We start from the raw sequence: 56,307 nt of genomic DNA, 5'->3' as shown, positions 1-56,307 counted from the left end.
ATCACCCAGGAACTTACCGAGATCATCGGCAGCGCCGATGCTCTGAATACAAAGGAAGAGTAGGAACGCACTATGGCTGTAAAGCAGACCACTGCGCCTTCCGAGACCAACGGCGAACCGATCCACGGACGCGTCACCCGAGTCCAGGGTTCGGTTATCGACGTTGAATTCCCGGCGGGCCACATGCCTGACATCTACAACGCCCTGCACGTGACCATCGTCAACACGGGCGTCAAGGAGGAAGGCGAAGCCAAGGCTACCGAGATCACCCTTGAGGTGGAGCAGCACCTCGGCGACTCGACCGTGCGCTGCGTCGCCCTGAAGCCGACCGACGGCCTCGTGCGCGGCGCCGCCGTGTACGACACCGGCGCCTCGATCTCCGTGCCGGTCGGCAACGTGACCTTGGGCCACGTCTTCGACGTCTCCGGCAACATCCTCAACAAGAAGCCGGAAGAGCAGGTCACCGTCACCGAGCGCTGGCCTATCCACCGCAACCCGCCGGCATTCGATCAGCTGGAGTCCAAGACCCAGATGTTCGAGACCGGCATCAAGGTCATCGACCTGCTGACCCCGTACGTGCAGGGCGGCAAGATCGGTCTGTTCGGTGGTGCAGGCGTCGGCAAGACGGTCCTCATCCAGGAGATGATCCAGCGCGTGGCCCAGAACCACGGCGGCGTCTCCGTGTTCGCCGGCGTCGGCGAGCGCACCCGTGAGGGCAACGATCTGATCGGCGAGATGGACGAGGCCGGCGTTCTCGAGAAGACCGCCCTGGTCTTCGGCCAGATGGATGAGCAGCCGGGCACCCGTCTGCGCGTCCCGCTGACCGCTCTGACGATGGCCGAGTACTTCCGCGACGTGCAGAACCAGGACGTGCTGCTGTTCATCGACAACATCTTCCGCTTCACGCAGGCCGGTTCCGAGGTGTCCACGCTGCTGGGCCGTATGCCTTCCGCCGTGGGCTACCAGCCGAACCTGGCCGATGAGATGGGTGCTCTGCAGGAGCGCATCACCTCGACGCGTGGCCACTCCATCACCTCGCTGCAGGCCATCTACGTGCCGGCCGATGATTACACCGACCCGGCCCCGGCCACGACCTTCGCCCACCTCGACGCGACGACCGAGCTTTCCCGTGACATCGCGTCCAAGGGCATCTACCCGGCCGTGGACCCGCTGAGCTCGACCTCGCGAATCCTCGATCCGCGTTACGTCGGCCAGGCCCACTACGAGTGCGCGAACCGCGTCAAGGCGATTCTGCAGCGTAACAAGGAGCTGCAGGACATCATCGCCCTGATCGGTATCGACGAGCTGTCCGAAGAGGACAAGACCACCGTCAACCGCGCTCGCCGCATCGAGCAGTTCCTCGGCCAGAACTTCTACGTTGCCGAGAAGTTCACCGGTCGTCCGGGCTCCTACGTGCCGGCCGACGAGACCATCGAGGCCTTCACCCGCATCTGCGACGGCGTGTACGACGACGTCCCGGAGCAGGCGTTCTCCGGCATCGGCGGTATCGACGACCTCGAGAAGAAGTGGCACGACATGCAGAAGGAACTGGGTGCGTGATGGCTGGATCGGACAAGACCACGATGCAGGTCAACATCGTCGCGGCCGACCACCCCGTGTGGCACGGCGAGGCGAGGAGCGTGACCATCCCGGCCGCCGAGGGCGGCATGGGCATCCTGCCGGATCATGAGCCGGTGCTCACGATCATCAAGCAGGGCACGGTCACCGTGGTTGAACCCGACGAGGATCGCCACATGTTCGAAGTGACCGACGGATTCATCTCCTTCGATTCGAACAAGCTCACCGTGGCCGTCGAGCGCGGCCGCGACGTGCAGTACTCCACTACGGAGGAGCAGTGACCCGGTGGCGATCGGCTGACTGATCGCCTCGCATCGCGAACAACGACAAGCGCCTCGGCGCGTTCCGTCCCGAAAGGAAGAACGCGCCGAGGCGCTTTGTCATACGTCAGAACAGCCGCAGCGACCCGTCCTCGGTGCCCTTCATGTCCTCGTAGTCGAGGATCAGGCAGCGGAAGCCGCGGTCCTCGGCCAGAACGCGCGCCTGCGGGGTGATGGTCTGCGCGGCGAAGATGCCGTGGACCGGGGCGAGCAGCGGGTCGCGGTTGAGCAGCTCGCAGTAGCGGGTGAGCTGCTCAACGCCGTCGATACCGCCGTGGCGTTTGATTTCGATCGCCACGTGCTCGCCGTCCGCGTTGACCGCCATGATGTCGACCGGCCCGATCGCGGTCGGATATTCGCGTCGCACGAGTTTCGCGCCTTCGCCGATGCGTTCGATCTGCGCGGCGAGATACTGCTGGAGATGGTCCTCGACGCCGTCCTTGACGAGACCCGGATCCTGGCCGAGATCGAAGGACTGGTCGGAGTAGACGTGGTACAGCGTCACTTCGAGGATGTCGGAGCTCTTCGCGGCGCTCACGCGCAGGATCTTCTCGATCGGACTGTCGTCCGGAGTCACCTCCGGAGTTCCCTCCGGGGTCTCGTCAGGCTTCTCGTCAGGCTCGATCTCCCTGATCGTGCAGGGGGCGGCCATCCAGTTGAGCGGCTTGTACGAGCCCAGTTCGGAGAAGATGAGCAGGCTGTTGTCCGCCTTGATGAGCAGGACGCGTTTGGCGGGAGGAAGGGAGGCGTTGAGCCGCCCGGAGTAGATCGCGGAGCAATCGGCAACAAGGATTCGCATAAGGCCACACTCTAGCGCATGCGTGACAATCGAACCTTCCGGGCATACGATGGTATCAACCGGGTTTCGGGAGAGAGAAGGTCCCCATGAACTGTCCGAATTGCGGTGCTGCATGTGATGACGGTGATCGATTCTGCAATAAGTGCGGCCATTTGCTGTCCGAACCGGTGCCGACGGTCCCGCAGACGACGAAACCGTCCCGGGTGTTCTGCCTGAGCTGCGGTGCCGTCATCACCCCGGGCAACCGGTTCTGCGAGCAGTGCGGCGCTCCTGTCGAGAACGATACGCATTCCCAGCCGGTCCCCACTTCGGTGACCACTTCAACGCCGGAGACCACGCCGCACGTCACCCCCGTCGCCGCCGATGTGGGGCGGACCGCCGGAAGATCCCTGTCCACGCCCGTGATCGCCGCGATCGTGGCGGCAGTGGTGGTCGTGGTTGCGATAGCCGCGTTCCTCATCATCCGGTTCGTCGGCTCGCGCGATGCGGGCGTGACGGCACCGGGCGCGTCGAACGGCGCGGCCAGCTCGCAGAGCGCCCCGAAGCCGGACGACGCAGGAGACAAGTCCGATGCGGCGAAGACGTGCACGAGCGCGCCCGAGGGCAAGGTGGACTCCATCAAGTCGATCGGTGACGGTGTGATCGCCTCCGTGAGGTTCACGTCGGGATGCGACGCGGGCACGTTCTCGTCCAAGGACGTGCGCGTCACCCTCACCGAGGACGGCGCGACGGTCGCCGACGCGATCTTCGACTTCACGAAGGAACCGATCACGAGCGGCAGGTCGGGCAGGACCATCGAACTGTCCTATCCGTTCGGCAGCTACTGGCGTTCGGCGGATCACCTGACGTCGGCAACGAGCGGCATCGATGTGAAGGTCGCGACCGGCGCGACGCCCGCATCCGACTCCACGTCCGGCGTCGGATCTGCTCTTGCGGCCGCCTCGGTGCCCGACGCCGATGCGAACGGTGCGGCGCAGACGGCGATCCAATGGCAGATCGCCAACGATCGCAACGCGGCGAACGGCTTCATGACGACGATCACCACGCAGCTATCCAGCAAGCGCGACGGCCTCGATGCCGAAGGCAAGACATGGCATTATCAGGACATCTACGAACAATATCTGACCATGAAGGCCAAGTATCCGAACACGCTGCTCGTCGATTCCTCCGACTGGCCCACCTACCGCAACACCGGCACGACCGGATGGTACGTGCTGCTGTCGGGCGAGAGCTTCCCGGACACCGGTTCGGCGAGCTCGTGGTGCGCGGCGCAGGGCATGTCCAAGGACGATTGCATCCCGGTCGATCTGCAATGATCGAAGGAGATGCGACGACGGTGCAGTTGTGGTCGAGCCATAGCAAATCGGTTCACAGAAAGTAAAGGAGTCAAGATGAAATACTGTTCACAGTGTGGAGCGCAGAATCCCCAGACGGCGCGATTCTGCAGACAATGCGGTCATCAGTTCAGCGTGCAGCCCGCCGCGCCGGTTCCGCCTCCGGCCTCGCCCGCGGAGAAGACGACGGTGCTGCCGCATATGCCTGATGCCGGCATCGGCATGATGGCCACGCAGCCGATCGCACGTCCGAATGACCTGTTCGAGCAGCCGTCCTCGGATCTGTCCGAGCTGGCCGCACTGGTCAACCACTCGATGGACGCGGAACCGCCGGCCACGCCTGCCGGACCGGCGAACGACTCGGGAAGCGTGAAGGACGATGCGGCGGGTACCGCGAAGGATGCGGCGGGTACGGATGCCGTCGCGTCGAAGACGAAGGCGTCCACCGAGTCCGAGACGGAGGCCATCGCGTCCGAGCCGGCGGAGTCCGTTGAGCCGGTGGAGCCGGTGGCGTCCGAGGAAACCGGGAGGTTCGACGAGTCCGCAGCATCCGATGCGTCGAAATCCCATGATGAGCCGGTGACTGATGCCGAGGCGAATCCGCCGGTGCGGGAGACGCAGGCCGCGCCGGTTCAGCCGATGGCGGAACAGGCGTATCAGCAGCAGCCCTACGGCCAGCCCGCCCATCCGCAGCAGACCGGATTCCAGCAGCCTGCCTATCAGCAGCTCGCTGGCCAGCAGTACGAGCCGCAGTACGGATCTCAGCCCGGTCCGCAGCCGTTCGTCCAACCGAATGCCCAGCCTCAGCCCGGTCCGCAGTACGCATCGCAGTACGATCCGCAGTCTGGCCCGCAGTCTGGCCCGCAGTCTGGCCCCGATCAGCGGAATCCTTACGGTCAGCCCGGCTACCAGCCTCAGCCCGGCTTCACGCAACCGCAGCCCGGCTATCAGCAGCCGAACTACCAGCAGCAGCCGGCCGGCCCCGCGGCACAGCCCTCGCGATTCGAAGCCGAGGCACGCACCTTTGGCACGTGGCTGAAGACCTTCTTCTCCAAGCCCACCGATGTGGGGAAGGGGCAGCCGTGGTATGCGATCGTCGTGATCCTCGCCGTCGCGCTGATCTCGGCATGGAGCTGCCTGCTGGTTCTGACCCACGGAGGCTCGTCGATACTCAATGCGATCCCGATGTCCTCGATCTCCTCGTCGATCGGAAACGAGGCGCAAAGCGCGGCCCTGCCGGTGTTCATGCTGCTATGGATCGTGTTCGCCCTGTACGACTACGGTTCGATCGCCGTCGCGTGGCTGATGCTGCGCATCGAAGGTGATCCCACGACGTTCGGCTCCTTCCACGACCGTGTGGCGCATGCCCTCGGCCCCTGGGCGGTGCTGAACATCGCCGCGTTCCTGCTCGCGCTCGTGCAGCTTGATCCGCTCGCGATGCTCATCTGGATGCTTGCGACGTCCACGCGCATCGCATGGATGACCTCGCTCGTATGGAACGGCGAGGTGCATCGCGGTCTCGATCCGCACTGGGTCCGATTCCTGTGCGTGCTGCTGCAGGGCGTGCTGATCGGCATCCTGCTGTTCATCCTATTGACGATCACCGGTACGGTTCTCGGATCGATCGTCGCCTCGCATGCCAGCAACTACCTCCAGCAGTTCACCGGCGGCTACTGAGCGGAACACCGCCAGCAGCCGCCGGAGAGCGGTTCGATTCGGCGTTAGGATCAGTACGCGGCGAGGATGTCGATGACGAACACCAGCGTCGAGTTCGCCGGGATCGAACCGCTCGCCTTATCGCCGTAGCCCTTGTCCGGCGGGATGATGAGGAGCACCTGCGAGCCGACCGTCTGGCCCTTGAGACCCTCCTTCCAGCCGGTGATGATCCCGCCGGACTCGGACAGGTCGGCGTCGAACGTCGTGTTCTTGTCCCACGAGGAGTCGAACTGCGTGCCGTTGGTGAGCCAACCGGTGTACTTGACCACCGCGTGGCTTGAATCGGTCAGCTCCTGGCCGTTGCCCTTGATGAGCGTCTGCGTGACCATCTGGCTCACCGAGCCCTGGCCGTTCATGTCGATCGACGGCTTGCCGTCCTTCGCACGCGTCACCTTCGGCAGGTTCGCCGGCACGTCCGCGACCGGCGTGCCCTCGGCCTTCGTCAGGTCCTTCGACTTGGAGATCAGCGTGTAGGCGAGGATGTACGACGTGCCGGAGCTGTTCGAATCGTTGATGCCGAACGCGATCGTCGAATTGAGCTTCAGTCCCACGATCTTCGTGTACGGCGGGATCTGCTCCAGATTGCTGTCGGTCAGGGAGATCGAGCAGTCCGGGGTGTTCTTCTCCCACGAGCTCATCAGCTCGGAGCCGTCCTTCACGTTCATCGCGATGCCCTGGGCGCACACGCGGTCGCCCTTCTCGATCGTCGCGCCGTTGCCCTCCTGCAGCACGGCGTACGTGTTGTTCTGCACGGTCATCGGCGTCTTGAACTTGATCGACGGCTTCTTGCCGGGCTCGCCGGTGGCGGTGATGCCCGCGATCTGGTCCATCTTCGTCGAGGACGACGAAGACGAGTCGGACGAGGACGACTTGGACGAGTCGGAGGACGACTTCTTGGCGGACGAGTCGGACGACGACGAACCTCCGCAGGCCGCCAGCGTCGCGCACATGGCCAGCGAGCACACGGCCAGCACGGAACGAACAGTGGATGAATCATGGCTTTACGCATGGCTATCACCCTAGCCGAAAACCCTGATTTTCCGCCCGTGCGCGCAGCCGGTCCTCTACGCGTCCTGCACGTTGGGCCTCCCCGCGCTCGGCAAAGGATTGTAGAATGGCCCTATTATGAGACTTACCAAACGCAACAGAACACCCGAAAACGCGCAGGAAGAGGCGCTTCGGGCGAAGCGCCACGCCATGATCATGCGCGGCGTCGTCACCCCGATTTTCGGTCTGCTCGCCGTCGCGGCGATCGCGTTGGGACTGCTCAACGCCACCGTCTGGCAGCCCAGCCGTACGATCACCGCCGATGCCAAGGTGACGGGCACGCGATACATCGTCACCGATCCCGACGTGCTTGGACTGGTCGACGACCGTGTGACGATCACGGCCGACGGCGGCGGTTCCGGCACCGTGTGCGTCGCGATCGCCTCGTCCAAGGACGCCACCGGGTGGCTCGCCGGACACCCCTACACCCGACTGACCGGCCTGTCCGACTGGACCACGCTGTCGACCGAACGTGCCTCCGCCGGCAGCGGCCAGTCCGACGCCCAGTCCGATTCGGGCGATGCGGGCGATGCGGACGTCGCCTTCGCCGACTCCGACATGTGGCGGTCCGTGCAGTGCGGCGACGGCTCGACCGAAATCAAGGCGACCTCCTCGGCCGTCACCGACGTGGCGCTCGTCGACCTCGGCGAAGGGGGCGACTCGGCCGACGTCTCGTTCACGTGGACGCGCAAGACCCTGCCCGACTACTCCACGCCGATGTACTTCCTCGGCGGACTGCTGGTCGTGCTCGCGATCCTGACCGCATCGGTCTTCGCGATGCCGCCGCACAAGCGCCGCAAGCGCGTCGTCGAAAGCGACCCCATTCCGGCACGCGAGGAGGAGGTCTCCATCGCCGAGGCGTTCACCGGAAGCCTCAACGCGATCAAGCCGAGCTTCACGCCGAAGAGCAGCGGACGACCGCGCCGTCGCCACGCGGTCGGATCGGACACCTCGTCGTCGATTCCGGTCATCCGGATCGAGGGGGAGAGCGAAACCGGAACGCAGCCGGTGGTCGTCGACCCGTCGTCGCGCAACCTCGTCGCCGACGCCGGTGCGAACGCGACGCCCGCGCCGACGACGTCCGAGCCGCAGCCGGAACCGGTCGACGACAGCGCCACGTCCGTCATCTCGCAGGACGAACTGCAGGCGTACTTCGCCCGACTCGCGCGGGAGGTCGGCGAGGAATCGACCTCCGGCGACGGCGATGGCGGCAATGGCGGCAACGATAACGGCAACGACGACAAGGGAAAGGAGTGAGATCGCCGATGAGGAACACGAGGAACATGATGACACGCTTCGGCCGCACCGCCACGAAGGCGCTTGCGATCGCGCTCTCTGCGGGACTGCTGGTCTCGCTTGCCGCCTGCGAGGGGCAGGTGCCGAAGGTCGCCTCGCCCGACTCGTCCACCCACGCGCCCGACCTGACCGTCAAGCAGGAGGAGCGGATTCGCACCAAGATCCTCGACACGCTCGCCGCCTCCGACAAGGCGGTGAGCGCCGACGGACTGGCCGCACGCGTCACCGGACCGGAGCTGGAGATCCGCACCAGCCAGCTCGCCGTCGCCAAGGCCACCGGATCGCTCGACAAGCTCGCCACCATCCCGCGCGGCATGACGCAGACCGTCATCCCGACCGACGACGGCTGGCCGCGCACCGTGTACACGATCACCACCACCACCGAAGACCAGCAGTCCAAGCGACTGCTCGTCTTCACTCAGGACTCCCCGCGCCAGAACTACAAGCTGTGGGGACTCGCCCGACTCTTCCAGGGCGCCGAACTGCCGAAGTTCGAAGTCCCCAAACTCGGCACCGAAATGGGCACCGCGAACGACGCCAAGCTCGTCGCCACCCCGGCCAAGGCGGTCGAGATGTACGCGGACCTGCTCAACAAGGATGCGCAGAGCGAATACAACGCCAAGTTCAAGGACGACCTGCTGCGCCAGGAGCTGCGCACGCTCGACCAGACCGTCCAGCAGGGTATGGAGGCGAACAAGGGCACGCAGCAGCAGACGTTCACCGTGCCCAAGGACCAGCTCAAGGTCATGCGCTCCACCGACGGCGGCGACCTCGTCGTCGCACGCATCGACTCGGTCTGGACGCGCCAGGCCGGAGAGGGACGCGAATCGCTGCCCGCCAACAACAACGAGAAGGCGCTGTTCGGCAACGGCAAGGCCACCAGCACGATGAAGGTCACCTACGTGAACGTGATCGCGCTGTACATCCCGCCGGCGGGCGGCTCCGGAGACGCGGCCAAGATCACCGCGGTCGGAGCCGAACGCTACGCCGTCAAGGTCGAAGCGCTGTAGCGCGCTTTTCTGCTTTTCGTGGTCGGCCGGAGGGGGCCGTGATCCACGTCGCTGGACACACTCAAGGGTCCGACTTGCGTCGGATTTCGCAGCTGAGCTGCTCACTTCGCCTATGGACAGGCCACTGGACTGTCCATTTCACGGCTCAGCAGCCAAGCCTACGGTCCAGCAACGTGGATCACGGCCCCCTCCTCGTTTGCGTGCAGACGTGCGTTTCGTACGGAACTTGGCGTGGGGTGGAATCCGCGTTGATCGACCGTAGGCTTGGCCGAACGGCCTTGAGTGTGTCGAGCAACGCGGATTCCACCCCACGCCCCACAGGCACATGTCCGCAGACAAGGCAAACGTACGTGCGTTTCGTGGTCGGCGATATTGGTGCGGAAGTTTCGCTGCGTCACTAAGATGAGTGACGGCGTTATTGAGATTTCGTAAGTCACAGTGGAGGCGTGGTATGGCTGATCAGCCGAAGTTCAATCCCGGGGTTTCTCTGGCGGGGGCCGTCGATCTGGAGGCTCTGGCGCATCAGGTGAAGGCGGAGCCCGGTCAGGCCGGCGGTGCGCCCGCGGCCGGCGGCTACGTCATCGACACCACCGAGAACACGTTCCAGGCGATGGTGCAGACCTCCGCCACGTTCCCGATCCTGCTGTTCCTGTGGGTGCCGACCGACGATCGCCTCTTCCCGATGGCCCGCGCGCTCGCCGATGCGGTCAACGCGCTCAAGGGTCAGGTGCAGATGTCTCGTATCGACATCGCCTCCTATCCCTCGATCGCGCAGGCGCTGCAGGTGCAGGGCGCTCCTGCGCTGTTCGCGCTGATCGCCGGCCGTCCGATGCCGCTGCTGCAGGGCGTCGCCACCGATGACGAACTGGCCCAGATCAAGGATCAGGTGCTGCCGAAGATCGTCGCGATGGCGCAGCAGTCCGGCGTGACCGGCACCGCGCCGTATTCGGGCGATCCGTCCGCCGACGGCGCCGATGGGGCGGCTGCGGGCGATGGCTCCGCTGCGGGCGCCGGCTCGAACGTCGTGCCGCCGGAGCATCAGGAGGCGTATCAGCTGGCCCAGGCCGGCGACTACGCGGGTGCCGCCGCGGCCTACGCGCAGGTGCTGGAATCCGATCCGGGCGATGTGGTCGCCGCCCGTGAACGCGCCAAGGCGCTGCTGCTGGCCCGCTCCGCCAACGCGGATGTGCGTGAGGTGCGTGCCGCCGCGGCCGCCTCTCCGGATGATGTCGAGGCGCAGCTCGCCGTGGCCGACGTGGACATGATCGGCGGTCAGATCCAGGACGCCTTCGACCGTCTGCTCGACTTCGTGGCCTCCGGCCACAAGGCCGACATCGAGCCGGTGCGCAAGCGTCTGCTCGAGTACTTCGCGATCCCCGATGCGGCCGATGCGCGTCTTCGCGCCGCCCGCCGCCGCCTCGCCACCCTCATGTACTAGATCTCGTCCCTGATGGCCCCGGGTGGCCCCTCTGACGAGGAGCTGTCGGCGAAGTACTACTCCATCCTTCGGTTCGTCCCGAAATACGGCTGGAAATGCGGTCCGTTGGCGGCGAGCTCCCGTTCGAACTCGTCCCGCCACTGGCTGAACGGCCTTCCGGCCAGTCCGTCGTTGTTGAATCTCGGCTGGTCGGTGATCTCGGTGATGCAGAACCTCGGGATCGTCAGGTTCGTGACCGGGGTGGCGCGTTCCGCCTCGGCCACGACCAGCGGCGCGTTCGTTCCTCCGAACACGTCGACGCTCCAGCCGTCCTCCGCGATCCACACCGAATAGCGGTTCTTGATGATGAGCGCGCCGCCGCGCTGCACCAGTTCCGTGGCGATGCGGGTGTCGATCGCATGCTCCATCTCGTAGCGGGTTCCGCCCACGGAGGGGCCCTTGACCGTCACGTAGGCCGACGAGAAGTGGTCGCGGTAGCGGTCGAGTATCTCTATGGGGTCGAGGTCCGGGGTCATCTCGACGCGAATGTCGTGCGATTTGAGCCTGACGCGCAGCGCGTAGTTGTCGGCGTGCACGTAATAGCTTTGCAGGATCAGCGTGGGGGTGTCGCCGTCGTCATATTCGGCGGGCATCTCGCGGCAGAAGAACCGGCGCTCGTACTCGAAATCGTTCACAGGCTCGGACATACCTCAAGTGTAGCGTCAGACGTCCTGACGGCAGAGACGAACGGGCGGTTCGAGTGGCTTTGTCGAGCTTTTCCACGAGCTTTCTGCGTTGCAAGGGGTACTTTTCGTGGTTTGCGGACATCTATCTCGCTTATGAGGGGCACTTGGTGCAAGTACAAACGCCCCGAAACGGCTTGGTTGCCATGAAGCTCAGCCGTTTTCATGCCCTATTACTTCAGACAGGTACCCCTCGTAAGCGAGATAGATGTCCGCAACGGGCGAAATGTACCCCATGTAACGCAGAAAGGTCCGAAGTGAGGTGCGCCGGGCGCGCAAGTGGTGTACAGTAGGGGAGTTGCGTTGTGCGAGGCGTATGTTTCGTGCGGTGCATGGGTCCGTAGCTCAGTGGATAGAGCGTCTGTCTCCGGAACAGAAGGTTCCGGTAGCACTTCCGCTGGGATGGGAGCTCAGCCCTACTCTCGCTTAGAGAGTGGGATAACTGAAGATTAGGCAAAAATCCCGCCAGACACGATTAGACACGATGGCGGAATTACCTCGGACTCCCGGGGTCGTCTGCCTCTCAACCGTGAGGTTGGTGAAGGTGGAATCTCGGGTGGATGTGGTGGTATAATTTGCGCGCTTGGGTTCGTAGCTCAGCTGGATAGAGCGTTCGCCTCCGGAGCGAAAGGTCGAGAGTTCGAATCTCTTCGAGCCCACAAGTAAGCCCGCTTCCCAATTTGGGAGGCGGGCTCTTTCTTATTTCAATCCATCGGGCTCTTTCTTATTTCAATCCATATTTGGCACGCTGTTTGAGCAGAGGAATGATTGCGCTGAGAGGTATACGTCCATCCTCATTTGGATGAATGTGACCCCGTTGGATCCATGAGCGGATAGTGCTTGCCGGAATCCGTATTCCCGCTCTGGCGCATTCATTACTCAGTTCGGTCGGAGTGCCCTCCATCGTGGAGACGGATAGCTTGGCGAGTAGTCGGTCGGCCACCATACGTCGGTGGACGTGGGCTTCGCATTGCACGCAATCGCCGTAGTCGGCATCAGGCTCGCCCCATACCACGCCGCCGCACTCCGGGCATACGCCGAACGCCACTTGCGGTTCTGGCGGCTCCAGCATGGCGAGCATCCGGTTGTTGACGTCGGAGAATTCAGCGAGCCATGCGCCGGCATCTGCGCTATGGAACAGTCGTTCGATGCGTTCGAGCACTGCATGACACATTGCCGGTACGGTTGTCTTTTCGTCCGAGGCATGTTTCCACCCCACGGCCATGGCCGCTAATCGCATCTGTCGCTCAGCTTCGCAGCACAATTCCCATGCGCCGGTTCTGATCGGCAAAGAGGATTCGGATGCCTGTGCACGGACACCGCCTTCCATGTGAACGGAGGCTTGCTTCGTCGCAACGAGCAACAACGCCGTATACCCGTTGCCAATGTCTCGAACCGTTGTCACCATAAGCTTTTCGCATTCAGCGCAGAGGTGGTGAGCTTCAACGGCACGGTTGCCATCAAGCCGCGAACAGTGTCCTCTCATAACGATCATTCCTTCTCTCGCATGACGTCGTGCGGATCTGAGGCATGCGCTCGCAATCGTTCCACCGAATTGGTCTCGTATCCACACGAACAGTAGTAATGGAAGCCTCGGGCCGAGTATTCGGTGATTGTCAGATGTTCAGCCGATGAAGCGTTCATCGTCGGGCCTTTCATTCATGTAGCGAATATGCTCCTGCATCGCTATCAGCGAGCGGTAGTCACGGCCGCATGAGCAGATCAGGATCTTTCCGTGCTTGGCTGTGGCGGTCAGGCGATGCTTCATTGCGTTGCTCGGATTGGGGCCGTCTAGGAATGACAACACGTCGGACATAAGTCGTTCAACCTCCAGGTGATGGGCGAAGATCTCTTTGTTTCTGGTCTCGTATCCGCATGAGCACACGCGGTAGTAGCCTGCGGCGGTGCCGAAGCCCGCCATATTGCTGGGGTATTGCGTGGCACGTAGCACTGCGGGAACAAGTCGTGCCAGTCTGTGCGTCTTACGCTTCAGCTTTGGCGGTGAGTGCCGTTGCAGTCGGGGCTTGCCCTTGGTCATGCCCATGATGGATTCCTCCATATCCGCTCAAATTCTTTGGTTTCCTCTTCTGTGAATGCGATGTCGGCGCCCCATGGCCGTTCCCTTGGGCGGCGCGGCAGTCGGAACGGCTTATTGCTCACCGGTGTTGTGTGGCAAACATGTTCTGCGAGATACCATCCGTCGGTTTGGATTCCTCTCGCTCCGCATACGTCCTGAAGGTGAAACAATCCGCTGTTGCCGATCAGGACGATGCGAGTCAGACGTCGTTCGAGCAACAATGCGGTGGTTACGTCCCGCCCGGACATCAGGATGCCCGGATCGTAGACTTCTTCGACGTTGCCTCCCGTGTAGACTGCCGTCCATTCACGGCACCTTCCGCATCTGCGTGGCACCAGATGAGCGGTATTGCATGTGGCAGGGCACAGGATCCTCAGCCATGGTGGTTTCCTTTGACTCATGTCGCACCTCCTGTGGCCCGGATGATTGATTTCCAGATGGTTGACAGCTCTCCATCCGTCAGACCGCTTGCTCGGCCGCGCTCGTACAGGTCATGCTCGATAGCAGTCCTGTTCTCCGGATGATTACTCAGTCGTCCGTAGGCCCAAGCGTGAAGGTCGTTGTTCCGAGACCCCTCCGCAATAGGTGTCATGTCAGGCCGGCCGTTGGCTGGCTTGCCGATCGATATCGGACGTTCCATGACCTCGCTAAGTGACGGGATCCTTTGCGAACGGGCGCTCGCCACCTGTTGTGGCGCAATGCCGGTCGTGTAGTTGTGCGATTCCAGCCAGGAAACCATCCTTGGTGACATGACGGGCGGATTGCCATCCGGTACGTCAAGTAGCAGATAATTGCCATTGCCGATATGGCTTCCTGCGCCGACAACATACCCCTTGCCTTCGCATCGGATGTCAACAGGTACGCCGTCTTCGTGCACGGAGTTCTTCAGCAATCCACGCAGTGAATCGGGAATCAGGTAGTAGGCGTGTGCCGAGGCTATACCATTCGCCCGTCCGGTAGGCGTGCCGACCAGATAGGTCTTCGGGAAATCAGGAGAGCCATATACTCCGATTTCCCGGTTGAACACATCCCACCCGGTCGGCGCATCCTTCAATACCTCACCGGTAAGCGGATCCTTAGCCACGTCCAAGTCGATGATTGCCATGCCTGCAGCCGGAACTACTGCATAAGCCGAAGCGCTGGAAGGAGGACGTCGCCCGACGGGTAAAGTCCTGTTCTTTGCCCAATCAAACGACTTCTTACCTTCGCTGACCGTGCCGAACGTGACGGGGAATCCGTAATCGTCCGGCGTGGGAACCGGGTTATCCTCGCGTGGCGAGGGAAGAGCGGGTACTGGCGTCGATTCGGCTTCTGCGAGCGCATCTTGAATACTTGCGGCGCTTTCCTTGCGGAATGGGGCGAACGTGCGTTCATCCTTGACTACGAGTACGCGAACGACCTTGCCATCGATCTTCTTGCATTTGGACAGCAGCCCTAGCTTTGAGACGGTGTTCATATGGCCTGAACGGGATTCCTTATAAGGGTTGTCCTGACTGACCGCATAGCCGTTGGAGACGATCTGATCGACGATCCACTGCTGTGCATCGTCAAGGCTCTCCGCCGAACCAATGGAAACATCGTTCCAAGGCTTGTCGCCTCTGACTTCCCACAACCTGCATGAGGCCATGAGGAACGGTATCGCGCCATAGCGGTCACGGAACGACAGAAGCTCTTTAAACTCCTTCTCTTTCCGCCCGTCACGCATCCGCACGAACACTCGACGGCGATTCAATGCTTCGGTGGATTGGAGGATTACCGGGTTGTTGGAGGCTATTGCCAGTGTCGCCCGGTTGCGGAAGCTGATACCGTTCTCACGTATACGCCGGCCGACCAGCATGTCGCCCGTGCTGATCTTCTTGAGCAACGTGGTCTGTTCCACGCTGATGGTGTCGGCATCCTCGTCAAATACCCAGAGGCGTCCAATGAGCTTCAGGGTCTCCTGCTCGTTGGAGAACGGGTTGCCCCCGCCTCTGCTCAGTAATGCCGTAGCATTTACCGGGGTGGCCAGACGGGGGAACGACTTGCGCAGAGAGCCGAGCAAAATGCCTTTACCGTTGCCGCCTCCGCCGTAGATCACCCAAAACAGATGAAGATACGGTTGCAACAGTGGAGCCGCGAACAGGCGTCCCAGATTCTCGGCGCTGTGGTCATCCTCCGTCACGAAGCGAAGCAGTCGCCCCGCCTGCGCCACCAGTTCGTCGTCATATGGTGCGTCCAGCGTCACCTCATATGAGTTAGCAAACAGTGGGTCGTCGGATTCGATGCGTCGTACGTGCCCATCCACACGGTAAAAGGCGACGTTCGAGAACTTCACTCCACGCAATATGCGGCGAGGAAGCTTGCGGCACTCGACCTTCATCTGAAGATTCCAGGCCAGATACACGTTCTTCTGACCAGTGATGTGGTATTCCTCTTCGATGTCCGCGATGGAGTGCCATGAGCTGAGTAGCCTGTTCTCGCCGCTTTCATCCACGTCGCGTACGTACAGGGTCTCGTTATCCTCACCGATCAGCATGCTGCCGATGCGGTAGTCCCACAGCGCCTTCGCATAACCGTCGTCGAAGAACTTTGCATTGTTCGTTGTCCTAGGAACGCACACGCTCCTACCCAGACGGTCATAGAACGCATGGCCGTATCCGAATGTGGGATCGGCAAGGCGCATGCCTACAAGCACCTGTTGCACATTGTCCGGTCCGTTGGGCACGACCGAGCACTGGTGGCGGTATGGCACCTCCACCGGATCCGCCATGATCTTGGTCAACTCGTCCATGTCTTCTCATCCTTTGTTGGTTCGCATGCTTCGTGGTGCCCGCCGTCGTCTCGCACAACGGTGCCGGCGTGGATACCGTCCGGGCTATCCGGACTAGAACTCGGGATCGTCGCCGGACTCGACAGGAACGTATTGCTGAAGTACCTGTGCGATCTGAGCGACTGGGATGTTCAGCATGCCGGCGATCTGCTCGGCTGTGTTGCCGGCGGCCGCCAACGCCTGAATTTGCTGTACGTTCAGTTGCGGTTGAATGTTTGGTTGTACGTAACCGTTTTGGGGATAAACTCCCGTCGGGGAGGCCTGCGGCTGCTGGAACGTAGGCTGTTGCACTACCGGTCGTTGCGCCGGATGAGTTGCCGGTGTAGCGGTCTGCTGGGGCGTGGCGTTCATGGCTTGGGCGACCTGTGTCTGGTTGGGTACGATCTCGTAGCTGTAGAGTTTGGGCGGGTTCCAGCCGCGCTTTTTGGCTTCGCCGTTGGCGGTGTAGGTGGCGGTGAACCCGTCGCCGACGTGCGGGAAGTCGCGGCCGACGATGCGTGATGCCTGACGAAGCGTGCCGAGGTTCTTGCCTTTGACGTAGACGGCGCGCACGCCGTCGTCGCCGGGGATGGTGTTGTCGCGCAGGTTGGTGGCGACGTGGATGACGACCTGCATCATGGGCTGGCCGTTGTCGAACCATTTCGGTTCCTGCGTGTCCATGTCCCTTTGCTGTTGCGCCTCGATGCTTTCGACGGTGCCGGTCACGGATGTGCCGATGGGATCCTCACGTTGGAAGAACGACGGGGTGCCGCCGGCCATGACCTGCGCGAGCGTGGGCAGGGTGACTGTCTGCGGGGTGTTGGCGTTGGTCTGGTTGGGTTGTGCGAACATGGTGCTGCTCCTTGGTGTTATTTGGTTGACTGTTGACTGGTGGATTGCTGGTTGGGTTGGTAAGTGGGTTGCAGCAGCGGGATGAGCCGTTGCCATGTGTCGGGCACCTGCACGGTGTCGGGCTTGCGCAGTTCGGGGATCGTACGGTTCTGATCGTCTGGCCATGAGCCGCAGTCGAAGCAGTGCGTGGCCGATGCCGGCAGGAGCCGGATCCATGCGTCGCGCATGTCGGGTCCGTCCGTCTGTTCGATCAAGTCCAGGAACGTGACCAGAAGCTGGGCGCGTGCCAGCGCCCACAGGCCGGGCCGCTCGTCGAAGCGCATCTCCACGGGCAGGGCGTCGTTGAGGCTGATGCCGTTGCGCGGCAGGAAGAAGATGCAGTTGCGTTCCACCTGTTCGCCCGCGTTCCTCAATCCGATGCCGTAGAGGCTGGCCTGCACCATGTAGGTCTGGGAGGGGCCGTGTGCCTTCACGTCCTTGAGGGTGGTCGCGCCCACGATCTTCCAGTCCACCGTGCTGGCCGATCTCCGGTCGTACAGGTCGATGGATCCTTTGACCTCGTAGCCGTCCGTGATGCCGTGGAGCGAGCCGACCGTGACCCGCATCTCCGTCTCGTACGGGCGGTTCCTCACGTTATCGTCGAAGCCCTGCGGGTTCAGGTCGGAGAACATGCGCTCGAAATGCTCGTGCACGCATGTGCCGACGAACGGTAGCCATGCCACGCCCTTGCGTTTCGGCCATCCAACCAGCTTCGCGGCTAGGCAATGCAGACAGTCTGTTCCCAGCTCGCTGGGACCGATGGCCTTCTGCCGTTTGCGTGGCGCGTTCGCGATGCTCGACTCGATGATCTCCCGGATCTGCGGCCACAGTGTCGGTTCCACGCGAAGCTCCTCATACGGCGAGGCCTGCGGTTCAATAGCCGACGTTAGCGGCATCGTTACTGCCGGACTCGTATCGGTGGCGGTGGCGAGCACTGCCATCACGTCGGCGGCGCTCATTTGACCACCACCGAAGCCTTGTCGCGGCGCATCAGGTCGGCGAGCGCGTCTTCGCCCAATGCGCGGCGGGCGGCCGACACGTCCGGCGCGACCTTGTACAGCTTCGGGTTGTTGGCCGCCGGGTAGGTCTGCGCGAACCGTTTCGCGTCCAGCCGCTGGCTTCCGGCCTTGACCTGCACCTTCAGATCGCCAGCCTCGTACGAGCCGACGGGCCAGTTCTCAAGGATCTGCGCCTTGAGCCGGTCGATTTCGTCCTGCGCGCGCTTGATGTCCACCTGAAGGGACGCGATGCGCGCGGCCTGAGCCTGCAACGTCTCCCACTTCGCCTCGCCGTCAGGGTTGCCGGCGGTCGTCGCGTTATCGTTCATGGTCGTTTCCTTTCCTCGACTTTGATGGGAATCACCCCGACCGTGTGGCCGGGCTTGTCCTTGCCGTGCCGGCGTCCCGTCTCATAGGCGGCGTCCGCGCTCGCCGGCTTGGAGAGCACGCCGCATGTGCGGCATCGCGGCAGGTATCTGCGGATCAGCATGTCGCCGCCTCCGCGTCTGGGCCGAGCGGGAGCCCGTCATTAAGCATGAGCGCGAACGATTCCAGGGTCATAAGTACGAGCTGTCTGGCCTGACCGTCTCGGGAGTCGATGCCGATGCCGGGACGCTTCTGGACGACCACGCCGATCAGCGCGTCGTCATTGCCCCGCTCGATCTCCGCTTCCCGCAGGTGTTGGGAGACGTTCATCTGGGCAGTGTTCTTGCATTCCACGACCACCCGGTGGTCAAGGAAGCGTACGCCTGCGATGTCTCCGCGATCCTTGGCCCCGTTAAGATGCCGGCGTTCGATCCGATCGTCATCCAGCGCCCAACGCAGGTAGTCCACCGTCCGCGACTCCATCGCCGCTCCCGCACGCCGAGCCGTCTTCAGACTTCTGGGCATGAGTTGGTCACCTCGCTGGTGGATTGATAGACGTGATCTCGGAAATAGGCGATCAGTGTCTCTCTCGGGTAGAGGACGGTGCGGCCGACCTTGACGAACTTGGGGCCGATACCCGTTGATCGCCAGTAGGCCAATGTGCCTTCAGCTATGCCGATGCCGGCCACATCTTTGGTGGTGTTCATGGGCTTGAGCGTGTCCCTCAATGAGTGGAACAGTTCGGGGTCTTCTGTTTGCGCCTGCATGTTTTCACCTAGAAGCTCACAGGAGTGCTCTTGTCATGCTCCTGCACTGTGTAAGAGCATGCGGACTGGTTGCCGGAGACATTCAGTAGCCTGGCACCGGTGGTCACGAGTACATCGCCGTACAGGCTGAGTGCCATGCCGACGAAGCCGACCTCCAGCTCGTGCGCGCGGATGTTCCCCTTGATGGATCCCATGCCGGGGGCAAGCGTGATCGAGCCGAACGAACGCGGTTTCCCGCCGATACGGCGTGCGGTGACTTCCACCACATACGGTCGGCAGTCGCCCGAAGCGGCATTGAGCAACGGCAGGAACCGGCTGATCGCGGCTCGCTTCCTTTTGATGGTCTCTTCTCCGAGAATCGGATCGTCCTTCATTCCTTCTTCCTTTCCTTGGTGGCTTATTTGCCGGGGTGCTTGGGCAGAAGACGCAGATGCGACTTGGGTGGGACGAATTCCGCCGGGTCGCGTCCGGTGATCAGGCAGATCGCGTAGATCTCGGGGAACGAGAACGGGGATCGCCCGTGCCGCTTCGCGCTGAACGTGCTGTACGGCATGCGCATGCGGCGTGCCATGTCCGAGTACTTGTAGCCGTCTTCCTTCAACAACCGGGACACCGTTGCCCCGATCCATCTGTCCGCCATGGACTGTTTGTTGGTCATGTGGCTAATGCTATTTGCTTTCCAGCGAACCTGCAACCCAAAAATGACTTGATATGACTAATTGCGTTAGCAGAAATACATGCTATAGTGGTGGCATGGCTAATGAAATCGACACTAGAGCGCAACTGTTCGCCAAGTACCTCGGAGCCGAGCTCAAAGGCGCCATCCGCTCCCGCGGCTTCTCGCAGGCGCAGGTCGCCGACCAGCTCGGACATGCCAGGTCGTCCATGGCGAACTGGCTGAACGCCAAACCCTCCATCCCCATGGAGGTCGCCGAGAAGGTCTGTCTGTGCATCGGCGTCGAACTCAGGGTCATCGTGTCCCGCGCGCACGAACGCGTCAACGACGAGATGGGAGTATACGAGACCGAATTCAGAAACAAGCAACGCTCCACGTTGGAGCAACTGACCCGCATCGCCCTGCTTAACCAGCAGCAACAACAGCAGTACGGGTACACCACCGCCGCCTACCGTGACGGCGACAAATACAGAGAGATGGAAACACCGACAGACTGACCAGAAGTGAAGGGTACAGCTTGAAGAACACCTACAGCGATCTGCTACTGGTGGCCCGCAACATGGGCCTGCAAGTGGTGGAGGGAACAATCAACGACGACCACCTAGGGCGCTACGACCACCTGAAGCATCGCATCACCATCGACGGGAGGCTGAACGACAACCAGAAACGAGTCGCACTGCTACACGAGATCATCCACGCGGAGCATTTCAATGCCGGAATGAACCTGTGGATGACCGCCAGGAACGAAGAGAATCTGACCATCAAGGAGACAGCCGAGCGCATCGTGGATCTCCGGGATTACGCACAGGCCGAGCAGGTCTACGGACCCGACCCCTGCATGATCGCCAACGAACTCTGCGTGACAAGAGCCGTCATCGTAGAGGTCCAGCGAATCCTCGAAGCCAATCCATGGAAATGCCGCCTCGTACCCCACTACTGACACCAAATGAAAGGAGATGAGCAACGATGGCACGTGTAATCATCGATGATCGTTGGCTTCGCACTGCCGACGATGACACTGCGCCGAGTAGCGCCGCGAAGCGTTCTCTCGCCAACGCCAAAGATCCTTTTAAAGCTCACGTGCCGGAAAAATGGCGCACCAGTATCTACGGCAAGGGCAAGCGCTGGCGAGTCCGTTGGTATGTTGCCGGCGATGATGGTAAGACCCAGCAGAAGAGCAGGCACTTTGACAAGCTCTCCGATGCGGAGAGTTTCAAGGCCGCAATGGAGGATGACATCCGTGCTGGACGTTATCGGGATCCGAACGCTGGGCACAAGGCATTTCGTGTGGTAGCCGAGGAATGGCTGAAATCCAAACTTGATGTCAAAGAGGCCACTCTCGGACGGTACTCCCGAGATATGCGAGTGTATGTTTACCCGCGGTGGGGCGACGTCCTGCTCTCTGGCATTACGGCCAAGGATGTGCAAAGCTGGGTCAACGACCTTACCACCGGCGATTACAAGGCGGAACTTCCCGTGGACAAGAATGGTGTCATGCGCAAGCCGAAGCCTTTATCGCCTTCCAGCATCAAGAACATCGTTCGTGTGGCTATGTACAGCGTTCTGGATTACGCGGTCAAGCAGGACTATCTCGTCGAAAATGTCATTGACAAGGTAACCACGCCGAAAATCGTCACGCAGGATGACAAAGTGTTTTTGACCATTGCCGAGGTCGAGCAACTCGCTACACAGGCCGGAAGATACGGAAAGCATGCCAAAACTGTCAATGGCGTCTTAACATGGCCCGACGATACGACGAATACGCATGCACTGCTCGTAAGGTTCCTTGCATACACCGGCGTACGTATAGGCGAAGCTTTGGCGTTGACGGTCAGAGATCTCGATTTGGATCGGTGCCGAGCAAGAATCCGCAGAACTTGGACTGATGATAAAAATGGCAATGTCACATTGGGGCCACCTAAGAACGGCACTCCGCGAACCATTGCCATGCCTACATTTCTGTGCCATGCACTGCGGCAATACATATCTGGTCTTTCGGAGAATGATTACGTGTTCCGTGGCAAGCAGGGTGGGCCTCTCTATGTGAGGACATGGCGCACTCGTGTTTTCAACCGTGCCGTGAAGAACGCTGGTATGGAAGGTAACGGTATTACGCCTCATTCGTTGCGTCACACCTATGCATCGATAGCAATCGCGAATGGAGCTGATGTCAAGACGTTGCAAAAGCAACTCGGTCACGCTACTGCCGCAATGACGCTGGACGTTTATGCCGCCCTTTGGCCAGAACGTCTCGGAGATGTCGCGGATGCTGTAGGGGCCGCCCGAGATAGAGCACTTGCTCCAGCAGATGGTTCCAATACGCAGGAGCCGATACCTCTGGAGCAAGCCGCATGATTGATGAAATGGCCCGCCATTGTGCGGGTCATTTTCATTGATTCGGCGACGGTCGTTGATAGGCAGGGGTAACAAAGTAGCAAGAAACGCTGTCCTTTCCGACAACATATAGCCCGCAAATGTACACCGAGACCTGTTATCTCTGTTACCCAGTTACTTGAATCGGAGAAAAGCGCAGGATTACTTATCGTCTAGGATTCTGGGTCCCGATAACACGATCACGCTGAACACAGTTACCGCTGTTATCGTCTAGGCCGTCTCTTGCCGAGTTGCGGGAAAACCGCAACGCGCCGAAAATGGTATTGTTGCCGTTTACTCGATCACATGAGAGGCAACAGAAGACTTGAGGCCACAATGGTCTCCATCCAACCCCCACGGCTTTCCTCCTTTCTCCGTGGGGGTTCATCTTGTACATCACCTCTATCGGGAGACCCTATGGCCAAGCCACGAGGCAACCCACGGTACGCCAACGGCGCTCGCAGACGGGCCGTGCGCAGACGGGTGTTGGCCGCCTACGACACGTGCCATATCTGCGGTAAGCCCGTTGACAAGACATTGCCCGCGCGGGATCCGTGGAGTGCGGAAGTGGACGAGCTGTTGCCGGTGTCGAAGGGCGGAAGTCCGTACGAGTTCGCAAACTGCAAGTTGTCGCATCGCGCGTGCAACGAGCTGAGAAGCAACAAGAGCATCGAATGGGCACGACAAGCCGTCCGAGGAGAAGCCGACGTCAGAGCGACTTCGGTCCCGTTCCGCACCTCGACTTGGTGAGACACTGCTCGGTACTGTGGGGAGGGTATCCTACCGGCCGGCTCCGGGCGCACCCCTGTGTCATAGCGCCGCTCTCTCCCCGATTTTTTCCAAACAGACCTATCGCATATGCTTGAACCGTCTGCTTCTCTACTCGCCCCTATAGGAGCTTGGTGTGAGAAGCAACAGCGGGGACTCCACGTGACCAGCTTTCAAGACTGGAACATAAATCGAGGGGTATCCCCGCTTTTTCTATGCCGTTCGGAGGCCACTCATGGACGAGTACCTGACCCTGTTGCGTCGCACGTTGAAGCGGCTTGAGCAGGCGGTGTTTGATCTGGATACGCCGCCGCGTGATCTGGCGGCGTTGTCGCGCCGGTTGCTTGAGGTGAGTCGGGAGATCGAGCGGTTGGAGGGCAAGGACGGTGCTTCGGGCCCGTCGGTTGCGGTGGAGGTCGAGGATGACGGGTTCGACGAGGAGGCTGTCTGACGTAGCCCGGCACGTGGTGCTGCCGAAGGGCATCGTTTCGACGGGCTGGCCGCGGGTGAAGGCGCAGGCGCGCATGTGTGGCATCGAGTATGACGATTGGCAGGATGGGCTTGGCCGGTGCATGCTGGGCAAGACGGCGGATGGCCTGTATGCGGCGGGCATCGGCGGCGTGGTCATCTCGATCTGTCGTCAGGTGGGTAAGACGTTCACGATCGGCACGATGATCGTGATGCTGTGCATCCTGAGCGAATATCCGCTCAAGGTCCTGTGGACGGCGCATCGCAGCCGCACGTCGGATGAGACGTTCAAGTTCATGTGCTCGCTGGTCAGGAAGCCGGCGATCGCCCGGTACGTGGATGGCGAGCCGAGGCGGGCGAATGGACAGCAGGAGATCGCGTTCACGAACGGCAGTCGCATCCTGTTCGGTGCGCGTGAGAACGGGTTCGGTCGTGGTTTCGACAACGTGGACGTCGAGGTGTTCGACGAGGCGCAGATATTGGGCGAGCGGGCGTTGGACGACATGATCCCCGCCACGAACGCGGCCCGGAACCCCTTGATCATCTACATGGGGACGCCGCCCAAGCCAAGCGACCCCAGTGAGGTCTTCAGCAATCGCCGCCATGATGCGTTGTATGGCGAGAGCGACGACACGTTGTATGTGGAATTCAGCGCCGACCGTGACGCGGATCCCGAGGACCGCTCCCAGTGGCGGAAGGCGAATCCCTCGTATCCGTCGCGTACGTCGGAGTCGGCGATCCTGCGCATGAGGAAGAACCTCGGCGAGGACAGTTTCCGGCGCGAGGGCTTGGGCGTGTGGGACGAGACCAACACGGTGAGCGTCATCGACCCCGAACTGTGGAAGAACGGCGAGGTCACAGAACGTCAAGATGGCGGTGTGGTGTCGTTCGGTTTGGACATGCCGCCCGACCGCAGCGCATTGGCGATCGGCGCGTGCATGAAGTATGCGGACGGTTCGGCCCACGTGGAGTTGGCGGAGTACCGGGACACGCATCGCGATGGCGTGGCGTGGGCGGCGGATTGGATCAAGGCGCGCTGGTCGCGTACGGCGTGTGTGGCGATCGATGCGCAGTCGCCGGCCATGGTGCTGTTGCCGGAGTTGAAGGCGCGGCGTGTGCCGGTGAAGGTCGTGACCGCCAACGAGATGGGTCAGGCGTGCGGGCGCATGCTCGACCTGATCCAGGCCGGCATGCTGCGTCATCTGCCCGACGCGGATCAGCCGCAGTTGGCGAAGGCGGTGGCGAACGTGACCACGCGGCCGATCGGCAGGAGCGGCGCGTTCGGGTGGAACAAGACGGGCAATGACATCGACATCAGTCCCTTGGTGGCCGTGACCGTCGCCGTGCAGGGCGCGTGGACGACGCGACGCCGGCCGGGACGCAGGCAGAAGGTAATGAGATAGCGAGGTGGCTTATGGCGGATGAGGGCATTTTCTCCAGCGCGTTGAAGCGCCCGCTCGACATCACCTCGTTCGGCGCCACCCGCATCGCCGGCGTCGCCGACGACGACATGCCCCTTATCAGGACGTTGATGAAGGTGTGGCGGCAGCGGTATCCGAGGAACCTGATCCGTACGGGCTATTACGGGGCGAAGGAGGGGTTCAAGGACTTCGGCATCAGTATTCCGGATCGTATCAAGGCGAACGTGAGCGCGTGCATCGGCTGGCCCGCCAAGGCGGTCCGCTCGTTGGCCGACCTGACCGTGTTCGACGGATGGACCTACCCCAACGGCGAGGACGTGTACGGGCTTGACGAGCTGACCGACATGAACGCCCTCCAGTTGGCGGTACCGCAGACCGTGGTCAGTGCGTATACGCATGGGTGCGCGTTCCTCACCCTCACCAGTGATCCCGACACGGGCGGTCTGCTGGTGACGCCGCGTTCGGCGGAATGGTCCGCCGCCCTCTGGGACGGTCGTCGCAACCGGCTGGCGGCGGCGTTGACGATCAACGACGCGACATCGAAGGGTCGTGTCACCGCGTTCAACGTGTTCCTTCCCGGCGTGGTCTATCAGGTCACCAGAGACGGTTATGGCGGTTGGACGGCGGAACGGTACGTGACCTTCTGGCCGGAGCCGACGGTGGTGCCGTTGGTCAGCGACCCGCAGTTGTCGAAGCCGTTGGGGGCTTCGCGGATCACGCGGCCGGTGATGGCGTTGACCGATATGGGCTTCCGGACATTGGTGCGTATGGAGGCCAGTGCGGAGTTCTACGCGGTGCCGAAGCTGTGGTTCCTCGGCATGGACGAGGACGCGTTCAGCACGGACACGTGGAGCTCGCTGGTGAGCTCGATCAATGCGATCAGCAAGGACGAGGACGGCGACAGCCCCAATCTGCAGCAGATCAGTCAGGCGTCGATGCAACCCCACTCGGACATGTTGAAGACGATCGCGCTGGTGGTCGCGTCGGACACGGATCTTCCCGTGGACTCGCTCGGCATCACCTTGGACAACCCCAGTTCGGCGGAGGCGATGGCCGCGGCCGAACGCAAGCTCACCCGCCGCGCCGACCGGCAGAACCGCCTCTTCGGCATGCAGCTGACCAGGCTGGCCCGCATGGCCGTATGCCTCAGGGACGGCCTCACGGAACCGCCGGACGAGCTGAAACAGGTGCGGCCCGTGTGGGCGCCGACTAGGGAGATCAGCGACGGGGCGCGGGCGGACGCGTACGTGAAGATCAGCCAGGTCAACCAATCCTACGCGACCAGCGAGGTCGGGCTGCGCCGTCTCGGCTTGGACGGCGACGAGATCCGCTCACTGCGTTCGCAACAGTCGCGCGACCGTGGACGGGACGCGCTGGACATGATCCTAAGGAGCGCCAATGCCGGTGACGACCAAGGATCTGAACCAGCTGAGGACGAGCCAACAGGAGGCGGTCAGGCTCGCGAGGCTTGACCTCGGCGAACTGTGGTGGGACATCGCCGGACTGCCGGCCGCCAAGCAGCGTGACATACTGCTTGACTTGGTGCCGGCGATCATCGGCAAGTACTCGGACATGTCCAGCACCGCCGCGGCCGACTGGTACGAGCACGTGTACGCGAAGCACTTCGACGACGCGTTCACCGCCGAGGTCGAGAACCCGAACAGGGACGAGGCCGTGAAGAAGCTCATCCGGTGGAAGGCCGGCGTCCTGTGGGACGACCCCGGCAAGGGGAAGAAGGCGAATCCGGACGAGCTGCTGCGCTACCTGAACAACCTCATGGACCGGGAGATCCGCAACCCCGGACGGCAGACCATCAGAAGCAACGCTAGACGCGACCCGCACAAGCCCCGATACGCGCGCGTGCCGAACGGCCGGCAGCCGTGCGCATTCTGCATCATGCTCGCGTCACGCGGCTACATCTACGCCAGCGAGGACACGGCCGACTTCGGCACGAGCTTCCACGGCGGCAACTGCCGGTGCGAGATCGTCCCCGAATGGGGCAAAGGCAGCAACCGGATCGAAGGCTACGACCCGAACGAATACCTCAGGATCTACGAGACCGCGCGCCGCGCATTGGAGACGGGCGTCATGCCCGCCGACCTCAAGGCCGGGCTCGCGAACATCACCCCATACCGGGAACCGAAACGCGGGCAAAGCGTGTACGGGCCGTACGACCCGAACAACGTGAACTCGCTCGCGTACCTCATGCGCCACATGCACCCCGACAAAGTGGGCCAAGGCCACAAGCTCCATGACCCCGGCAGGCGCAAGGGCGGGCCGGGCGAGAAGATCAGAGCGTTCAAGACCATGACGCCACGCACGTCCCTTAGGGAGATCGCGCACGACGAGGTGAACCCCCTATGGGACATGTGGGTGAAAAAGAAGCTCGACAACGGGTATCAGCCGAACTTCTCAAAGAACCCATGGGGCATCAACTGCCAGCGCGTCGTCCAAGCCGCCGAACTACGCCTCAGAGGCTACGACGTGCAGGCCGTCGGCAACCACAAGAAATCCTCGGACGGCTACTACTGGAACATCGCCGACATGTGGGTGGACAGGAACGGCAACCACCGCAAATTCACCCAGAAGGAAACGAACAACGCCACAATCCGGGCCATGCGCGAATACCCGCCCGGCAGCCGCTTCTTCGTCGCCGGCCCATGGAAGAACGGCAACGCCCACATCTGGAACGCCGAGATTATCCAGATGCCCAGCGGCTGGAAATCCGTACGCATGTACGACTTCCAGCCCGGCGACTACACGAAATACGGGTACAAGAACGGACGGAGCCCGGACTACTATCCCGACGACATCAAGGAAGGACAGCTCAGGTTCCTGCGCGTGGACGACATGGAACCCACCGACAGCCTTCTCGAAGGCGGCCGGCCGAGCTTCACCGACGCGCCCGCCTACGCCAAGCCATGGGTCGGCGATCCCGACACCGTGCGAAGCTGGAGCGAGTGGAAACTCCAACGAACCCACCGCGACGACCCCTCGTGGCGGCGGCATCAGGACGAGTACGACAAATGGGCCGAATCCACGCCACACAGTCAAGGAGGACAAGCATGAGCGATAAGGTCACCAGCTACCATCAGGCACGTCTCATCGTCGAGCAGATCGAGCACGGCATGCCCACGGACCCCGAGGGCGGCGAGGACGACGAATACTACGCCGTCCCTATGGCCTCTGACTTCGTTCAGGCCGATGATTGCGCGTGGTTCGTCAACAAGAAGACCGGTAAGGCCGAACGTCTGTTCAGCGCGCCATTCGCCCCCGCAGGCCCCGGCAATATGTACTACCGCGATTTCAAAGACGTACGGGATACCGAGGATGAATGATCAGCGACTGCGCCGACGAAGATACCGTTCGAGAAGCGGCCGGTATTCATCGCCGTCCTCGTGCATCAACACTCGATAAGCCTTAAGCAGCACGTCACAGGGGACATCGAGATCGTGTTCGAGGACATCGGCGATCAGCCAACTCAACGCGTAGTAGTACTCGCCGGTCTCGAATCCCGTATCCAAGCCCCATAGCAGCTCCTCGTCAAGCGCATCGCAATACGGCCTCAGTTCCCTGTATAGAGGCAAGGCCTCCTCGTCCGGTACATCATCCGCCATCTCAATCCTCTCTGATCAATGACCCCATTATGCCATCACGGATTCGTCCGTGGTGGCTTTTCTTATGCCCGATGACGGGCGGAAGGAGGCCGTATGGCCGAAGAAGACGACGCCCCGGACACCGGAGAACAGTCCGGTTCGCCGCCGGAGGAGATCGACTGGAAGGCCCGTTACGAGGCCGAGGCCGAACGGGCGAAGTCGTGGCGTGGCAAGGCCGAGGCGAACAAGAGCGCGGCGGACGAGCTGGCCGCGTTGAAGGAATCCCGTCTCACGGAGACGCAGAAGCTTCAGGCCCGCGCCGAACGGGCGGAGAGGGAGCTCAACGACCTGAAGACCGCCCAGCAGCGTCTCGCATGGCGTGACGAGGCAGCCAGGAAGACCGGCGTGCCGGTGGATCTGCTTCGCGGGGAAACGGCCGAGGAGATCAACGCGCACGCGCAGGCCATCAAGTCGTATCTGGCCGCGCAGGCGAAGCCGTCTGCGGCGAAGGTCGCGGATCCGGCCGGCACGCCGCAATCCCAGACGAATCCGAACGCGGGACTGCTCAGACAACTGTTCGGCACCAAGTAAACGTTCAACCCTTTAGAGGAAGGAATCTATGGTTTTGCAGACCAATCAGGTGACGCTGCCCACGTCCGTGAGTCTCGCGGTGGTGGGCAAGGCGCACGACACCAGCACGATCGCCACGTTGAGCCCGGCGGACAGGCTCGGGTTCATGGACGACAAGTACAACGTGTTCACCGGCAAGGCGCGCGCCGAGGTCGTGGCCGAGGGCGCGAAGAAAAGCGGCTACGAGCAGCCGATCACCCCGAAGGAAGGCAAGCGGTTCACGGTGCAGTGCACCACGCGCGTCTCCAAGCAGCTGCAGTGGGCGGACGAGGACAACCAGCTGCAGATCCTCGACGCGATCCAGGCCGATCAGGCCGCGGCGTTGGGCGAGGCGTTGGACTACGTGATCTACCACGCGGTCAACCCCGCGTCCGGCGACAAACTCGCCGGCTACGAGGCGCTGTCCGCCACGGGCGTGCAGGTGACCGCCACCGACGACCAGCTCGCCAACCTCGACTTGCTCACCGACAGGCTGCTGCGCGCGAACATCACCGGCGTCGCACTGTCCCGCACATTGGCGAACGAGCTTCGCAAGCTGCGCGTGTCCAACACGGGTGGACGACTGTTCCCGGAGATCCCGTTGAGCCTGAACACGGGAACCTTGGACGGGATCAAGGCCAGCACGAGCGTGACCGTCGAGGGCGAGTACGCCACGGACGCGACGAACGTGCTCGCGTTCATGGGTGACTTCAGCACGATCAAATGGCGTCTGGTGCGTCCGATCACGGCCGAGGTCATCCCGTACGGCGACCCGGACAACACCGGCGTGGACTTGGCCGGCAGCAACCAGATCGCCTACAGGAGCGAGGCCGTGTTCTCCTACGCGATCATCGACCCGACCTCCATCGCCGTGCTCAAGACCGCCGGCGCCAAGACCACGCGGGCGGTGAAGCGATGAGCGTCACCCCCGTAAAGACCCTCGTAGTCCACACCGGCGAGAGCGGCGTGCCCGTGCTCGCCGAGCCCGTGCGCTTGGTGAACCCGGAAGGCACGCCGTTCACCGGCGCCGGGGCCGCAGTGACCGTGGAGACGTTGGGCGGGGCATCCGCCATCGGCAAGGCCGTGATGAAGGCATCGACCGGAGCCGCGGCGCGTACCGCGATCGGGGCGGGCACGTCCAGCTTCAGCGGCGCGTACGGCGATCTGACCGGCAAGCCGTCCATTCCCACGATGCCGACGGCTTCCACGTTGTCCGGGGCGACCACGGTCGGCAAGGCCGTGATGGGCGCGGCGGACACGGCTGCGGCGCGCAAGGCCATCGGCGCGGGCACGTCCAGCTTCTCCGGCAGCTACACGGACCTGACGAACAAGCCGTCCATCCCGGCAGCCGCCACGTGGGCGAACATCTCCGGCAAGCCCGCCACGGCAGCCGCCATCACGGATCCGGCCGCCGACGCGACCGCCGCGACGCTGGGAACAACGATCAAGGCGATGCTCGCGACGATGCGTACATGGGGCTGATCGCCAAGTGATTGATGACGCGTTCCGGCCGTTCGCCACCTACAGGGACGTGGAGCGACGCTGGCACGCATTGACCGAGGCGGAACGCGAGACCGCGACCGTGCTGCTGGAGGACGCCACGCAGATCATCATGGACACATGCCCCAAATGGTCGCAGGCGTCCGAACGCACGCTCGCGTCGATCACGTGCGCGATGGTCATCCGCAAGATGAGCGTGGGCGACGAACGGTTGGGCGTGACGAACGCGCAGCAGACCGCCGGCAGCTTCAGCGAATCCTTCACCTACTCGAATCCCATGGGCGATCTCTACCTGACCAAGGCGGAGAAGGCCCGGTTGGGCCGTGGCCGGGCTCGCGCGTTCCACCTCGACATGAGCGGAGGCGGCCCGTGAGAGGCGAGACCATCACCGTCATCCGTCGCGTCCAATCCGGCGTGGACGAGGGCAACAACCCGGTCTACGAAGAACAGCGCGAAACGGTGCCCAATGTGCTCGTGGACTCGCCCGACAGTACGGACGCTGGCGACTCGAACCGTCCGGACGGGATGCGCGTGGACGCCGTGTTCCGTTTCCCGCGCGACTACACGGGCGACCCGCTCGACGGGTGCCGGATCATCCTGCGCGGCGACGAAGCGCACCCGTATCACGTGGTCGGCCATCCGCTGCCGCTCGACGGCGGCATGCAGCCGACCAAGTGGAACATGAGCGTCGAAGCCACCTACACGGAAGGCTGAACCATGGCCAAGGTCAAAGTCCGGCTGCATAGCAGCGGCGTATTGGACGTGCTCAACAGCGACGGCGTGAGAGGCGACATCGAGCGTCGCACCGAGGCCGTCGCGGCCGCGGCGAACCGTATGCACAACGCGAAGGGCTACGTGGGCGATGTCATCAGGACCGACCGGCCCCACGGGGCGGTGAGAGCGGTCACACGGCATGCGAGACGGTCGAACGCGAAGCACAACACCCTGCTGAAATCGCTGGACGCCGGAAGGGACTAGCCACCATGAACGTCGAAACCACGCTCGTCCAGTTCCTCAACCGGCAGCCCGAGCTTGCGGGCATCCCGGTCTCGACGGACGTGCCGGCGCGGCGGCCGGAACGGTTCGTGACGGTGGAGCGGACGGGCGGCACGGAGACCCCGTTCACCGACCATCCCATGCTCGCCATCCAATGCTGGGACACCAGCCGCGTCCAGGCGGCATTCCTCGCCCAACGGGTGAAGACCGTGCTGGAACGCGCCGTGCGGATCCCGGCGGTGGCGAAAGTCGCCATCGAATCCACAACGAACTATCCGCTGGACGGGGACACGCCCCGCTATCAGATCACCGCCGAACTGACGGTGCACAAACACATGTAAGGAGAAGAACCTATGGGCAAGCCCAATGCTCAGATGGTGTCGGTCGGCAAGCCCCACGGCGACGGCGGACGCTACGCGGGCGGCGCATGGTACGGCAAGGTCGGCGAGGCCACCCCGCCCACCGACGCCACCACCACGCTGTCCGACAAGTTCCACGACCTCGGCTATCTGAGCGAGGATGGCGTGACGAACACCATCGACCGCGATAGCGAGGACATCAACGCGTTCGGCGGCGACCGCGTACTCAGTGTGACGACGAGCCGGGCGGAGAGCTTCCAGTTCGGCATGCTGGAGACCACGCCCGAAACCTTGGCCGTCACCTACGGGCCCGGCAACGTCGAAGTCAAGACCGTGGACGGCAAGGACCAGATCACGGTCAAACACAACAGCGCGGAGCCGCCCGAACTGGTGTACGTGTTCGAGTTCGCGATGACCGGCAACAGGGTCAAGCGCATCGTCGTGCCGGTCGGCAAGACGGGCGACGTGGACGACGTGACCTACGCGGACGGCGAGGCCATCACCTACACGCCCACCATCAACGCGTTCCCCGACGCCAACGGCAACACCGCCTACGAGTACATCGCCTACGTCACCGCCGATACGCCGGAGACCACCGGCGACGAGCCGGCGGCGCTGACCGACGAGGAGACGCCCACCTTGGCGAAGGCCGCAGTCAAGGCCGCCACCCGCCGCAAGACCACGGTGAAGGCGACGACGGCGAAGACCGCCTGACCCGTCCGCCCCGATAGTTCCCAGTCCGGTGGCGGTGCCGATGCCGTGTCCGCCGCCACCGGATCCACTCCAATCCAAGCAGTGACACGGCATGGCCAGGAAGGACACGGCAACCATGGCGATCATCATCAACGACTACCAGCCCAAGGGCGACGAGACGGTGGAGGTGCAGTTCCCCGGCTCGAAGACCCGCTACAAGGTCAAGAGCCCCGACGCGCTGACCATCGGCGACCTCAGGGCGATCACAAGCGGCGACATCGACTGCTTCTACACGCTCTTCCCCGCAGAGGCGCACCCGCTGCTCGACCAGCTGCATCCCGAACAGCTCAACGGGTTCATCACCGCGTGGACGGGCAGCCCAAAAGACTAGCCGCCGTCCAATGGCTCATCACCCATCATCGGGACGCGCTCGAATACGAGCTCATCCGATTGGGCCTGCGCCTCAGATGGCTCGGAGGCCCGCTGCTGTCGTGGCGTGACGTGTGGCTCATCGCCGCCAACGCGCCTGCCGGCAGCCGGCTCGCCAGCCTGCTGGACCAGCGCAACGCGTGGACGCCCGCCGACTGGTGGCTGCGCAGCATCGAATACTCGCTGCGCTGGCTCGTGTGGGCCAAGACCAAGGACGGGCAGAAGAACCGCGGCAAGCCGAAACCCACGCCCGCACCCGGCGAGGCCACGCCGAAACGCCGCGACCCGGAACTGACCGGCATGGGCAAACAGGAGCTGCGCGCCTATCTCAAACGGCCGCGCGTGGCCTTCGCATAACCGAACAGAGCATGCCTTTCAACGAGGAGAGGGGACGATATGGCCACGTTGGCGACCGCATGGGTGAACATCGTCCCCACGTTGAAGGGCGCGCAGAACAGGATCGCCGCCGAACTCGGCGGCATCGACCTCAAGCCCGCCGGGCAGAAGCTCGGCGGCAACCTCTCGACCAGCCTCGTCAAGGCGTCCGGCAAGGGCTTCGCCACCATCGGCAAACTCGGCCTCGGCGCCCTATCCACGATCGGCGGCGGCATCACCGCCCTCGCCGCCAAGGGCGGGTTCGCCCGCGCCCTGAACATCGAGAACGCCCAAGCCAAACTCAAGGGCCTCGGCCACAGCACCGAAACCATCACCGAGATCATGGCCAACGCGAACGCGGCCGTCAAGGGCACCGCGTACGGGCTCGACGAGGCCGCCACCGTCGCCGCCAGCGCCGTCGCCAGCGGCATCAAGCCTGGCGAACAGCTCACCAAGGTATTGAAGACCGTGGGCGATACCGCGCAGATCGCCGGCATGGGCTTCAGTGACGCGGGCGCGATCTTCACTTCCGTGATGGCGCGCGGCAAGCTTCAGGGCGACGACATGCTCCAGCTCACCTCGCGTGGCGTGCCCGTCCTGCAGGCCCTCTCCGACCAGTTGGGCGTTTCCACGCAGGACGTGTCCGACATGGTGTCGGAAGGCAAGATCGACTTCCAGACGTTCGCCACCGCCATGGACACCTACTTGGGCGGAGCCGCCTTGGCCGCCGGCGAGACCTTCAGCGGCGCATTGGCCAACGTCAAGGCCGCGCTGAGCCGTTTGGGTCAGAAGGCCGCGACCCCCGCGCTGAACGCCCTGCGGGATGTGTTCAACGTGCTCACACCGGCCATCGACAAGGTGAACACCGCCATCCAGCCGCTCGCCGACCAGTTGGGCTCCAAGCTCGCCGGCGCGGTGCAGCGCGTCACCCCATGGATCCAACGGCTCGCCGACGGGTTGGCGGACGGGTCCATCACCGTCAAGGACCTCGCCGAACAGGCCGGCCTGCTGGTGGGCGCGTTCGCCGGGTTCACCGTGATCGGCCAGTACACGCCGCAGATCCTCGACGCGTTCACCCTCGCCGGCGACGGCGCGGGCATGCTCGTCTCCACCATCAAGGGCGACTTCGGCAAGCTCAAGGGCATCGCCGCCGGCGCGGGCGGGATCTTCACCGACATCGGCACCCGGTGGGGCAACGCCTTGGGGCTCGTGGACGCGAACTTCGGCGGCATCTTCGGCATGATGTCCAACCGTGTCAGAAGCGGACTGGGCGACGTGGGCTCGACGCTCGTCGGCATGTTCGACAGCAAGGTCTACGTGCCCCTGCAACAGGGCATCGGTGGTATCGGCTCGAAACTCGCGGCACCGTTCCAGACGCTGGCGGGACGCGTGGGAGGGTTCCTCTCACCGGTCACCAGCGCCTTCGGCACCGCGTTCCAAGGGTTCGGCTCGACGCTGGCCGGGCCGATACAGGCGGGGTTGCACGGGATCGGGAGCATGTTCCTGAACTTCTTCAACCCGGCCAACTTCCTCAAGTACTTCGGCATCGCGGCCATCATCGGCGCGCTGGTCGTCGCGCTGGGCGCATTGAACCAGAGCCTCGGCGGACAGTTGCAGACCCACGTCACCGAGTTCCTGACCGTCAAACTGCCCGGATACATCACCGAATTCCAGAACTGGGTCACGACCCAGCTGCCCGTGCTCATGCAATCCGGGCTGACACTGCTGACCTCGGTGCTGCAGGGCATCACGCAGAACCTGCCGCAGATCCTCACCGTCGCCGCCGACATCCTCACCTCCTTGGTGGACGGCATCGCCAACGCGCTGCCGACCCTGCTGCCGGTCGCGATGCAGATGATCGTCACCTTGGTGCAGGGCATCATCGACAACCTGCCCAGGATCATCCAATCCGGCCTGAACCTGCTGGCGAAGTTCGTCGAAGGCATCCTCAACGCCCTGCCCCAACTCATCGCCGCACTGCCACGGATCATCACCAGCTTCGTGGACGGGATCCTCGGCATGCTGCCACGGATCCTGACCACGGGCGTGGACCTGCTGCTGAAGTTCATCACCGGCATCATCGACGCGATACCCCAACTCGTGGCCGCGTTGCCACAGATCATCAGCGGGTTCATCAACGGCATCGGCCGGCACCTGCCGCAGATCATCGAGACCGGCCTCGTCCTGCTCGGCAAGCTCGTCGTCGGCATCATCCAGGCCATACCCCAACTGATCGGCGCGTTGCCGCAGATCATCGGGGCGATCTGGGACGGGCTGACCAACGTGGACTGGGGCGGGCTCGGCCGCAACGTCATCGAAGGCATCAAGAACGGTCTGATGAACGCGGGCGGCGCGATCAAGGACGCCATCGTCGGCCTCGCGAAAAACGCGTGGGGCGCGGTCAAGAGCTTCTTCGGCATCGCATCCCCGTCCAAGCTCATGCGCGACACCGTGGGTGTCATGGTCGGCCGGGGACTGGCCAACGGCATCATCGACACCACCAAGACCGTCAGCAAGGCCGCCACCAGCCTCGCCGGGCAAGCCTACAGCGCGTTCGACGCGACGATCGGCGACCATCCGTTCCAAATGGAGGCGGATGCTGACGTGACCCGCACCACCCGCATCCACACCATCACCGACGACACCAGCCGACACGACACCAACACCAGCGCCGACGGCGCGCGGCCGTTGACGAGGGACGACATCACTACGGCCGTCTCGGAGGCGCTGCAGGCCCTGCCGGCCATGCGCTTGTTGCTTGACAGCGGGGTGATGGCCGGCGAGCTCGCGCCCGCCATCGACAAGGCGCTCGGCAATCGAAGGGCAAGGGGCTACTAGTGAACACCAACCGGATCCGCGGCCTCACACTCGACAAGAGCCGGCTGACCATCGACGGCAAACACCTCGGCGATCATGCCGTGTTCGCCCTCGCCGGCGGCATCAGCATCGGGGAATCCACGCCCGTGACGGCATTCCAAGCGGCGCCCGGACGTTCCGGCGGCTGGGACACGACCCTGACCGACCCATACGGATACCCGGCCATGGAACGCCGCGAGATCACCATCCAAGTCGCCGCGGCCGGCGACCCCTTGGAGATCGAGGAGGCCAAGACCCTGATCGGCGGGCGCAACGGCCGGCACGTCCGCATGGGAGGTCTGACCGGCCTCGGCGAATACCGGGGACGATTGGCCGTCGGCGCATGGACCGACCGGCACGACGCGAGCGGCGTCCTGAAATGGAGCGTGTGCACGCTGGCCTTGGACGCGGAACCCTACGCGTACGGGCCCGAACAGCGCATCGACATGCAGCTGGACGGCAAGCCGACGCATGCGAGGATCCTCGGCAACCGGCCCACGCCGCCCGTGTTCCACCAGCTGATCGACGAGAAGGTGGACGACGTGACACCCGTCGCCACCACCCACACCTTCACCGCCAACGGGCAAAGCGTGCATGTGGCGAACACGCTCACCGGCGCCGGTCTCTGGGACGACCCGCACCTGCTCGTCATCGACTGCGAACAGCGTCAGACCACGTGGCGGGGGGAGGCGCGGGCGATCGCGATCGACGACGACTATCCCACCGTCCCGCCCGGCCACGCCACGTTCACCGGCACCGTAGGCCCGAAGACGAACGTGGAGCAGTACACGCAGTACGTCACCTACACGCCGCGATGGCTCATCTAACGAACGGAGACAATCCATGCGTTTCGCGTGCTTCGACCGGTGGGACAAGCCGAAAACCGACCTGACCGGCATCACGTCCGCCACATGGACCAGCGGCGTGGACGGCACTCGCACCTTGGAGGTCACCGCCACCGGCGAAAGCGACATCGGCAAGGGCGACCGGCTCGTGTTCACCGACCCACGCGGACGACTGCAGGAAGCCATCGTCGTCTCCCCGGAACACCGGCGCGAGGAGACCCGCATCATCACCAGCCTCGTATGCAAGGGCAGCGTCCAGGAACTCGACGACACGTTCATCGAAGACAAACGCAACCGCGGAGCCACGGCCGCGCAATGCCTCGCCAAGGCATTGGAGGGTACACGGTGGACGGTCGGCACCGTGGAAGGCGACGGCACCGCCGACCTGAGCTTCTACCACGTGAGCGTGCTCGAAGCCGTGGAATCCATCGCGGAGACGTTCGGATTGGAGATCACCGCCAGCTACCTCATGGACGCCGCCCACACCCGCGTCACCGACCGGGCATTGAGCCTCGTCAAAACCCAAGGCGACCAGACCAGCGCGACACCACGCCGGTTCGAGTACGGGCACGACCTCAAGGGCATCACGCGAACCGTGGACGCGACCGGCGTCAAGACCCGCCTCTACGGGTACGGCAAGGGACTGCCCGCCACCGACGAGGACGGCAACCAGACCGGCGGCTACGGGCGACGCATCGACTTCTCCGACATCAACAACGGCAAGCCCTACGTCGAAGACCCGGCCGCCACCGCCATCTGGGGACTGCCCGGACCAAGCGTGAGCACCATGGGCAAGAACCTCGTCACGGGCGGCGGGTTCGAGAGGAAATACGGCGACGGATGGCTGTTCATCCCCAACAGCGCGTTCCTCGACGCGCTCGTCAAACAGGACGGCGACGTGACCCCATACGAGGGCAAGATCATGCTCAGAATGGGCACCGATACCAGCACGTGCGCCACGTCCGCGATCTGCGACCACATCGACGTCAAAGGCGCGACCGAATACCAACTCACGTTATGGACGCATGGGGCGGCCGGCCAGTCGTGCAGCATGAAGATCACGCAGAACGTGAACGTGTATCCGACCTCCAACATCGTCCTCGACCCGCCCGTGAACACCGGCCGGTGGACGAAGACCACACGACGGTTCACCACCCACGCCAAATGCAGCGCCATCCGCGTCTGGATCGAGAACCCGATCGGAACCATCTACCTCGATGACATGTCCCTCTCGGAGGTCACCACCACGGGCATCCACCCGGCCGAAGGCATCTACGAGAACGGCGACTGCGAGGACAAGCAGCAGCTCCTCAACGAAACCAAGGCCGAACTGAAACGGCGCAGCACGCCCACGGTCAGCTACGAGGCCGACGTGCTCACCTTCACCCACGCCGGCATGAACACCACCGGCGTCGCCCTCGGCGACCGCGTGCTGCTCGTGGACACCACCTTCACCCCGGACCTGCGCCTGTCCGGCCGCGTGCTCCAACTGGAGGAGGACCTGCTCGACCCCGCGCTCACGGTCATCACGATCGGCAACATCATCGAACGGTTCACCGCATCCAACCGCAACGCCGAGCAACGCCTCGACCGGGTGGTGGCGAACGCGGGCGCATGGAACACCAGCAGCCAGCAGATCACCCAGAACGCATCCAAATGGGATCAGGTCGCCCAGACCGTCGTGGACAACGGCAACCGCTGGAACACCACGGCAGACACGCTCGACGCGAAGGCCACCGTCTGGAACCAGACCACCGACACCCTCAACAGGAAGTCCGGCACGTGGGACGCGACCACGGCGACACTGACCGCCCGGCAACCCCAATGGGATGCGACCACGGAAACCGTCACCGCAGGCCAAGCCGACTGGGACAAGGCTGCGACCATCGCGGACGCGCACGCGCAGGCCATACGCCAATCCACGTCCGGCATCACGTTCCACCACGGGGACACCGCCATCACCCTCGGCGACGCCATCACCCTCACGGACGCGTCGGGCACGTGGACGTTCACCGAAGGCACGTTCGTCAAACAGGAACCCACCGAGTAAGGAACCATGCATGGCCTACGAGATAGAGAAGTACCGGACGATCGAGACGACCCTCGACCTCGCCAACGACTACACGCCGCCCATCCGTCTCAACGCCGGCGACCGGGACGGGCGGATCCTCAAATTCAACATCACCAACGGCGGCGACGACGTGGACGACCTCAACGGCCTGTCAGCAAGACTCACATGGAACCGAGACCCCACGGATCCGTCCAGCGGCGGCGGATACGCGGACATGAGCAAGAAGAACAACACCGACAACGCCACCGGCGTCCATCAGGTCAGCTTCACCACGCCCGTGCCCGCCGCGTTGCTGCAACAGGCGTCCGACCGCATGGTCGTGGGCATCGAGATCGAGGACGCCGACTGGCACGTGATCGCCAGCCGCAACATCCCCGTCATCATCGAACCCTCCCGCATCAACCCCAAAGCCCCCGAGATCGCCGACCCGCTCAAGGACCTGCACGAGACGATCGGCAAGGCGCAGGAACTGATCGACACCGCCAGCATCGACATCGGCACCGTCACCACGCTCACCCCAACGAAAAAGGCTACCGGCGCGTTGACCGGCACCGGGCTGAAACGCAAACTCAACCTCGGCATCCCGCGCGGCAGCAAGATCAGCAGCGTCACCGCCACCGCATTGGACACCGCCACACCCACCGTCACAACCGGCACGGACACGAACGGGGACACCACCATCGCCCTCGGACTGCCACGCGGCAAACAAGGCGAGAAAGGCGACAAAGGCGACCCCGGAGACGCCGTACAAATCCGCAATGGACTCCAAATGGACAGCAGCGGGTACCTATCCGTCAAACCGTCAGCCTATGGCCCGATCACGGTGGATTCCTACGGAGTCGGAGTCAAGGCCGGCAAGGGGCTGCAGGCCGATTCGACGGGCATCTCGCTGAAGACAGGAGGCAACGACGGGATAAAACTGACGGAGAAATACGGGAACCCGGTTCCCGATTTCGACTATCGATGCGCGGTCAAGATTTCAAGCACGGAATACTACATCTATTCGTTTGTGGCATCCGTCCCGTTCGCAAGCCTCGACAAGATCGATGCCGTACTGGGGATCTTCGCGGTCGGCGGCAACACCACCCCGATCGGCGCGCTTACCGGCAGAGTCCCGTGCGTGTTCGAGCCAGGCAAGACATTCAGCGTGTACACCAATGCGCCTATGCCTACCTACTCCGGTAGCGACTCGTTCGCCTTCACATTCAGCAGACTCGATAATCCCCGCTTCCAGTACAAGGTGGTGGCGACCCAGCAGGCACGTGGCGCGGCCAGCAGAATCCAGACATACAAGGTCACATCCACGGATACCGTGACTCTCACCAACGATAACGATTACGCAGGCGGTGTCCTGTACATAGTCAGGCAGGTGCCCTCGTAATGCCGAATGCCGTGATGATTCTGTGCGCGGTCATCGGCAGCGGCGCCGTCACCTCGTTGGTCTCATGGCTGCTGCGGCGCATCGACCAGCGCAGGAACCTCGAACAGGCCATCGCCGACTCTCCGACCATCCGCCGATTGGAACTGGAGATCTACAGGCAGAGCCTGTTCCTTCCCACCACGAGCCGCATGCAGCACGAGCACCAATTGGATGCCGGCAAGGCGTACACGGAGCGCGGCGGCAACGGGCCCGGCCACGTGCGCGTCCAGCAACTGGAGGACGACTACCGGCACCGGCTCGACACCGACGACTGGAACTACCAGCCCCACCGTCACCCGCATAACTGAAGAACAACAGAACAGACCGAACAGTCACAACCGGAAAGCCCCATGCGACGCCAGATCGCAGTGGGGCTTTCCCCGTAAAGAGAGGGACAAAGGCATGTCCAGGATCACACACCGACTATTCGCCACGCTCGCGCTGCTGCTCGCCATGCTCACCGTCACGCCCAGCGCGATGGCCGACATGCGCGGCATCGACGTGTCCGGCTGGCAGTCTCCGACCGTCACGTGCACCGCCGACTATGATTTCGCCGTCGTCAAGGCCACTCAGGGCACCGGCTTCACCAACGGGTACATGGCCAGTCAGGCGCAGTGCGTGCGGCAGCGGGGCAAGAGCCTCGGCTTCTACCACTACGCCGGCGGTGGCAACGCCACGGCCGAGGCCGACTATTTCGTGAACACCATCCGCCCGTACTTGGGATCCGCGGTGCTCGTACTCGACTGGGAAAGCTACCAGAACAGCGCATGGGGTAGCTCCAACTGGATCCGCGTGTTCGTCAACAGGGTGCACGCGCGCACCGGGGTATGGCCACTCGTCTACACGAGCGCCGCATACCTGTGGCAGATCCCGAGTGACGTGCGAGCCCATTGCGGCCTGTGGGTCGCCCAGTACGCCAACAACAACGCCACCGGCTACCAGACGCGTCCATGGAACTACGGACGCTACGGCGAGGCCATGCGACAGTACACGTCCAACGGACGCATCAACGGATACGCCGGACCATTGGACCTCAACTACTTCCGCGGCACTGCCGCGCAGTGGAACAAGTACGCCAACCCCAACGGCCACACCACCGCACCCGCACCGACACCCACGCCGAAGCCGAACAACCCCGTGCCACAGCCGTCCCGGCCGGACACCGGCAACGGGGTCAGCGTGACGGTGCGTTCCGGCGACACGATCAGCGGCATCGCCGCCCGCACCGGACTATGGCCCGTGACCGCATGGAGCGTACCCAGCGGGAACATCAACAGGATCTGGCCCGGCCAGACCGTCACCTACCGAGGAGGCGGCACACCGTCCGCGAATACAGGCGCGGGCACGCGGATCCACGTCGTCAAGCGCGGAGAGACGCTGAGCGGCATCTTCGGCGCATCCGGCTGGCAACGCGTCGCCCAGCTCAACAACCTCGCCAATCCGAACCTCATCTACCCCGGACAGCAGCTGCGCTACTAAGCACGCCGTCCGCATGCGGCCTTCGGCACCACGCCGGAGGCCGCTCCTTCCATATCCGAACAAACTCAAGGAGAACCTTATGGATATTTCCGCAGCGACCACCCTCGCGGCCGGCATCGTCGCCCTCGTCGCGCCCGCGCTCGTGCAGGCGTTCAAAAAGTACATCCCCGCCGACTACGTGGGCCTGACCAGCCTCGGCGTCAGTGTCCTGCTTGGTGTCGTCGCCATCGCCGCCACCAACGGCTTCCACGGCTACGGCTGGGGCATCGTCCTCACCGGCGTCATCGGCGTCGCCCAAGCCGTATACACGTTGGTGAACCAAGCGTTCAGCGGCAAGCTGAGCAAGGATTCAAACCGTTGAATCTATAAAACTAGTTCTTGCGACTAGACGCCCTCATTGGCAAGCGTTCTTGCGGGTTGCTGTCCGAAGGATGAGAACGCTTGCCTCCAATAAGTGATTATTCTGAGGAATTGCTGCTTTTTGGCAGCGATATGGTGTATAATCTTGACAAAGAGCAGCAAAAATAGTCATTTGGAGGTCTGCATGGCAACTTTAGGCTCAATGATTAAGGCGCGCCGTAACGAGCGTGGTCTTTCTCAGCAGGCCTTGGGCGATGCATGTGGTACGAGTGACAGCGAAATCGCAAAAATTGAACGAGGTGAAAGGAAGACTCCTAACTGCCAGATTCTTTGCAATATAGCTAGAGAACTCGGGTTCCATCCCCTTGAATTGCTTAAGGCGTCGGGATGCTTGACAGATGAGGACATAAGGCAGCCCCTTGCAGTGCTTGGACTAGAGCAACTTGATAGTGCAGATATTTCGCACGTTCAGGCTTTTGTGGACTTTCTTATACAGCGGAAGAGGCGGGTCGATCCCGTAAGTGCGAAATATGGAGAATGAGATGATATTCAAGCTTGGTGAGCTATTTTGTGGTCCCGGCGGTATTGCTTGGGGTGCGACACATGCCGATATCGGGAACCCTAATTATCGCATTGTGCATCAGTGGGCTAACGATTATGATGCAGATACTTGCAAAACGTATTGCAAGAACATCTGTCCAGATGCTCCGGAGACTGTCTATCATGCCGATATTCGTACGTTTGATATGTCGAAGTTGATGCCAAAACCAATCGATGCTTTGGCTTTTGGTTTCCCGTGTAATGATTACAGCGTTGTTGGAGAACAAAAAGGTATGGACGGCGTGTATGGTCCGCTCTATTCTTATGGCGTCAAAGCGCTGAAACTATTCAAGCCTCAATGGTTTCTCGCGGAGAATGTGGGGGGTTTGCGTAATGCTAATGACGGTCGTGCGTTTACAAAGATCCTATCTGAACTGCGCGATGCCGGATATGTTGTGACGCCTCATCTGTTCAAGTTTGAAGAATATGGTGTTCCTCAGGCAAGGCATCGAATTATTATCGTCGGCATCCGCAAAGATCTAGACGTAGAATATAAGGTGCCTTCTCCTGAACCGTATAAAGATGTCGATAATACTTGTCGTACGGCTCTAGAAAAGCCGATGCCAAAGGGTGTTGCCAATAATGAGCCAACAAAACAGAGTGCGCGAGTTATTGAACGTCTTAACTACATCAAACCGGGGGAAAATGCTTTTACTGCCGACTTGCCGGAAGACTTGCGTCTGAATATACGAGGTGCCCAGATTAGTCAGATCTACAAACGACTAGATCCGGATAAGCCTTCATACACAGTCACTGGTAGTGGTGGCGGTGGAACGCACATGTATCATTGGTCGGAGCCGCGCGCATTGACCAATCGTGAGCGCGCTAGGTTGCAGACCTTCCCCGATGACTATGTTTTTGAGGGCAGTAAGGAAAGTGTCAGGAAGCAGATTGGAATGGCGGTTCCTTGCCGAGGGGCGCAAATCATTTTTGAGGCAATATTGAAATGCTTTGCGGGTATATCCTATCCCTCTGTTGATCCTAATATCAACGAGTAGGGCCCGGACTGTTGGGTGGGCCTTTTTAGGCTCACTCAACAAGGACGCGAAAAATCCATGTAGAACTGTTCCTCGTCGATTTTAGTAAATGTGACATCTGTTCGACCATATCTATATAGATCTTCTTCGGTTACAAAGTCTCCATTTCCTACGCCAAGCCTTCTTCTGAAGTATTCGCCGAGTAATGAATTACTTAGAGGGGTAGTAAGCGCTTTATCTTTTTCTTGCTCAAGTCTCAAAATAAGGCTCTTGTGGTCATCTGTTTGCACAGTAAATTGCTGTTTTTCATTTGGGAAAAAGCGCTTGCGGGCAATTTCAATAGGCACGGGTATGTATGCCTGATTAGGGTTTCGGTGGGCACGTTGGCCCCAATTCAAACCTGATTTGCGTCCTATAGTACCGTCTTTCGTTAAAAGCGACAATGTTACATGTTCGAGAGCAGTTTGAGATGATAGCTCGGTAAGTGTAAGGTCATCGTTCTTTACACGTACATTCTCTTCGATTTCTGCGTGCGTGCAGAACATAGATCTATTGCATATAGTGTCATAAAAAACTAAAGACTCCTTTGGGTCCACTGGCTCCATTATGTCTTCAACTGTCGAAGGAAGAAAGGCGTCTTGGCAAAATGGTGCGGATCCCATGAATGCCGTAGTAGGATTTCCTTCCTTAGTCCAGACGTAAAGATTAGATCTAACGGCTGGCATTTCGTATACATAGCTACATGAGAAATCATCAATAGTGGCGAGTTGCTTGCAATGATGTAGCTCTTTAAATTCGTTATGCCAAGAAGATGGAATACCGTCCATTGACGTCATTCCTATAACCAAGTTGATATGAACGCAGGGAATTGTATGCTTATGTTGCTTCTTTTCCTGCTCTCTCTTTTCATGTAGCGTGGTGAGATACCAAGAAGCCATGGTTGGAGTAGCGCTACTGGCTACAATATTGATAGTGTCTGCTCCAGTATCTAGAGGAGAAAGCAGAATCGTCTCTGCTAGGTTGTTGCTAATCATAGAGCTGTCGTCTTAATTCTCGTCGTAGTAAACCTTACCGTTAGGGAGCTTGATATTAGGCACCCATAGCTTCTTGCCATGCCATCCCTTGTTACCGGTAACTTGATACATAGTCAGCACAACGTGACCGGGGAACGAATTGCTTGTCCTCCAATCGTTTGGGGAAAGGAGCGCGCCAGTCCATTGTGCTACGTCCCTGTTCCGACGAACCACTAGAATTCCCTGTTGCCCAGGGTTGTCGGCAAGCATCATCTTTAGGATTGACTCAAAAGTACTGAGCCTGAACTCCGAGCTTGGAACGATATGTTCAAGCACCTTTTCAATCAGCTTCAGGCTGACTGTGTAGTATGGCGTCTCATCGCTGAAGCTTGCAAGCATCTTTGTGATCTCTTCAAGGGTTGAATTATCCGGATCCGACGGATAATAATTCGTACCTCCAGAAAGAATACTCACATGTCGATCATCCAAGACGACACCACGCGTCGGAGACAAACCTTCGGGATAATATATTTGCGGCTGGATACCTTGTTTGATCTGAGAAATAATGGAATTGTTCGTAGCGTTGATGTCTGAGAACAATTTATACAGTTCCTGTGGAATGTAGACCATCATCATACCGGGATCGCGGTCATAGCCGAACATTCGGCTATGTTGCCACATGGTATCCGCTTGTGGTTTTTTAGCGATTCGTGTGTAATAGATTGTCTGCAGGGCCGGGAAAGTGACTCCTCTTCCTAGTGTGTTGCCTCCGACTATGAAATTACAGCCGGTTTTGTAATCATCCTCGGTGACGTCATATTTGCCATTCATAATGAGAACTTTGGTATTGTTCTCATCGGAAATTATGTTTTTGGCTGATTGAAGTAATTCTTTAAAGTTGATTAATTCATGCTTAGTGGGTGTTAGCGCGTCATAGACTTTATGAAGTTCGGATATGAAATCCCCTTCAAGGTTATCTCGGCACCATTCAAGTGAATCTCGAATTTCCTTGGCAAACTTATCGTGTACGTTCTGTCGCACAGATGGGTGTAACAGACAATTTGAGACAGTGGATCCAGTTGCTAGAAGCTGTGCAGAAACAGCGAGGTGTCTCAGCACAACCTGACGTGTCATTGTCTTGCTTGCAGAGAGATAGGTGATGCAGTCGGGCTTGCCGCTTGCAGGGAAGAAGAAATCACCACCAAGGTATGATTTGCCCGGCTCGAAGTAATGCGTAAAGCTTGGCTTGAATCCAGACTGCTCCGTCTGAAGAAGCAAAGATTGCGGAGTGCCTGTTACCTGAAGATAGATACTGCACATTCCTTCGTCTTTGATGGAGCTTATATATTTGTTGATCGATGATTGTTTGTCCTTGTTGACGAGCGTGTTCAACGAAGCTGCGTCAGCCTCATCGTCAACGATGAACAAAGCATTTCCCTGCATAAACTGTGTTGTATTAAATACATTCGCCCAAAGTCGTAACACCCTGTAATTCTTTTTAAGTACAACAACAACGGGCTTCTGCAATTGGTTGTCGATGAATAGTCCAGAGTCAGTCTCATCGCAGACCAGAAAATCAGTAAGATCTCGTTTCACTCGATTGAGCGTCTGTTGCTGAAGTACAGTATTATCTGTTGTCAGTAGCAGAAAAGCATAGAAGCCGCTCTCTGCTGCTTTGCACATAATACCGAACATCTGTCCGGTCTTTCCGGATTGGACATTGCCGAACAGTAGTCCGACTTCATGTGTCGCAAAGGAATAATTCGAGAGATACTTCTCGTCGAATGATTCCGTAGTTTTACGTATTGATTCCGAAAGCTCGATGTTTCCGGCATTTTTGATCTTACTGAGATAGTTTTCCAGATAATTCGTGCTCATCGTTTAAGATCCTTTACTCAAAGAACAGCGTCCAGACGTCAAGAGTTCCATCTTCTGGATCCTCTACTGTTTTATCCGTCTTGGTGAGACGCAGATGGTGGCAACCATATTCATCTAGCATTTCTCGTGTAATCATGCCTTTTCGTTCAGTGTCCTTCATGGTGTCATTAACGGGTGACACTAGACCGGCCGCTACTAAGCGTCCCTTCAGCCATCGGCCAAGCAACAACTCATCACCGACTGCATTGAACTGTTTGTTCCCGTCGCTTGTTGTGTGAGCTTTGAACCTATATCCATCGTCGGTAATGACAATGAATGGAACGTTCTTCTGAGGATAGCCAGGCTGAGTAGTGATCTCTTTATCAACAGTAAACTGGATTTCATACCAATCGCGCGATTTGCGGGCACTCCTTGGAGCGGCGTAACAAACATTGATATTAGACTTCATGCAACTGTCTTTGCTACCCGTTCCAGCTATACGTTCAGCTTCCGTAGGTACTTTAAGGGGTAGCAGGAAGGTGAGCGCAGTCTGGTGCTTTCGATATATATCGATATCTTCTTTGGTAACAGGCTCTGCAAGATCAGATTTGCCAAGGTCGAAGTTCGTCTCACGGATGAGCTTCAAATCGGTTATCTCGCCGATGTTTTCGGATATGGGTGAGGCATTGATTTTGTCAATCAGTGCTTTCGTACTGAAAATTTCAGTCATATTCTCTACAAGTGAAGCAACCTCATACTGACGCAGGTTGGATGCCTCTGTCTTGATTACGCCAAGATTTGCTGAACCGTTGATTACTGCAATCGGCTGATTGTTTGAGGCAAAGTAGTACAGCTTGCCGTGGAAGGCAAATGACCTCACTAAGCGTATTTCGCCGATTCCTTTGCTCTGCCACTTGCGATTAAGAGCTCTTGCATCGTGGTATGAGCGTTCTGGCATGCCTTCTGCGCTGTACATGCCAATAGTGAGCGTCACGCGTGAAATGTTGCTCGTCTCCACCACGTCATCAAGTTCGGCAAGTGACAGCCTGCTGATATATCCGACCGCCACAGAGATCTCGTCGGATTCCTTGGCGAGACGATGAAAGGCGTCATTGATGGTTTCCTGACCCGGAGTGGTCTTCAGCGGAGGAATGGTCGAGTACAGCAGTGTCATGACTGAGGCCTTTCTGAAGCGTCTATCTATACTTATTCTACTTGTGCATCGCGAGTGTGATCTTTCAGATTGCACTCACTCTTTCGGCGTGTCGACTACGCTCTCTGCGTAGCAAGTAGACCTGCGAAGTGCTTCGTCGACCCCGTTTCCAGACACGATTCAGACACGATGACCTCTCGGAACCGCTTGAACGAGCCAAGCCAACCAAAAACAGCAAAGCCTGAAAACGTTGATTTTTCAACGGTTTTGAGGTGTACAAATCTGAGGCGTTTGAGTCAATTAACCCTCGTTCTCAACAGAAGGTCGAGGGTTCGATCCCCTTTGGGCCCACCATGTCGGGCTGCATACGATGGCGAATGCTGGCAATGGCGACCGGTACGATGGAGGTGTACCGGTTCGCAACGAAAGGAACCTGCGATGTCCAACAGCATGGCCGATGGCGATATCATCTGGTCGCAGCGCAAACGCAACTGGTGTCGTACGCCATTCACCTTCACCACGTACACGTTGACCAACGATGAGATCGCGGTCAAGTCGGGAATCCTTCGCGAGACCTACGATGTGACGAAGCTGTTCCGTGTCGTGGATCTGACGCTTACCCGCACGCTGCTGCAGCGTCTGTTCGGCCTGTCGACGATCACGCTGGAGACGCGAGACCAGTCGTCCGGCGGCCAGCTGGTCCTCAAGAACGTCGTCCGGGGGTTCGATGTGCGCCGCGTCATCCAGCGTGCCGTGGACGAATCGCGCAACGTGAATCGCGTCAGCGCTCGCGAGTACATGGGCGACGGTTCGTACGAGGGTGGCTATGACGATGGTTACAACGGCGGCTATGACGATGGTGGAAGGTAGGCGGCTGCGTGCGGATGAGTGAGGCGGTTGCCTGACCGCCTGGTCGAATGGCGTGGTCGAATGGTGTGGATGACGGTTGCGACACGGCGATCGCGACACGCGATTTGCATTCTGCGAAAGTTCGTATATGCTATGTGACTTGTGCGCAAGAGCAATCTTGTTCACAGGGAACATATTCCTGCGTAGCTCAGTTGGCAGAGCATCCGACTGTTAATCGGACGGTCGCTGGTTCAAGCCCAGCCGCAGGAGCCATCAGAACCTCGGGCTTGCCCCGGGGTTCTTTTGTATTATGACTCCCGTAGTGGGTGGCTCCCTGTCAAGGGGTTCTCGAGGCGGAGCTGATGGGTGGTTTGCGGTGAGGCGCCCCAACTTTCGGAAAGCGCTTACCGTGTGCATCTCGCATCAGGTACAATGGCGTCCGGCACATGCCGGCACATACCGGTACATACCGGCAGACAAACGGCGATCAGGCTGATCACAAGGAGGTACGAATCATGCTGATCCATCACGACAATCCGACCCGCGCCGACATGCTCGCCCACATGGGCAGCATCCAGCAGGCGGCCTACACGCGTCCTATCGAATACCAAGAGGGCCGCTCCCACGGCCTCAAGGCGATCGAGGTGAAGAACGGCCCGCTGCGCTTCATGTCGATGGCCGATCGCGCGCTTGACATCGCGCAGATCGAATACCGCGGCGAGAACCTGACGTTCCTGTCCAAGCCGGGCCTCAACGGCCGCAACCAGTTCGACACGAACGGTCTCGAGGCGCAGCGCTCGATCATGGGCGGCCTGTTCTTCACCTGCGGCTTCGAGAACATCTGCGCCCCCTACGTCACCCCGGCGGGCTCGAAGTATCCGGCCGGCAGCTTCCCGATGCACGGCCGCATCCGCACCACGCCCGCCGAACACGTCAGCTCCGACGCCTACTGGGACGCCGACGGCCGCTACGTGCTCAAGGTCTCCGGCGAGATGCGCGAGGCCGAGCTGTTCGGCGAGAACATGGTCCTGCGCCGCACGATCACCTCCGTGTACGGCACCTCCACGATCACCGTCGAGGATGAGGTGACCAACGAGAGCTTCCGCGAGGAGCCGCTGATGTGGATGTACCACTGCAACGTCGGCTGGCCGCTGCTCGACGACGGCGCCGAGGTCGTCATCCCGAGCCGCAAGGCCACGCCGCGCGACGAGACGACCGCCGCCGACGACACCCCGTGGAACCGGATCGGCGAGCCCGTCGCGAATAAGCCCGAAAGCGTGTATCTGCACGATCTGGCCGCCGATGCGGACGGCCGCAGCTTCGCCGGCGTCGTCAACCGCAGGCTCGGCCTTGGCTTGAAGATCGAATTCGACGCCGCCGACTTCCCGTACTTCATGGAATGGAAGTCGATGGGTTCGGGTGATTACGTGGTCGGCCTCGAACCGTCGAACTCCAGCGTGCTCGGCCGCGGCTGGCACGAGCAACGCGGCGACCTGCACACCCTCGCCCCGCAGGCGAGCGAGCGCAAGACCATCACGTTCACCGTCATCGAGGGCGATGCGGCGATCGACGAATTCACCGCTCGCCGCGACGCGGTGCTCGGTGCGTGACGCGCTGCTCGCGCAAGCAGTGCATGCGCGCAGCTTGGTGATTCGGTAACTTGTCTTTCACATGCCGCATGAGGGCCCCGACGGACGTTCCGTCGGGGCCTCGTCGTTCCGCCCCCCGTCGTCCCGTCCGTCGTCCCGTCCGCAGTCCGTCGTTCCGCCCCTCGTCGTCCCCCCGTCATTTCGCTCCGTTGCATCACCATTCCGCCATCATCCGCAGGGATGATCCTTCCGAGTAGGGGACTGTAGGGGTTTCGGGGCGACCCTGAAAAATACCCTGATTAACCCATGAACTTGCCTGGGAAACCATGGCGATCACCGGCATCGCGCTCCATAATGAGCCGCAGCAGGCTGAACGGGAGGTGAATCCGCGGAAACGGGTTCCAGCGGATTCCCAGCTGGAACGGAATTCCGGCCGTCATCGTTCGGCGGGACTCATCAGGAGGTGTGCGATGACGAATGGAATGACTCGCGGAGACGGGATGAACACCCGTACCGGAGACGACGCCGTGGTGGAGAGTCCGGCGGTTGTCCCGTCGGCTGTCTTGTCTGACGGAACGGCCGTCACGGCGGCATTATGCGAAAAGGGTGATCGCTCCCGAATCCGCCGCAACTGCCTCATCCAGCTCATTGTGCTGCTGATCTCCCTGTCGCTCGTCGCCGGCATCGCATTGGCGGCGAACCTGCGCCGACGCGAGCTCGATGGGAGCGTCGTCTCACCGCCGTCCTCCGACTGGTTCGTGCGCCCGCTCGCGATCGTGCACCGCGGCGACGACTCCGCGCCCGAGAACTCGTTGCGCGCCATCGCCAACGCGGGCGCACGCGGCGCCGACTACTCCGAGATCGACGTGCGACTCGACGCCGACGGCACGCCGGTCGTCTTCCACGACAGGAAGACCGGGCGACTGTCCGCCGACCATGTCGATGTGCGGGTCAAGGACCTGACCACGCGCGAGCTGCAGCATATGCCGATGCGCCAGCACGGCGAGGACTACCATGTTCCGACCCTCGCGCAGGCCATTGGCGCCGCGCAGCACGCCAACGACCACACCGGTCTCCTCCTGGATCTGAAGACCGACGACCGTCACGCGCCCGCCCTCACCGACGCCGTGATGGCGCAAGTTGAGGAGGCGGAGTTCGCCGATCGCACGATGCTCATGTCCACCTCCGACCGCGCGGTCTCCCTGATCCACAAGCGTCACCCCGACTGGTCCGTCGGCAAATGCGTGAGCCCGGTGCCCGGTTCGACGATCGAATGGCCCAAGGACTCGAGCTTCGTCGTCATGCGCGGCGATCGCATCACCCTCGGGGTCCTCGCCCGTGCCCGCAGGGACAACATCCCGGTGTTCGCCGGAGTGAGCGACGACTACCGTCAGGGCAATACGACCCTGAGCCTCGGCGCCGACGGCATCCTTGGAGGCAACGCCCGCAAGGTCGTCAACACCGTGGCCCGCCACGAGATCCGCGTCGACGATGAGGGCCTGAAGCACCTTACCGGCCTGGTATCAAGCAACTAACGTCCATTCTTCGGTTTGAACACTCATCCTCCATGCTGACGACCTTCGTCCCTTCCGCCCATGATCGGGGAGTACGTCTTCGGGGGCTACGGGAGCCCTGATCTCGTGGAACGTACGCTGAACCGCGGTCAGCGTACGCGGAACGGGGGATTATCCCGATGATCCCATAAAAACGTATGCTGACCGCGGCTCAGCATACGTTTTCTTGGGGTGTCGACCGGATAGCCCCCGAGGCCGTACGCCTACAGCGACTGAGAGTACGGCGTCCGTGGTCTCGGGCCGGATAGTCCCCGGGAACGTACGCCGGATGGCGGTGCGGTCGATGATCGGCGTACGCAAAACGTGGTCATCGACCCATCCGCCGCAACGAACGTACGCTACGCTGACGGGTAACGTACGGTTCGTGTGGTCCGACCGTGGATAGTCCCGGGGAGCGTACGCCGCCATGGACGATAGGACGCCATGGTCGACCAATGATATGAAGGAGCGCATATGAGCGAGAAGATGGAAGCGGTCGCGACCTCCGAGGCGCCGGCCGCACTGGGTGCCTACAGCCAGGCGGTCAAGGCCAACGGATTCGTGTTCGTCTCCGGCCAGCTCGGCATCGACCCGGCCACCGGCGAACTGGCCGGAGACACCGCCGGCGAGCAGGCCGCGCAGGCCCTGAAGAACATCAAGCACATCCTCGACACCGCCGGCACCGGCATCGAGCACGTCTGCCGCGCCACGATCTACCTGAAGAACGTCGCGGACTTCAAGGAGGTCGACGCCCGCTACGCCGAGGTGTTCATCGGCTCCGTCAAGCCGGCCCGCGTCGCGATCGGCGGCAACGACATCCCCAAGGGCGCGCTCGTCGAGATCGACGCGATCGCCGTCCTGTGAATCTCCCGGACTGATCCCGGACTGATCCCGGACTGACTCGAGCCGGCGTCGCCCCGTTGCTATCATGACGTACGTCATCGCACGGATGACGTACGGAAGGAGCACCATGACCGACGCCGGCACAGGCAGGGACGCAAACGGGAGCGACGCCGCCCCCACCGGACTCGAGCGACGGATGGAGTCTCGCCACCTGACGATGATCTCCCTGGGCGGCGTCATCGGCACAGGACTGTTCGTCTCCTCCGGCTACACGATCCACCAGGCCGGCCCGCTCGGCGCGATCCTCGCCTACGCGGTCGGCTCGCTGCTCGTCTACTGCGTGATGGTCTCGCTCGGCGAGCTGTCCGTCGCGATGCCGTATGCCGGCAGCTTCCACATGTACGCGAAGCGGTTCATCGGCCCCGGCACCGCGTTCGTGATCGCGGTCCTCTACTGGCTCAACTGGGCGGTCGCGCTCGCCAGCGAGTTCACCGCCGCGGGACTTCTGATGCAGCGATGGTTCCCCGGTTCGCCCACATGGGTGTGGTCGGCCGTGTTCATCGCCGTCGTATTCGTGTTGAACATCCTGTCCGTGCGACTCTACGGCGAGGCGGAGTTCTGGTTCGCGTCGATCAAGGTGTTCGCGATCGTCGCGTTCATCGTCATCGGCCTGTTGGCGATCTTCGGCGCGATCCCGATCGCCGGCTACGATTCGGCGCCGTTGTTCGGCAACTTCGTGGCCGACGGCTGGTTCCCGAACGGCTTCGCGCCGGTCTTCTCCACGCTGCTGACGGTCGTGTTCGCGTTCTCCGGCACCGAGGTCGTCGGCGTCGCGGCCGGCGAGACGCGCGATCCGTCCAAGGCGATCCCGAAGGCCGTCCACACGACCGTATTGCGCCTCGCGATCTTCTTCATCGGTTCGATCGCCGTGATGGCCGCCCTGATCCCGTGGCACAAGTCGGGCGTCGACACCAGCCCGTTCGTGCTCGTCTTCCAGTCGATCGGCATGCCGTTCGCCGGCGACGTGATGAACTTCGTGGTGCTGACCGCGGTGCTCTCCGCCGCGAACTCCGGCCTGTACGTGTGCTCGCGCATGGTGTGGTCGCTCGCCAAGGAGCGGCTGATCCCGGCCCGATTCGCCAGAACCAACTTCCACGGTGTGCCCGTGTGGGCCGTCCTCTTCTCGATGGCGGGATCATTGCTCGCGCTTCTGTCGTCGGTCGTCGCCGCATCGACCGTCTATCTGGTATTGGTCGCCGTTTCTGGACTGGCGACTCTGGTCGTGTGGTTCTCGGTGTGCGTGTGCCACATCCGTTTCCGCCGTGAATGGCGACTCTCCGGTCATACGCCCGACGAACTGGGCTATCGCGCCCCCGGATTCCCGGTGCTGCCGTGGCTCGCGATCGCGATGTGCATCGGCGCGCTGGTCCTCGTCGCCCTCGACGACACCCAGCGCACGACGCTGTACTATATGATCCCCTTCACCGCCCTGTGCTATCTCGGTTATCACCTCCTCAACCGCCATCGTCGCTCCGATCTCGGCAATCAGTGACGCTGACACCAGACGCTGACAGTGAAAGCGTCACATATTCCCGAGATTTCTCCAGTACCCGGTAATAAGTGACGCTGAGCCAGAGGGAGCGTCACATATTCCCGAGATGATCCCGAACCTCGGTAATAAGTGACGCTGAGCCAAAGGAAGCGTCACATATTCCCGAGATCAAGGGTTATTTCGGTAATTTGTGACGTTCGCATAAGGGGACTCGGGGAGAACTAGGGAGAACTGTGAGGAACTGGGTGTCTCCGGTGTCTCCATGGGGTCCCTGGTGCCCCCCATGGTGTCTCCGGTTCCCCATGGTGGCTCCGGGGGATTTTGGGATGTCTCCGGGGCTGTCAGCGCGCCCGGTACCATGGTAAGAATGAATCCTGAAGCGTTGAGCGAACTCATTTCGCGTATTGCCCACGAGCTTGTCGTTGCCGGAAAGGCCGGACAGCTCACCGAAGATCTCATCCCCCCGGTCGCCAAATTCGCCGTGATGCGTCCGAAGGACCGCGCCCACGGCGATTGGGCGTCGAACGCCGCGATGCAGCTGGCCAAGAAGGCCGGCATGAAGCCGCGCGACTTCGCCGAGCTGTTCGCCGCCGAACTGACCGCCGCCGACGGCATCTCCAAGGTCGAGGTCGCTGGCCCCGGCTTCATCAACATCACCCTCGACTCCGCGTCCGCCGCGGCCGTCGTCGACCAGATCCTCGAAGCCCCGAAGGTCGATTCCACGGTCGGCGAGGCCGTCTCCTCGTTCGGCCGCAACACCCACCTCGGCGGCGAGACCCTGAACCTCGAGTTCGTCTCCGCCAACCCGACCGGCCCGATCCACATCGGCGGCACCCGCTGGGCCGCCACCGGCGACGCGATGGCCCGCGTGCTCGAGGCCAACGGCGCCAAGGTCGTGCGCGAATACTACTTCAACGATCACGGCGAGCAGATCAACCGCTTCGCCAAGTCCCTCGTCGCCGCGTGGGCGCACGACAACGACCTCGGTGACAAGGGCTACCAGACCGAGACTCCGTTCGACGGCTACAAGGGCGCGTACATCGACGAGATCGCCCGCCGCGTCGAGGCCGAGGCCAAGGCCGACGGCGTCGACCTGACCGCCCTCGACCACGAGGATCAGGGCCTCAACGCCGACGGTGAGCCGATCGGCGAGTCCGATTCCGCGTTGCGCGAGGAGTTCCGCAAGCGCGCCGTGCCGATGATGTTCGACGAGATCAGGAAGTCGATGAAGGACTTCCGCGTCCACTTCGACGTGTGGTTCCACGAGAACAGCCTCTACCAGGACGGTGAGGTCGACAAGGCCATCGCCGTGCTGCGCGATCGCGGCGACATCTACGAGAAGGACGGCGCCACCTGGTTCGCGTCCACGAACCACGGCGACGACAAGGACCGCGTGATCATCAAGTCGAACGGCGAGTTCGCGTACTTCGCCGCCGACATCGCGTACTACTGGAACAAGCGCCACCGCCCGGAGAACCCGGCCGACGTCGCGATCTACATGCTCGGCGCCGACCATCACGGCTACATCGGCCGCATGATGGCGATGTGCGAGGCGTTCGGCGACAAGCCGGGCGAGAACATGCAGATTCTCATCGGCCAGCTCGTCAACGTGATGAAGGACGGCAAGGCCGTGCGCATGTCCAAGCGCGCCGGCAACGTCGTCACCATCGACGACCTCGTCGAGGCGATCGGCGTGGACGCCTCCCGCTACTCGCTCGCACGCACCGACTACAACTCGCCGGTCGACATCGACCTGAACCTGCTCGCCTCCCACTCCAACGACAACCCGGTGTACTACGTGCAGTACGCGCATGCGCGCTCCTGCAACGTGGACCGCAACGCCGAGGCCGCGGGCGTCACCTTCGAGGGCTCCGATCTCG

General features: G+C 61.5%; 59 protein-coding genes and 2 tRNA genes (1 of these 61 only partly in view). 43 read left to right on the top strand and 18 right to left on the bottom strand.

Annotated features, from left to right (window positions below; all coding sequences use genetic code 11):
- The 3 genes in view from BCAL_RS11560 to BCAL_RS11550 are tightly spaced (at most 9 nt apart) and all read left to right on the top strand, a layout consistent with a single transcriptional unit that may run on beyond the window.
- A protein-coding gene (locus BCAL_RS11560; RefSeq protein ID WP_043165898.1) for a F0F1 ATP synthase subunit gamma crosses the window boundary here: on the top strand, nt 1–63 show its end. 858 nt of this gene lie to the left of the window's left edge; 63 of the gene's 921 nt are visible here — the last part of the coding sequence; its start codon lies off the left edge, out of view; its stop codon occupies nt 61–63.
- 9 nt (nt 64–72) lie between these two features.
- Nucleotides 73–1,560, top strand: a complete 1,488-nt coding sequence (gene atpD / locus BCAL_RS11555; RefSeq protein ID WP_043165896.1) for a F0F1 ATP synthase subunit beta — start codon at nt 73–75, stop codon at nt 1,558–1,560.
- On the top strand, nt 1,560–1,859 hold the full coding sequence (locus tag BCAL_RS11550; RefSeq protein ID WP_043165894.1) for a F0F1 ATP synthase subunit epsilon: 300 nt from the start codon (nt 1,560–1,562) through the stop codon (nt 1,857–1,859). The genes atpD and BCAL_RS11550 overlap by 1 nt, the downstream gene beginning before the upstream one ends.
- Before the next feature lie 106 nt (nt 1,860–1,965).
- On the opposite strand, the gene nucS is transcribed toward BCAL_RS11550, so the two are convergent.
- Nucleotides 1,966–2,697, bottom strand: a complete 732-nt coding sequence (nucS, locus tag BCAL_RS11545) for an endonuclease NucS (protein ID WP_043165892.1) — start codon at nt 2,695–2,697, stop codon at nt 1,966–1,968.
- Nucleotides 2,698–2,783: 86 nt separating this feature from the next.
- Between nucS and BCAL_RS12455 the strand changes: the two genes are divergently transcribed.
- A complete protein-coding gene (locus BCAL_RS12455; protein WP_081887460.1) occupies nt 2,784–4,013 on the top strand; it encodes a zinc ribbon domain-containing protein in 1,230 nt (409 codons plus the stop codon).
- A gap of 75 nt (nt 4,014–4,088) precedes the next feature.
- On the top strand, nt 4,089–5,708 hold the full coding sequence (locus tag BCAL_RS11535; RefSeq protein WP_160268288.1) for a zinc ribbon domain-containing protein: 1,620 nt from the start codon (nt 4,089–4,091) through the stop codon (nt 5,706–5,708).
- A 50-nt stretch (nt 5,709–5,758) separates the two neighbouring features.
- Here BCAL_RS11535 and BCAL_RS11530 read toward each other — a convergent pair whose 3' ends face one another.
- Nucleotides 5,759–6,697, bottom strand: coding sequence for an FKBP-type peptidyl-prolyl cis-trans isomerase (locus BCAL_RS11530; RefSeq protein ID WP_052401223.1), 939 nt, complete (start codon nt 6,695–6,697; stop codon nt 5,759–5,761).
- A 175-nt stretch (nt 6,698–6,872) separates the two neighbouring features.
- Here BCAL_RS11530 and BCAL_RS11525 point away from each other — a divergent pair, with 175 nt between their 5' ends.
- The 3 genes from BCAL_RS11525 to BCAL_RS11515 all read left to right on the top strand — a co-directional run bounded on the left by BCAL_RS11525 (nt 6,873) and on the right by BCAL_RS11515 (nt 10,538).
- On the top strand, nt 6,873–8,051 hold the full coding sequence (locus BCAL_RS11525) for a hypothetical protein (protein ID WP_043165883.1): 1,179 nt from the start codon (nt 6,873–6,875) through the stop codon (nt 8,049–8,051).
- Nucleotides 8,052–8,077: 26 nt separating this feature from the next.
- A complete protein-coding gene (locus BCAL_RS11520) occupies nt 8,078–9,100 on the top strand; it encodes a DUF8094 domain-containing protein (protein ID WP_043165961.1) in 1,023 nt (340 codons plus the stop codon).
- A gap of 451 nt (nt 9,101–9,551) precedes the next feature.
- Nucleotides 9,552–10,538 carry a tetratricopeptide repeat protein gene (locus BCAL_RS11515; protein ID WP_043165881.1) on the top strand — a complete coding sequence of 329 codons (987 nt, stop codon included), beginning with the start codon at nt 9,552–9,554 and terminating at the stop codon, nt 10,536–10,538.
- A 56-nt stretch (nt 10,539–10,594) separates the two neighbouring features.
- Here BCAL_RS11515 and BCAL_RS11510 read toward each other — a convergent pair whose 3' ends face one another.
- A complete protein-coding gene (locus BCAL_RS11510) occupies nt 10,595–11,224 on the bottom strand; it encodes a CYTH domain-containing protein (protein ID WP_043165879.1) in 630 nt (209 codons plus the stop codon).
- A gap of 621 nt (nt 11,225–11,845) precedes the next feature.
- On the opposite strand from BCAL_RS11510, the gene BCAL_RS11505 reads away from it, so the two are divergent.
- Nucleotides 11,846–11,919: transfer RNA gene (locus BCAL_RS11505), tRNA-Arg, on the top strand.
- Nucleotides 11,920–11,984: 65 nt separating this feature from the next.
- Here BCAL_RS11505 and BCAL_RS13845 read toward each other — a convergent pair.
- The 11 genes from BCAL_RS13845 to BCAL_RS11455 all read right to left on the bottom strand — a co-directional run bounded on the left by BCAL_RS13845 (nt 11,985) and on the right by BCAL_RS11455 (nt 19,805).
- Nucleotides 11,985–12,746 (bottom strand): hypothetical protein, encoded by a 762-nt coding sequence (locus tag BCAL_RS13845; protein WP_052119144.1) that lies wholly within the window; start codon nt 12,744–12,746, stop codon nt 11,985–11,987.
- A 138-nt stretch (nt 12,747–12,884) separates the two neighbouring features.
- Entirely contained in the window at nt 12,885–13,304 is a 420-nt protein-coding gene (locus BCAL_RS11495; protein WP_152600345.1) for a hypothetical protein, read from the bottom strand.
- 430 nt (nt 13,305–13,734) lie between these two features.
- Nucleotides 13,735–16,107 (bottom strand): DUF5906 domain-containing protein, encoded by a 2,373-nt coding sequence (locus tag BCAL_RS11490; RefSeq protein WP_043165874.1) that lies wholly within the window; start codon nt 16,105–16,107, stop codon nt 13,735–13,737.
- A 93-nt stretch (nt 16,108–16,200) separates the two neighbouring features.
- On the bottom strand, nt 16,201–16,977 hold the full coding sequence (locus BCAL_RS12445; protein ID WP_052119143.1) for a hypothetical protein: 777 nt from the start codon (nt 16,975–16,977) through the stop codon (nt 16,201–16,203).
- Nucleotides 16,978–16,994: 17 nt separating this feature from the next.
- Nucleotides 16,995–17,975, bottom strand: coding sequence for a hypothetical protein (locus BCAL_RS11480; protein WP_052119142.1), 981 nt, complete (start codon nt 17,973–17,975; stop codon nt 16,995–16,997).
- Nucleotides 17,972–18,343: a hypothetical protein gene (locus BCAL_RS11475; RefSeq protein WP_043165872.1), complete on the bottom strand. Its 372-nt coding sequence runs from the start codon at nt 18,341–18,343 to the stop codon at nt 17,972–17,974. The genes BCAL_RS11480 and BCAL_RS11475 overlap by 4 nt, the downstream gene beginning before the upstream one ends.
- On the bottom strand, nt 18,340–18,504 hold the full coding sequence (locus tag BCAL_RS13350) for a hypothetical protein (RefSeq protein WP_156101986.1): 165 nt from the start codon (nt 18,502–18,504) through the stop codon (nt 18,340–18,342). The genes BCAL_RS11475 and BCAL_RS13350 overlap by 4 nt, the downstream gene beginning before the upstream one ends.
- Nucleotides 18,498–18,905 carry a hypothetical protein gene (locus tag BCAL_RS13840; RefSeq protein WP_052119141.1) on the bottom strand — a complete coding sequence of 136 codons (408 nt, stop codon included), beginning with the start codon at nt 18,903–18,905 and terminating at the stop codon, nt 18,498–18,500. The genes BCAL_RS13350 and BCAL_RS13840 overlap by 7 nt, the downstream gene beginning before the upstream one ends.
- Nucleotides 18,890–19,147, bottom strand: coding sequence for a helix-turn-helix transcriptional regulator (locus BCAL_RS11465; protein WP_043165870.1), 258 nt, complete (start codon nt 19,145–19,147; stop codon nt 18,890–18,892). Before BCAL_RS11465 ends, BCAL_RS13840 begins: the two co-directional genes overlap by 16 nt.
- 8 nt (nt 19,148–19,155) lie before the next feature.
- Nucleotides 19,156–19,521, bottom strand: coding sequence for a hypothetical protein (locus BCAL_RS11460; RefSeq protein WP_043165868.1), 366 nt, complete (start codon nt 19,519–19,521; stop codon nt 19,156–19,158).
- 23 nt (nt 19,522–19,544) lie between these two features.
- The gene (locus BCAL_RS11455) at nt 19,545–19,805 is read right to left on the bottom strand and encodes a helix-turn-helix domain-containing protein (protein ID WP_043165866.1); all 261 of its coding nucleotides are present in this window, start codon (nt 19,803–19,805) and stop codon (nt 19,545–19,547) included.
- 95 nt (nt 19,806–19,900) lie between these two features.
- Between BCAL_RS11455 and BCAL_RS11450 the strand changes: the two genes are divergently transcribed.
- From BCAL_RS11450 to BCAL_RS11410, 8 genes are all read left to right on the top strand, one after another.
- Nucleotides 19,901–20,320 carry a helix-turn-helix domain-containing protein gene (locus tag BCAL_RS11450; protein ID WP_043165864.1) on the top strand — a complete coding sequence of 140 codons (420 nt, stop codon included), beginning with the start codon at nt 19,901–19,903 and terminating at the stop codon, nt 20,318–20,320.
- A 20-nt stretch (nt 20,321–20,340) separates the two neighbouring features.
- Nucleotides 20,341–20,763: a hypothetical protein gene (locus BCAL_RS11445; RefSeq protein ID WP_043165862.1), complete on the top strand. Its 423-nt coding sequence runs from the start codon at nt 20,341–20,343 to the stop codon at nt 20,761–20,763.
- 26 nt (nt 20,764–20,789) lie between these two features.
- Nucleotides 20,790–22,178: a tyrosine-type recombinase/integrase gene (locus tag BCAL_RS13345; protein ID WP_152600344.1), complete on the top strand. Its 1,389-nt coding sequence runs from the start codon at nt 20,790–20,792 to the stop codon at nt 22,176–22,178.
- A 1,021-nt stretch (nt 22,179–23,199) separates the two neighbouring features.
- Nucleotides 23,200–23,415 (top strand): hypothetical protein, encoded by a 216-nt coding sequence (locus BCAL_RS11430; RefSeq protein WP_052119140.1) that lies wholly within the window; start codon nt 23,200–23,202, stop codon nt 23,413–23,415.
- A gap of 73 nt (nt 23,416–23,488) precedes the next feature.
- Nucleotides 23,489–24,835 (top strand): terminase, encoded by a 1,347-nt coding sequence (locus BCAL_RS11425; protein WP_338010561.1) that lies wholly within the window; start codon nt 23,489–23,491, stop codon nt 24,833–24,835.
- Between the two features lie 11 nt (nt 24,836–24,846).
- On the top strand, nt 24,847–26,325 hold the full coding sequence (locus BCAL_RS11420; RefSeq protein WP_043165857.1) for a phage portal protein: 1,479 nt from the start codon (nt 24,847–24,849) through the stop codon (nt 26,323–26,325).
- A complete protein-coding gene (locus BCAL_RS12440) occupies nt 26,252–27,922 on the top strand; it encodes a VG15 protein (protein WP_052119139.1) in 1,671 nt (556 codons plus the stop codon). The genes BCAL_RS11420 and BCAL_RS12440 overlap by 74 nt, the downstream gene beginning before the upstream one ends.
- Nucleotides 27,919–28,191, top strand: coding sequence for a hypothetical protein (locus BCAL_RS11410; protein ID WP_043165856.1), 273 nt, complete (start codon nt 27,919–27,921; stop codon nt 28,189–28,191). Before BCAL_RS12440 ends, BCAL_RS11410 begins: the two co-directional genes overlap by 4 nt.
- Here BCAL_RS11410 and BCAL_RS11405 read toward each other — a convergent pair whose 3' ends face one another.
- Nucleotides 28,192–28,470: a hypothetical protein gene (locus tag BCAL_RS11405; protein ID WP_043165855.1), complete on the bottom strand. Its 279-nt coding sequence runs from the start codon at nt 28,468–28,470 to the stop codon at nt 28,192–28,194.
- Between the two features lie 93 nt (nt 28,471–28,563).
- Here BCAL_RS11405 and BCAL_RS11400 point away from each other — a divergent pair, with 93 nt between their 5' ends.
- From BCAL_RS11400 to BCAL_RS12925, 19 genes are all read left to right on the top strand, one after another.
- Entirely contained in the window at nt 28,564–29,040 is a 477-nt protein-coding gene (locus BCAL_RS11400; protein WP_052119138.1) for a hypothetical protein, read from the top strand.
- A gap of 28 nt (nt 29,041–29,068) precedes the next feature.
- Nucleotides 29,069–29,977 carry a head protein gene (locus BCAL_RS11395; protein ID WP_043165852.1) on the top strand — a complete coding sequence of 303 codons (909 nt, stop codon included), beginning with the start codon at nt 29,069–29,071 and terminating at the stop codon, nt 29,975–29,977.
- Nucleotides 29,974–30,540 carry a hypothetical protein gene (locus BCAL_RS12435; RefSeq protein ID WP_052401221.1) on the top strand — a complete coding sequence of 189 codons (567 nt, stop codon included), beginning with the start codon at nt 29,974–29,976 and terminating at the stop codon, nt 30,538–30,540. Before BCAL_RS11395 ends, BCAL_RS12435 begins: the two co-directional genes overlap by 4 nt.
- 7 nt (nt 30,541–30,547) lie before the next feature.
- A complete protein-coding gene (locus BCAL_RS11385; RefSeq protein ID WP_193786790.1) occupies nt 30,548–30,931 on the top strand; it encodes a Gp19/Gp15/Gp42 family protein in 384 nt (127 codons plus the stop codon).
- Complete coding sequence (locus tag BCAL_RS11380; RefSeq protein ID WP_043165848.1) at nt 30,928–31,272, top strand: hypothetical protein; 345 nt, start codon at nt 30,928–30,930, stop codon at nt 31,270–31,272. The genes BCAL_RS11385 and BCAL_RS11380 overlap by 4 nt, the downstream gene beginning before the upstream one ends.
- Nucleotides 31,273–31,275: 3 nt before the next feature.
- Nucleotides 31,276–31,536 carry a hypothetical protein gene (locus BCAL_RS11375; protein ID WP_043165847.1) on the top strand — a complete coding sequence of 87 codons (261 nt, stop codon included), beginning with the start codon at nt 31,276–31,278 and terminating at the stop codon, nt 31,534–31,536.
- Between the two features lie 5 nt (nt 31,537–31,541).
- Nucleotides 31,542–31,895: a hypothetical protein gene (locus BCAL_RS11370; protein ID WP_043165845.1), complete on the top strand. Its 354-nt coding sequence runs from the start codon at nt 31,542–31,544 to the stop codon at nt 31,893–31,895.
- Between the two features lie 12 nt (nt 31,896–31,907).
- Entirely contained in the window at nt 31,908–32,627 is a 720-nt protein-coding gene (locus tag BCAL_RS11365; RefSeq protein ID WP_043165843.1) for a phage tail tube protein, read from the top strand.
- Between the two features lie 115 nt (nt 32,628–32,742).
- On the top strand, nt 32,743–32,997 hold the full coding sequence (locus BCAL_RS11360; RefSeq protein ID WP_043165841.1) for a hypothetical protein: 255 nt from the start codon (nt 32,743–32,745) through the stop codon (nt 32,995–32,997).
- A complete protein-coding gene (locus BCAL_RS11355) occupies nt 32,973–33,392 on the top strand; it encodes a DUF5361 domain-containing protein (protein WP_052119136.1) in 420 nt (139 codons plus the stop codon). The genes BCAL_RS11360 and BCAL_RS11355 overlap by 25 nt, the downstream gene beginning before the upstream one ends.
- Nucleotides 33,393–33,431: 39 nt before the next feature.
- Nucleotides 33,432–36,248 carry a phage tail protein gene (locus BCAL_RS11350; protein ID WP_052119135.1) on the top strand — a complete coding sequence of 939 codons (2,817 nt, stop codon included), beginning with the start codon at nt 33,432–33,434 and terminating at the stop codon, nt 36,246–36,248.
- Nucleotides 36,248–37,093, top strand: a complete 846-nt coding sequence (locus BCAL_RS11345) for a hypothetical protein (protein WP_043165839.1) — start codon at nt 36,248–36,250, stop codon at nt 37,091–37,093. Before BCAL_RS11350 ends, BCAL_RS11345 begins: the two co-directional genes overlap by 1 nt.
- Nucleotides 37,094–37,109: 16 nt before the next feature.
- Nucleotides 37,110–39,161: a phage tail spike protein gene (locus tag BCAL_RS12430; RefSeq protein WP_052119134.1), complete on the top strand. Its 2,052-nt coding sequence runs from the start codon at nt 37,110–37,112 to the stop codon at nt 39,159–39,161.
- 10 nt (nt 39,162–39,171) lie between these two features.
- Complete coding sequence (locus BCAL_RS11335; RefSeq protein WP_043165836.1) at nt 39,172–40,563, top strand: hypothetical protein; 1,392 nt, start codon at nt 39,172–39,174, stop codon at nt 40,561–40,563.
- Complete coding sequence (locus BCAL_RS11330; RefSeq protein ID WP_043165835.1) at nt 40,563–40,910, top strand: hypothetical protein; 348 nt, start codon at nt 40,563–40,565, stop codon at nt 40,908–40,910. Before BCAL_RS11335 ends, BCAL_RS11330 begins: the two co-directional genes overlap by 1 nt.
- A 94-nt stretch (nt 40,911–41,004) precedes the next feature.
- Nucleotides 41,005–42,081 carry a GH25 family lysozyme gene (locus BCAL_RS11325; protein WP_043165833.1) on the top strand — a complete coding sequence of 359 codons (1,077 nt, stop codon included), beginning with the start codon at nt 41,005–41,007 and terminating at the stop codon, nt 42,079–42,081.
- Nucleotides 42,082–42,160: 79 nt separating this feature from the next.
- Complete coding sequence (locus BCAL_RS11320) at nt 42,161–42,442, top strand: hypothetical protein (RefSeq protein WP_043165831.1); 282 nt, start codon at nt 42,161–42,163, stop codon at nt 42,440–42,442.
- A gap of 144 nt (nt 42,443–42,586) precedes the next feature.
- Nucleotides 42,587–42,982: a helix-turn-helix domain-containing protein gene (locus tag BCAL_RS12930; RefSeq protein WP_202961964.1), complete on the top strand. Its 396-nt coding sequence runs from the start codon at nt 42,587–42,589 to the stop codon at nt 42,980–42,982.
- A gap of 1 nt (nt 42,983) precedes the next feature.
- A complete protein-coding gene (locus tag BCAL_RS12925) occupies nt 42,984–44,039 on the top strand; it encodes a DNA cytosine methyltransferase (protein ID WP_081887457.1) in 1,056 nt (351 codons plus the stop codon).
- Nucleotides 44,040–44,074: 35 nt separating this feature from the next.
- Here the strand turns inward: BCAL_RS12925 and BCAL_RS12920 are convergent, their stop codons facing one another.
- From BCAL_RS12920 to BCAL_RS11310, 3 genes are read right to left on the bottom strand one after another with little or no spacing between them, the layout of a single operon-like run.
- Nucleotides 44,075–45,052 carry a restriction endonuclease PLD domain-containing protein gene (locus tag BCAL_RS12920; protein ID WP_081887456.1) on the bottom strand — a complete coding sequence of 326 codons (978 nt, stop codon included), beginning with the start codon at nt 45,050–45,052 and terminating at the stop codon, nt 44,075–44,077.
- 12 nt (nt 45,053–45,064) lie between these two features.
- Nucleotides 45,065–46,909 (bottom strand): Z1 domain-containing protein, encoded by a 1,845-nt coding sequence (locus tag BCAL_RS11315; RefSeq protein ID WP_043165829.1) that lies wholly within the window; start codon nt 46,907–46,909, stop codon nt 45,065–45,067.
- 13 nt (nt 46,910–46,922) lie between these two features.
- Entirely contained in the window at nt 46,923–48,062 is a 1,140-nt protein-coding gene (locus BCAL_RS11310; protein WP_043165827.1) for a restriction endonuclease PLD domain-containing protein, read from the bottom strand.
- Between the two features lie 417 nt (nt 48,063–48,479).
- Between BCAL_RS11310 and BCAL_RS11305 the strand changes: the two genes are divergently transcribed.
- The 7 genes from BCAL_RS11305 to argS form a co-directional block, all read left to right on the top strand.
- Nucleotides 48,480–48,911, top strand: a complete 432-nt coding sequence (locus BCAL_RS11305; protein WP_043165825.1) for a PH domain-containing protein — start codon at nt 48,480–48,482, stop codon at nt 48,909–48,911.
- Nucleotides 48,912–49,087: 176 nt separating this feature from the next.
- Nucleotides 49,088–49,163 (top strand) — tRNA-Asn (locus BCAL_RS11300).
- Nucleotides 49,164–49,405: 242 nt separating this feature from the next.
- Nucleotides 49,406–50,500 carry an aldose 1-epimerase family protein gene (locus BCAL_RS11295; RefSeq protein WP_043165824.1) on the top strand — a complete coding sequence of 365 codons (1,095 nt, stop codon included), beginning with the start codon at nt 49,406–49,408 and terminating at the stop codon, nt 50,498–50,500.
- Nucleotides 50,501–51,042: 542 nt separating this feature from the next.
- The gene (locus BCAL_RS11290) at nt 51,043–52,014 is read left to right on the top strand and encodes a glycerophosphodiester phosphodiesterase family protein (RefSeq protein ID WP_160268287.1); all 972 of its coding nucleotides are present in this window, start codon (nt 51,043–51,045) and stop codon (nt 52,012–52,014) included.
- A gap of 492 nt (nt 52,015–52,506) precedes the next feature.
- Nucleotides 52,507–52,896, top strand: a complete 390-nt coding sequence (locus BCAL_RS11285) for a Rid family detoxifying hydrolase (RefSeq protein ID WP_043165820.1) — start codon at nt 52,507–52,509, stop codon at nt 52,894–52,896.
- 106 nt (nt 52,897–53,002) lie between these two features.
- Entirely contained in the window at nt 53,003–54,427 is a 1,425-nt protein-coding gene (locus tag BCAL_RS11280) for an amino acid permease (RefSeq protein WP_043165819.1), read from the top strand.
- Between the two features lie 367 nt (nt 54,428–54,794).
- On the top strand, nt 54,795–56,307 hold a 1,513-nt coding region (gene argS / locus BCAL_RS11275; protein WP_043260141.1), incomplete at its 3' end, for an arginine--tRNA ligase.

The organism is Bifidobacterium callitrichos DSM 23973 (assembly GCF_000741175.1).
GTDB lineage: Bacteria > Actinomycetota > Actinomycetes > Actinomycetales > Bifidobacteriaceae > Bifidobacterium > Bifidobacterium callitrichos.
Note: the sequence above shows the minus strand (reverse complement) of the source record. Positions and strands in the feature narration are given on the sequence as shown.

Bases quoted from the DNA above. Each gene is read 5' to 3' on its own strand.
- atpD (WP_043165896.1), top strand. From the start codon at position 73: ATGGCTGTAAAGCAGACCACTGCGCCTTCCGAGACCAACGGCGAACCG.
- BCAL_RS11550 (WP_043165894.1), top strand. From the start codon at position 1,560: ATGGCTGGATCGGACAAGACCACGATGCAGGTCAACATCGTCGCGGCC.
- nucS (WP_043165892.1), bottom strand. From the start codon at position 2,697: ATGCGAATCCTTGTTGCCGATTGCTCCGCGATCTACTCCGGGCGGCTC.
- BCAL_RS12455 (WP_081887460.1), top strand. From the start codon at position 2,784: ATGAACTGTCCGAATTGCGGTGCTGCATGTGATGACGGTGATCGATTC.
- BCAL_RS11535 (WP_160268288.1), top strand. From the start codon at position 4,089: ATGAAATACTGTTCACAGTGTGGAGCGCAGAATCCCCAGACGGCGCGA.
- BCAL_RS11530 (WP_052401223.1), bottom strand. From the start codon at position 6,697: ATGTGCGCGACGCTGGCGGCCTGCGGAGGTTCGTCGTCGTCCGACTCG.
- BCAL_RS11525 (WP_043165883.1), top strand. From the start codon at position 6,873: ATGAGACTTACCAAACGCAACAGAACACCCGAAAACGCGCAGGAAGAG.
- BCAL_RS11520 (WP_043165961.1), top strand. From the start codon at position 8,078: ATGATGACACGCTTCGGCCGCACCGCCACGAAGGCGCTTGCGATCGCG.
- BCAL_RS11515 (WP_043165881.1), top strand. From the start codon at position 9,552: ATGGCTGATCAGCCGAAGTTCAATCCCGGGGTTTCTCTGGCGGGGGCC.
- BCAL_RS11510 (WP_043165879.1), bottom strand. From the start codon at position 11,224: ATGTCCGAGCCTGTGAACGATTTCGAGTACGAGCGCCGGTTCTTCTGC.
- BCAL_RS13845 (WP_052119144.1), bottom strand. From the start codon at position 12,746: ATGAGAGGACACTGTTCGCGGCTTGATGGCAACCGTGCCGTTGAAGCT.
- BCAL_RS11495 (WP_152600345.1), bottom strand. From the start codon at position 13,304: ATGGGCATGACCAAGGGCAAGCCCCGACTGCAACGGCACTCACCGCCA.
- BCAL_RS11490 (WP_043165874.1), bottom strand. From the start codon at position 16,107: ATGGACGAGTTGACCAAGATCATGGCGGATCCGGTGGAGGTGCCATAC.
- BCAL_RS12445 (WP_052119143.1), bottom strand. From the start codon at position 16,977: ATGTTCGCACAACCCAACCAGACCAACGCCAACACCCCGCAGACAGTC.
- BCAL_RS11480 (WP_052119142.1), bottom strand. From the start codon at position 17,975: ATGAGCGCCGCCGACGTGATGGCAGTGCTCGCCACCGCCACCGATACG.
- BCAL_RS11475 (WP_043165872.1), bottom strand. From the start codon at position 18,343: ATGAACGATAACGCGACGACCGCCGGCAACCCTGACGGCGAGGCGAAG.
- BCAL_RS13350 (WP_156101986.1), bottom strand. From the start codon at position 18,504: ATGCTGATCCGCAGATACCTGCCGCGATGCCGCACATGCGGCGTGCTC.
- BCAL_RS13840 (WP_052119141.1), bottom strand. From the start codon at position 18,905: ATGCCCAGAAGTCTGAAGACGGCTCGGCGTGCGGGAGCGGCGATGGAG.
- BCAL_RS11465 (WP_043165870.1), bottom strand. From the start codon at position 19,147: ATGCAGGCGCAAACAGAAGACCCCGAACTGTTCCACTCATTGAGGGAC.
- BCAL_RS11460 (WP_043165868.1), bottom strand. From the start codon at position 19,521: ATGAAGGACGATCCGATTCTCGGAGAAGAGACCATCAAAAGGAAGCGA.
- BCAL_RS11455 (WP_043165866.1), bottom strand. From the start codon at position 19,805: ATGACCAACAAACAGTCCATGGCGGACAGATGGATCGGGGCAACGGTG.
- BCAL_RS11450 (WP_043165864.1), top strand. From the start codon at position 19,901: ATGGCTAATGAAATCGACACTAGAGCGCAACTGTTCGCCAAGTACCTC.
- BCAL_RS13345 (WP_152600344.1), top strand. From the start codon at position 20,790: ATGGCACGTGTAATCATCGATGATCGTTGGCTTCGCACTGCCGACGAT.
- BCAL_RS11430 (WP_052119140.1), top strand. From the start codon at position 23,200: ATGGACGAGTACCTGACCCTGTTGCGTCGCACGTTGAAGCGGCTTGAG.
- BCAL_RS11425 (WP_338010561.1), top strand. From the start codon at position 23,489: ATGTGTGGCATCGAGTATGACGATTGGCAGGATGGGCTTGGCCGGTGC.
- BCAL_RS11420 (WP_043165857.1), top strand. From the start codon at position 24,847: ATGGCGGATGAGGGCATTTTCTCCAGCGCGTTGAAGCGCCCGCTCGAC.
- BCAL_RS12440 (WP_052119139.1), top strand. From the start codon at position 26,252: ATGCCGGTGACGACCAAGGATCTGAACCAGCTGAGGACGAGCCAACAG.
- BCAL_RS11410 (WP_043165856.1), top strand. From the start codon at position 27,919: ATGAGCGATAAGGTCACCAGCTACCATCAGGCACGTCTCATCGTCGAG.
- BCAL_RS11405 (WP_043165855.1), bottom strand. From the start codon at position 28,470: ATGGCGGATGATGTACCGGACGAGGAGGCCTTGCCTCTATACAGGGAA.
- BCAL_RS11400 (WP_052119138.1), top strand. From the start codon at position 28,564: ATGGCCGAAGAAGACGACGCCCCGGACACCGGAGAACAGTCCGGTTCG.
- BCAL_RS11395 (WP_043165852.1), top strand. From the start codon at position 29,069: ATGGTTTTGCAGACCAATCAGGTGACGCTGCCCACGTCCGTGAGTCTC.
- BCAL_RS12435 (WP_052401221.1), top strand. From the start codon at position 29,974: ATGAGCGTCACCCCCGTAAAGACCCTCGTAGTCCACACCGGCGAGAGC.
- BCAL_RS11375 (WP_043165847.1), top strand. From the start codon at position 31,276: ATGGCCAAGGTCAAAGTCCGGCTGCATAGCAGCGGCGTATTGGACGTG.
- BCAL_RS11370 (WP_043165845.1), top strand. From the start codon at position 31,542: ATGAACGTCGAAACCACGCTCGTCCAGTTCCTCAACCGGCAGCCCGAG.
- BCAL_RS11365 (WP_043165843.1), top strand. From the start codon at position 31,908: ATGGGCAAGCCCAATGCTCAGATGGTGTCGGTCGGCAAGCCCCACGGC.
- BCAL_RS11360 (WP_043165841.1), top strand. From the start codon at position 32,743: ATGGCGATCATCATCAACGACTACCAGCCCAAGGGCGACGAGACGGTG.
- BCAL_RS11350 (WP_052119135.1), top strand. From the start codon at position 33,432: ATGGCCACGTTGGCGACCGCATGGGTGAACATCGTCCCCACGTTGAAG.
- BCAL_RS12430 (WP_052119134.1), top strand. From the start codon at position 37,110: ATGCGTTTCGCGTGCTTCGACCGGTGGGACAAGCCGAAAACCGACCTG.
- BCAL_RS11335 (WP_043165836.1), top strand. From the start codon at position 39,172: ATGGCCTACGAGATAGAGAAGTACCGGACGATCGAGACGACCCTCGAC.
- BCAL_RS11330 (WP_043165835.1), top strand. From the start codon at position 40,563: ATGCCGAATGCCGTGATGATTCTGTGCGCGGTCATCGGCAGCGGCGCC.
- BCAL_RS11325 (WP_043165833.1), top strand. From the start codon at position 41,005: ATGTCCAGGATCACACACCGACTATTCGCCACGCTCGCGCTGCTGCTC.
- BCAL_RS11320 (WP_043165831.1), top strand. From the start codon at position 42,161: ATGGATATTTCCGCAGCGACCACCCTCGCGGCCGGCATCGTCGCCCTC.
- BCAL_RS12925 (WP_081887457.1), top strand. From the start codon at position 42,984: ATGATATTCAAGCTTGGTGAGCTATTTTGTGGTCCCGGCGGTATTGCT.
- BCAL_RS12920 (WP_081887456.1), bottom strand. From the start codon at position 45,052: ATGATTAGCAACAACCTAGCAGAGACGATTCTGCTTTCTCCTCTAGAT.
- BCAL_RS11315 (WP_043165829.1), bottom strand. From the start codon at position 46,909: ATGAGCACGAATTATCTGGAAAACTATCTCAGTAAGATCAAAAATGCC.
- BCAL_RS11310 (WP_043165827.1), bottom strand. From the start codon at position 48,062: ATGACACTGCTGTACTCGACCATTCCTCCGCTGAAGACCACTCCGGGT.
- BCAL_RS11305 (WP_043165825.1), top strand. From the start codon at position 48,480: ATGTCCAACAGCATGGCCGATGGCGATATCATCTGGTCGCAGCGCAAA.
- BCAL_RS11295 (WP_043165824.1), top strand. From the start codon at position 49,406: ATGCTGATCCATCACGACAATCCGACCCGCGCCGACATGCTCGCCCAC.
- BCAL_RS11285 (WP_043165820.1), top strand. From the start codon at position 52,507: ATGAGCGAGAAGATGGAAGCGGTCGCGACCTCCGAGGCGCCGGCCGCA.
- BCAL_RS11280 (WP_043165819.1), top strand. From the start codon at position 53,003: ATGACCGACGCCGGCACAGGCAGGGACGCAAACGGGAGCGACGCCGCC.